This is a genomic window from Streptomyces sp. NPDC006458, assembly GCF_040612135.1.
Lineage (GTDB): Bacteria > Actinomycetota > Actinomycetes > Streptomycetales > Streptomycetaceae > Streptomyces.
This window is the reverse complement of record NZ_JBEXPR010000015.1, coordinates 109,301-166,971: the sequence shown is the minus strand read 5'-3', so window position 1 is coordinate 166,971 and position 57,671 is coordinate 109,301. Positions and strand designations below refer to the sequence as shown.

Annotated in this window: 42 protein-coding genes, 1 tRNA gene and 1 pseudogene (1 of these 44 cut by a window edge); 23 read left to right on the top strand and 21 right to left on the bottom strand. The window is 71.8% G+C overall.

Annotated elements, in window-relative coordinates; genetic code table 11:
* The 3 genes from ABZZ79_RS21600 to ABZZ79_RS21590 form a co-directional block, all read right to left on the bottom strand.
* Positions 1–1,492 carry the 5' portion of a penicillin-binding transpeptidase domain-containing protein gene (locus ABZZ79_RS21600; RefSeq protein ID WP_356691061.1) on the bottom strand. 179 nt of this gene lie to the left of the window's left edge, so 1,492 of the gene's 1,671 nt are visible here — the first part of the coding sequence; it begins with the start codon at positions 1,490–1,492; its stop codon lies off the left edge, out of view.
* A 157-nt stretch (positions 1,493–1,649) separates the two neighbouring features.
* Complete coding sequence (locus ABZZ79_RS21595) at positions 1,650–3,278, bottom strand: penicillin-binding transpeptidase domain-containing protein (RefSeq protein WP_356691059.1); 1,629 nt, start codon at positions 3,276–3,278, stop codon at positions 1,650–1,652.
* 107 nt (positions 3,279–3,385) lie between these two features.
* The gene (locus ABZZ79_RS21590; RefSeq protein WP_356691057.1) at positions 3,386–5,137 is read right to left on the bottom strand and encodes a phospholipid carrier-dependent glycosyltransferase; all 1,752 of its coding nucleotides are present in this window, start codon (positions 5,135–5,137) and stop codon (positions 3,386–3,388) included.
* 130 nt (positions 5,138–5,267) lie between these two features.
* Between ABZZ79_RS21590 and rsmI the strand changes: the two genes are divergently transcribed.
* From rsmI to ABZZ79_RS21540, 10 genes are all read left to right on the top strand, one after another.
* Positions 5,268–6,137: a 16S rRNA (cytidine(1402)-2'-O)-methyltransferase gene (rsmI, locus tag ABZZ79_RS21585; protein WP_356691055.1), complete on the top strand. Its 870-nt coding sequence runs from the start codon at positions 5,268–5,270 to the stop codon at positions 6,135–6,137.
* A 232-nt stretch (positions 6,138–6,369) separates the two neighbouring features.
* Positions 6,370–6,759, top strand: coding sequence for a hypothetical protein (locus ABZZ79_RS21580; protein ID WP_356691053.1), 390 nt, complete (start codon positions 6,370–6,372; stop codon positions 6,757–6,759).
* A 59-nt stretch (positions 6,760–6,818) separates the two neighbouring features.
* A complete protein-coding gene (locus tag ABZZ79_RS21575) occupies positions 6,819–7,700 on the top strand; it encodes a TatD family hydrolase (protein WP_356691051.1) in 882 nt (293 codons plus the stop codon).
* A 146-nt stretch (positions 7,701–7,846) separates the two neighbouring features.
* Positions 7,847–9,559 carry a ubiquitin-like domain-containing protein gene (locus tag ABZZ79_RS21570; protein ID WP_356691049.1) on the top strand — a complete coding sequence of 571 codons (1,713 nt, stop codon included), beginning with the start codon at positions 7,847–7,849 and terminating at the stop codon, positions 9,557–9,559.
* 325 nt (positions 9,560–9,884) lie between these two features.
* Complete coding sequence (gene rsmA, locus ABZZ79_RS21565; RefSeq protein WP_356691047.1) at positions 9,885–10,754, top strand: 16S rRNA (adenine(1518)-N(6)/adenine(1519)-N(6))-dimethyltransferase RsmA; 870 nt, start codon at positions 9,885–9,887, stop codon at positions 10,752–10,754.
* The gene (locus tag ABZZ79_RS21560; RefSeq protein WP_356691045.1) at positions 10,751–11,647 is read left to right on the top strand and encodes a 4-(cytidine 5'-diphospho)-2-C-methyl-D-erythritol kinase; all 897 of its coding nucleotides are present in this window, start codon (positions 10,751–10,753) and stop codon (positions 11,645–11,647) included. Before rsmA ends, ABZZ79_RS21560 begins: the two co-directional genes overlap by 4 nt.
* A 262-nt stretch (positions 11,648–11,909) precedes the next feature.
* Positions 11,910–13,715, top strand: coding sequence for an ABC-F family ATP-binding cassette domain-containing protein (locus tag ABZZ79_RS21555; protein ID WP_356691043.1), 1,806 nt, complete (start codon positions 11,910–11,912; stop codon positions 13,713–13,715).
* Between the two features lie 251 nt (positions 13,716–13,966).
* Entirely contained in the window at positions 13,967–15,805 is a 1,839-nt protein-coding gene (locus ABZZ79_RS21550) for a PQQ-binding-like beta-propeller repeat protein (RefSeq protein ID WP_356691041.1), read from the top strand.
* A 94-nt stretch (positions 15,806–15,899) separates the two neighbouring features.
* Positions 15,900–17,708 (top strand): PQQ-binding-like beta-propeller repeat protein, encoded by a 1,809-nt coding sequence (locus tag ABZZ79_RS21545; RefSeq protein WP_356691039.1) that lies wholly within the window; start codon positions 15,900–15,902, stop codon positions 17,706–17,708.
* A 256-nt stretch (positions 17,709–17,964) separates the two neighbouring features.
* Positions 17,965–18,651 (top strand): LuxR C-terminal-related transcriptional regulator, encoded by a 687-nt coding sequence (locus ABZZ79_RS21540; RefSeq protein WP_356691037.1) that lies wholly within the window; start codon positions 17,965–17,967, stop codon positions 18,649–18,651.
* 107 nt (positions 18,652–18,758) lie between these two features.
* On the opposite strand, the gene ABZZ79_RS21535 is transcribed toward ABZZ79_RS21540, so the two are convergent.
* Positions 18,759–19,121 carry a hypothetical protein gene (locus ABZZ79_RS21535; RefSeq protein WP_356691035.1) on the bottom strand — a complete coding sequence of 121 codons (363 nt, stop codon included), beginning with the start codon at positions 19,119–19,121 and terminating at the stop codon, positions 18,759–18,761.
* Between the two features lie 29 nt (positions 19,122–19,150).
* Positions 19,151–20,848: a sodium:solute symporter family protein gene (locus tag ABZZ79_RS21530; protein WP_356691033.1), complete on the bottom strand. Its 1,698-nt coding sequence runs from the start codon at positions 20,846–20,848 to the stop codon at positions 19,151–19,153.
* A gap of 137 nt (positions 20,849–20,985) precedes the next feature.
* Here ABZZ79_RS21530 and galT point away from each other — a divergent pair, with 137 nt between their 5' ends.
* The 3 genes from galT to galK are packed head-to-tail and all read left to right on the top strand — an operon-like array spanning position 20,986 to position 24,167.
* Positions 20,986–22,047: a galactose-1-phosphate uridylyltransferase gene (galT, locus tag ABZZ79_RS21525; RefSeq protein WP_356691031.1), complete on the top strand. Its 1,062-nt coding sequence runs from the start codon at positions 20,986–20,988 to the stop codon at positions 22,045–22,047.
* A complete protein-coding gene (gene galE / locus ABZZ79_RS21520) occupies positions 22,044–23,006 on the top strand; it encodes a UDP-glucose 4-epimerase GalE (protein ID WP_356691029.1) in 963 nt (320 codons plus the stop codon). Before galT ends, galE begins: the two co-directional genes overlap by 4 nt.
* Positions 23,007–24,167: a galactokinase gene (gene galK, locus ABZZ79_RS21515; protein ID WP_356691027.1), complete on the top strand. Its 1,161-nt coding sequence runs from the start codon at positions 23,007–23,009 to the stop codon at positions 24,165–24,167.
* A 79-nt stretch (positions 24,168–24,246) separates the two neighbouring features.
* Here galK and ABZZ79_RS21510 read toward each other — a convergent pair whose 3' ends face one another.
* Entirely contained in the window at positions 24,247–24,702 is a 456-nt protein-coding gene (locus ABZZ79_RS21510) for a GNAT family N-acetyltransferase (protein WP_356691025.1), read from the bottom strand.
* A 256-nt stretch (positions 24,703–24,958) separates the two neighbouring features.
* On the opposite strand from ABZZ79_RS21510, the gene ABZZ79_RS21505 reads away from it, so the two are divergent.
* Positions 24,959–25,744: a response regulator transcription factor gene (locus tag ABZZ79_RS21505; protein ID WP_356691023.1), complete on the top strand. Its 786-nt coding sequence runs from the start codon at positions 24,959–24,961 to the stop codon at positions 25,742–25,744.
* On the opposite strand, the gene tamR is transcribed toward ABZZ79_RS21505, so the two are convergent.
* Positions 25,703–26,200 carry a MarR family transcriptional regulator TamR gene (gene tamR, locus ABZZ79_RS21500; RefSeq protein ID WP_356691021.1) on the bottom strand — a complete coding sequence of 166 codons (498 nt, stop codon included), beginning with the start codon at positions 26,198–26,200 and terminating at the stop codon, positions 25,703–25,705. The genes ABZZ79_RS21505 and tamR overlap by 42 nt on opposite strands.
* Positions 26,201–26,304: 104 nt before the next feature.
* Between tamR and ABZZ79_RS21495 the strand changes: the two genes are divergently transcribed.
* A complete protein-coding gene (locus tag ABZZ79_RS21495; protein WP_356691019.1) occupies positions 26,305–27,135 on the top strand; it encodes a trans-aconitate 2-methyltransferase in 831 nt (276 codons plus the stop codon).
* A 380-nt stretch (positions 27,136–27,515) separates the two neighbouring features.
* Here ABZZ79_RS21495 and ABZZ79_RS21490 read toward each other — a convergent pair whose 3' ends face one another.
* Entirely contained in the window at positions 27,516–28,190 is a 675-nt protein-coding gene (locus tag ABZZ79_RS21490; protein WP_356691017.1) for a TetR/AcrR family transcriptional regulator, read from the bottom strand.
* Positions 28,187–29,194: a fatty acid desaturase gene (locus tag ABZZ79_RS21485; protein ID WP_356691015.1), complete on the bottom strand. Its 1,008-nt coding sequence runs from the start codon at positions 29,192–29,194 to the stop codon at positions 28,187–28,189. Before ABZZ79_RS21485 ends, ABZZ79_RS21490 begins: the two co-directional genes overlap by 4 nt.
* A 295-nt stretch (positions 29,195–29,489) precedes the next feature.
* Between ABZZ79_RS21485 and ppc the strand changes: the two genes are divergently transcribed.
* Positions 29,490–32,231 carry a phosphoenolpyruvate carboxylase gene (gene ppc, locus ABZZ79_RS21480; RefSeq protein WP_356691013.1) on the top strand — a complete coding sequence of 914 codons (2,742 nt, stop codon included), beginning with the start codon at positions 29,490–29,492 and terminating at the stop codon, positions 32,229–32,231.
* Between the two features lie 173 nt (positions 32,232–32,404).
* On the opposite strand, the gene ABZZ79_RS21475 is transcribed toward ppc, so the two are convergent.
* The 7 genes from ABZZ79_RS21475 to ABZZ79_RS21445 form a co-directional block, all read right to left on the bottom strand.
* Positions 32,405–32,911: a hypothetical protein gene (locus tag ABZZ79_RS21475; RefSeq protein ID WP_356691011.1), complete on the bottom strand. Its 507-nt coding sequence runs from the start codon at positions 32,909–32,911 to the stop codon at positions 32,405–32,407.
* A 64-nt stretch (positions 32,912–32,975) separates the two neighbouring features.
* Positions 32,976–33,578, bottom strand: coding sequence for an aminoacyl-tRNA hydrolase (gene pth / locus ABZZ79_RS21470; RefSeq protein WP_356691009.1), 603 nt, complete (start codon positions 33,576–33,578; stop codon positions 32,976–32,978).
* Positions 33,579–33,653: 75 nt separating this feature from the next.
* Positions 33,654–34,256 carry a 50S ribosomal protein L25/general stress protein Ctc gene (locus tag ABZZ79_RS21465; protein WP_356691007.1) on the bottom strand — a complete coding sequence of 201 codons (603 nt, stop codon included), beginning with the start codon at positions 34,254–34,256 and terminating at the stop codon, positions 33,654–33,656.
* A 198-nt stretch (positions 34,257–34,454) separates the two neighbouring features.
* On the bottom strand, positions 34,455–35,435 hold the full coding sequence (locus tag ABZZ79_RS21460; protein ID WP_356691005.1) for a ribose-phosphate diphosphokinase: 981 nt from the start codon (positions 35,433–35,435) through the stop codon (positions 34,455–34,457).
* Positions 35,436–35,567: 132 nt separating this feature from the next.
* On the bottom strand, positions 35,568–37,013 hold the full coding sequence (glmU, locus tag ABZZ79_RS21455) for a bifunctional UDP-N-acetylglucosamine diphosphorylase/glucosamine-1-phosphate N-acetyltransferase GlmU (RefSeq protein WP_356691003.1): 1,446 nt from the start codon (positions 37,011–37,013) through the stop codon (positions 35,568–35,570).
* Positions 37,014–37,160: 147 nt separating this feature from the next.
* A tRNA-Gln gene (locus ABZZ79_RS21450) sits at positions 37,161–37,231 on the bottom strand.
* A gap of 6 nt (positions 37,232–37,237) precedes the next feature.
* Positions 37,238–38,110: a hypothetical protein gene (locus ABZZ79_RS21445; protein ID WP_356691001.1), complete on the bottom strand. Its 873-nt coding sequence runs from the start codon at positions 38,108–38,110 to the stop codon at positions 37,238–37,240.
* A gap of 167 nt (positions 38,111–38,277) precedes the next feature.
* Here ABZZ79_RS21445 and ABZZ79_RS21440 point away from each other — a divergent pair, with 167 nt between their 5' ends.
* Positions 38,278–39,558 carry a histidine kinase gene (locus ABZZ79_RS21440; protein ID WP_356690999.1) on the top strand — a complete coding sequence of 427 codons (1,281 nt, stop codon included), beginning with the start codon at positions 38,278–38,280 and terminating at the stop codon, positions 39,556–39,558.
* Positions 39,559–39,580: 22 nt separating this feature from the next.
* Here the strand turns inward: ABZZ79_RS21440 and ABZZ79_RS21435 are convergent, their stop codons facing one another.
* Entirely contained in the window at positions 39,581–40,075 is a 495-nt protein-coding gene (locus ABZZ79_RS21435; protein ID WP_356690997.1) for an SUKH-3 domain-containing protein, read from the bottom strand.
* 46 nt (positions 40,076–40,121) lie between these two features.
* Positions 40,122–40,646, bottom strand: a complete 525-nt coding sequence (locus ABZZ79_RS21430) for a YwqJ-related putative deaminase (RefSeq protein WP_356690995.1) — start codon at positions 40,644–40,646, stop codon at positions 40,122–40,124.
* Positions 40,647–40,954: 308 nt separating this feature from the next.
* On the opposite strand from ABZZ79_RS21430, the gene ABZZ79_RS21425 reads away from it, so the two are divergent.
* From ABZZ79_RS21425 to ABZZ79_RS21415, 3 genes are all read left to right on the top strand, one after another.
* Positions 40,955–41,947, top strand: a complete 993-nt coding sequence (locus tag ABZZ79_RS21425; protein ID WP_356690993.1) for an SMI1/KNR4 family protein — start codon at positions 40,955–40,957, stop codon at positions 41,945–41,947.
* Positions 41,948–41,955: 8 nt separating this feature from the next.
* Positions 41,956–44,868, top strand: a complete 2,913-nt coding sequence (locus ABZZ79_RS21420) for an SUKH-4 family immunity protein (RefSeq protein ID WP_356690991.1) — start codon at positions 41,956–41,958, stop codon at positions 44,866–44,868.
* 262 nt (positions 44,869–45,130) lie between these two features.
* Complete coding sequence (locus tag ABZZ79_RS21415) at positions 45,131–46,021, top strand: cellulose-binding protein (protein ID WP_356690989.1); 891 nt, start codon at positions 45,131–45,133, stop codon at positions 46,019–46,021.
* A 17-nt stretch (positions 46,022–46,038) separates the two neighbouring features.
* On the opposite strand, the gene ABZZ79_RS21410 is transcribed toward ABZZ79_RS21415, so the two are convergent.
* From ABZZ79_RS21410 to ABZZ79_RS21400, 3 genes and pseudogenes are all read right to left on the bottom strand, one after another.
* Positions 46,039–47,646 carry a cation acetate symporter gene (locus ABZZ79_RS21410; RefSeq protein ID WP_356690987.1) on the bottom strand — a complete coding sequence of 536 codons (1,608 nt, stop codon included), beginning with the start codon at positions 47,644–47,646 and terminating at the stop codon, positions 46,039–46,041.
* Positions 47,643–48,017, bottom strand: a pseudogene (locus ABZZ79_RS21405) (DUF485 domain-containing protein); the annotation flags it as partial. The gene ABZZ79_RS21410 and the pseudogene ABZZ79_RS21405, both read right to left, overlap by 4 nt.
* Before the next feature lie 384 nt (positions 48,018–48,401).
* A complete protein-coding gene (locus tag ABZZ79_RS21400) occupies positions 48,402–50,000 on the bottom strand; it encodes an MFS transporter (protein WP_356690985.1) in 1,599 nt (532 codons plus the stop codon).
* 445 nt (positions 50,001–50,445) lie between these two features.
* Here ABZZ79_RS21400 and ABZZ79_RS21395 point away from each other — a divergent pair, with 445 nt between their 5' ends.
* The 3 genes from ABZZ79_RS21395 to mfd all read left to right on the top strand — a co-directional run bounded on the left by ABZZ79_RS21395 (position 50,446) and on the right by mfd (position 57,587).
* Positions 50,446–51,234, top strand: a complete 789-nt coding sequence (locus tag ABZZ79_RS21395) for an ABC transporter ATP-binding protein (RefSeq protein WP_356690983.1) — start codon at positions 50,446–50,448, stop codon at positions 51,232–51,234.
* Positions 51,231–53,810, top strand: coding sequence for an FtsX-like permease family protein (locus ABZZ79_RS21390; protein WP_356690981.1), 2,580 nt, complete (start codon positions 51,231–51,233; stop codon positions 53,808–53,810). Before ABZZ79_RS21395 ends, ABZZ79_RS21390 begins: the two co-directional genes overlap by 4 nt.
* Positions 53,811–54,053: 243 nt before the next feature.
* Positions 54,054–57,587 (top strand): transcription-repair coupling factor, encoded by a 3,534-nt coding sequence (mfd, locus tag ABZZ79_RS21385; protein WP_356690979.1) that lies wholly within the window; start codon positions 54,054–54,056, stop codon positions 57,585–57,587.
* Positions 57,588–57,671: the final 84 nt, after the last annotated feature.

Sequence of the window (57,671 nt, the reverse complement as noted above, 5' to 3'; positions counted from 1 at the left end):
CGCCCCGCATGGCCTCGGCCGCCGTACCGTACGCCGCCGTGTACGCCATCACGTCCCGCACCTGCGCGAGCGCGCCCGCCGACAGCCGGCGCGAGGCGGTCGCCAGTGTGCGCCCGTCCACCGCGGGGGCGACCAGGTAGGGCTGGTGGAAGGTGCCCGACTGGATCGTCGCCGAGACCGACGCCATGTTCAGCGGGTTCATCCGCACCCCGCCCTGTCCGATGAGCGAGGCCGCCATCTGCGCCTGCGACTGCACCGGCACCGCCCCGTCGAACGTCGGCACCCCGACGGCCCAGTTGTCCATGCCCAGCCCGAACACCTGCTGCGCCTGCCGGGTCAGGTCCGAGTCCTTCAGCTTCGGCGCCTGACTGATGAAGGCGGTGTTGCAGGAGCGGGCGAAGGCCGCCTTGAACGTGCCGTTCTTGATCTCGAACTTGTCGTCGTTCTGGAACTTCCAGCCGCCGTAGGTGAAGAACTTCGGGCACGGGTGCGTCTTTTCCGCCGACGCCAGCTTCTTCTCGAACAGCATCGAGGAGGTGACGACCTTCATCGTGGAGCCCGGCGCGAGGGAGCCCTGGAAGGCGGTGTTGAAGCCGGGGGAGGAGTTGGCGACGGCGAGGATCTCGCCCGTCGACGGGCGCAGCAGCACCACCGAGGCGCGCTCACGGGTGGCGACCTGCTGCTCCGCCTGGGCCTGGAGGGCCGGGCTCAACGTGGTCTCCACCGTGCCGGGCGTGCCCTCGCTCAGCTCCAGCAGCGTCTTGTCGGACAGTTGCGCGTCGGCCGACTTCGAGGCCTTGCCCCGCACCACGCGCAGTTCGATCCCCGCGGTGCCGCCGGCCGTCTTGCCGTACTTCTCGCGCAGCCCGTCCAGGACCGGGGCCAGCGACGGGTACTCCTTCACGCTCAGCTCGCCGCCCTCGCGGTCCAGCGCCTTGACCGGCGGGGTGCCCGTCGCGCCGGTGACCAGCCGGTCGCCGTCCTTGAGATCGGGGTGCACGACCGCGGAGTCCCACCGCACCAGCGGCTTGCCGTCGGCCTTGTTCCGTACGACCGTGAGGGCGCTGGTGTAGGTCAGCGGCTTGCTGACGGTGCCGTGGGTGACGGTGCCCTTGACGGTGAAGGGCACCTTGGCGCCCTGGCGGACGCCGGGGGTGAGGGTGACGCCCTTGACGCGGGCGTCCTTGGCGTAGCCGGTGAGCAGGGTGGTGGCGGCGGTGGCGTCGTCGGTGGCGGCCGCGGCGGCGGTCACCTGTCCTCGCTGCCAGGCGGTGAGGAAGCGCTGGGAGGCCGTGGTCACCTCGGTGGCGGACAGCGGGCCGGTCCTGACCGACTCGCGCTCGGTGCCGGCCGCGGTGTCGTCGGCGGCGGCGCCCGAGCCGTAGAGCACATAGCCGCCGATGCCGGCGGCGCCGACGACCGCGGCGATCACCGACCCGATGACGGCGGGACTGCCGGTCCGTCTCTGCGGGACGCGCCTTCTCTTGCCCACTGCTGTCCGTTCCTCCGCTTCGAGTCCTCGGGGTCCCGTCGCCCGCGTGCCCTGTTGTCGTTGCCGTCGTTCCCCTCACTGTCCCAACGACAGTGTCATGCTCCGGTCCCGACCTGCCGGGGTGACGTCGGCCACCCGTGGGTCGGTTCCGGACCGTTCACCCGCCCGCCCGCAGGACCTGCGCCACGATCGGCCCGGCCGCGTCGCTGCCGTGGCCGCCCTGCTGGGCCATCGCGGCGGCCGCGACATCACCGCGGAATCCGGTGAACCAGCTGTTGGAGGTGGCCTGTCCGTCGACCTCGGCGGAGCCGGTCTTCGCGCCGATGTCGCCGCCCAGGCCGGACATGGCCTTCGCTGCGGTGCCGCTCGTGGCGGTGCGGTTCATCAGGGCGCGCAGTTGGCCCACCGTGCTCTGCCGCAGGCCCTCGGCCCGGGCGAGCGGGCGGCCGTCCAGGCTCTGCGGCACGATCACCGGCTGGCGGAACGAGCCCGTGATGGCGGTCGCCGTGACGGACGCCATGTTCAGCGGGCTCATCTGCACCTTGCCCTGGCCGAGCAGCGCGGCCGCCGTGTCCGGGCCCTCGGAGACCGGGACGCTGCCGTCGAACGTGGTGACGCCGGCCTTCCAGTCGTCACGGCCGAGCCCGAACCGCTCCTGCGCTTCCTTGGTGAGGGAGTCGTCCTGGATCTCGTCGGCGAACTTCACGAACGCGGTGTTGCAGGAACGGGCGAAGCTGTCGGCGAGCGTGGCGGCCTCGTTCGGCCGGAGTCCCTTGAGGTTGTTGAAGGTATGGCCGTCCGAGAGCGCGTTCGGGGGACAGGGGGCCGGTCCGTCCGCCGTGGTCAGGCCGTTGTCGATGAGCATCGCCGCGCTGATGATCTTCATGGTGGAGCCGGGTGCCAGCTCGCCCTCGAAGGCTGCGTTCCACTTGTCCACGCGGTTGTTGGCGACCGCGAGGATCTCACCCGTGCTCGGCTTGACCGCGACCACGGACGATTCCTCGAAGCCGGTGACGGCCTTCTCGGCGGCCGCCTGCACCCGCGGGCTGATCGTGGTCGGCAGCCGGCCCGCCCGGCCCTCGGTGAGGGTCAGCAGTGCCGTGTCGGCCGCGCCGGTCGCGGTGTGCCGGACCGACAGCTCCACCCCGCGCGTGCCGCCCGCCTCATGGCCGTAGCGCTTGCGCAGATCGTCCAGGACCGGGCCCAGCGAGGGGTACCTGTCCTTCGTCAGGACGCTGCCGTCGCGCGCGACCGCCTCGATCGGCGGGCTCGCGGACTCCTCCGTGACCAGGGTGTCGCCCTTGCCCAGCTCGGGATGGACCACCGTGGGCTGCCAGTCGACCAGCGCCCGCCCGGTCGTGATCCCGCGCACCACCGTCAACTCGGTGTCGTACTCCAGCGGCTTGGTCCGCCCCTTGTACGAGACGGTCGCCCGCACCGAGTAGGGCACGGTGGTGCCGGCCGGCGTGCCCGGCGTGATGTGCACATCCGTCAGATGCGCGCTGCCGCCGAACGACGTCAGCACCGGCTCGGCGTCCACCGCGTTGTTCGTGAACGACGCGGCCCGCGCGCCCCGGCCCTGTTCCCAGGCGGCGAAGAACTCCTTCGTGGTCGCGGCGATCTCGTCACTGTCCGGCGGTCCGCTCTTCGCGGACGTCGAGCCGGCCGTGCCCGAGCCGTCGTCGCCGCCCAGCGCGGACACCAGATTGAACGCGCCGTACCCGGCGCCGCCGAGCATCGCCGCGAACACCGCCCCGACGACAGCTCCCTTGACCCCCTTGCGCATCGCGCGGTCCCTCCCGTGTCCCCCGTTTCACTTCCCTTGCACTGTAAGGGGCGGCGCCGACATCCGGGGCGGGTGCCCGGCTCTCCAGACCGAAACCTGGGACCGTGTCAGACCCAGGTGTCCAGCCACATCCGCGACCGCCAGTCGTCTATGGGGATGGCCGTACCGGTGTAGATCGGCCAGAAGTAGATGAAGTTCCAGGCGATCAGCAGGACCAGTACGCCCGCGCTCGTCGCCCCGGCCACGCGGCGGGTGTCGCCCGAACCCGGGGGGCCCACCAGCGTGCCGACCAGCATCGCCACCGCCAGGCAGAGGAACGGCACGAACACCACGGCGTAGAAGAAGAAGATCGTGCGCTCCTGGAAGAAGAACCAGGGCAGGTAACCCGCCACGATCGCGCAGGCGATGGCGCCCGCGCGCCAGTCGCGGCGGAAGAACCAGCGGTAGAGCACGTACAGCAGCGCGAAGCAGCCCACCCACCACAGCACCGGCGTGCCGAGCGCCAGCACCTCGCGTGCGCACTTCTCGCCCGCGTCTGCCGGGCAGCCGTCCCGGCCGGGCGCCGGGGACTCGTAGAAGTACGACACCGGGCGGCCCAGCACGATCCAGCTCCACGGGTTGGACTCGTACGTATGCGGCGAGGACAGCCCGACGTGGAAGTCGTACACCTGGGTCTCGTAGTGCCACAGGCTGCGCCACCAGTCCGGGAACAGCCAGGACCAGGAGCTGTCGCGGCCGTCCTTGACGGCCCAGTCGCGGTAGTAGCCGCCGGTGCCGTCGGCCGGGGACAGGATCCACCCGGTCCACGAGAGCAGATAGGTGAGGACGGCGACGGGCACGGTCGCCAGGAACGCGAAGCCCAGGTCGTACTTGAACACCGCCAGGTACGGGTGGCGGGCCCCCGCCACCTTGCGGGAGCCGATGTCCCACAGCACGGTCATGAGCCCGAACGCGGCCAGGAAGTACAGGCCGTTCCACTTGGTGCCGATGGCCAGGCCCAGCATCAGTCCCGCGGTCCAGCGCCACGGCCGCAGGCCCAGCCGCAGCGTGTCGGCGACCTGGGCGCTGGGGCGCACCCGGCCGTCCTCGTCGGCCGGCAGCGCGGCGGCGAGCCTGGCCCGCGCGTTGTCGCGGTCGATCACCAGACAGCAGAACGCCGCCAGGACGAAGAACATCAGCACCCCGTCGAGCAGCGAGGTGCGGCTCATCACGAAGTGCAGACCGTCCACCGCCAGCAGCGCGCCCGCCAGGCAGCCCAGGAACGTCGAGCGGAACAGCCGCCGCCCCACCCGGCACACCATCAGCACCGACAGCGTGCCGAGCAGCGCGGTCATGAACCGCCAGCCGAACGGGTCGAACCCGAAGATCAGCTCGCCCAGCCCGATGACGTACTTGCCGACCGGCGGATGCACGACGTACGCGGCGTCCGTCGGGATCGGGACGTGCCCGCCCGTGGACAGGACCAGGTCGTTGGCGTTCTTGTCCCAGTTCACCTCGAAGCCGCGGTGGACGAGCGCCCACGCGTCCTTCGCGTAGTACGTCTCGTCGAATATCACCGCCTTCGGGCTGCCCAGGTTCCAGAACCGCAGGACGCCCGCGAACAGCGTCACCAGCAGCGGGCCGAGCCAGCCGGACAGCCGGTTGAACCGCTCGGCGAGGGCGGGCGGCGCGCCGAACACCGACCACAGCCGCGGCGAGTGCTCGGCGTACGGCGGCACCAGCCGGTCCCGGACATCGCCCTCGGGCCGCGCCGCGTAGCCGAACCGGCGCAGCCGCTGCTGCCACGACGGCCGCTGGTCGTGCGGGGCCTGCTCATGGCGGAGGTCCGTCGAGGACGCGGAGGACGCGGTACTGGTCACCGCGCCATCGTAGGGAACGGTGCTGTGTGAGTCCCGTGCATGCGGTGGATGCGTCGGACGCGGGTGACTTCCCAGGGGGCCTCGGCGGCCTCCGGGAGAGCGGGCCTGTTCCCTTTGGGAGGATGGGGGGGTGACTGGAACCCTTGTTTTGGCGGGCACCCCCATCGGCGACCTCGCGGACGCGCCGCCCCGGCTGGCCGCGGAGCTGGCCGGCGCCGACGTGGTCGCGGCCGAGGACACGCGGCGGCTGCGCCGGCTGACCCAGGCGCTGGGCGTGACGACCAAGGGCCGCGTGGTGTCGTACTTCGAGGGCAACGAGTCCGCGCGCACGCCCGAGCTCGTCGAGGAACTCCTCGGCGGCGCACGCGTGCTGCTGGTCACCGACGCCGGGATGCCGTCCGTGTCCGACCCCGGCTACCGGCTGGTCGCCGCCGCCGTCGAGAAGGACGTCCGCGTCACCGCCGTGCCCGGCCCGTCCGCCGTGCTCACCGCGCTCGCCCTGTCCGGGCTGCCCGTCGACCGCTTCTGCTTCGAGGGGTTCCTGCCCCGCAAGGCCGGCGAGCGGCTCGGCCGGCTGCGGGAGGTGGCCGAGGAGCGGCGCACGCTGGTCTACTTCGAGGCGCCGCACCGGCTCGACGACACCCTGGCGGCGATGGCCGAGGTGTTCGGCGCCGACCGGCGCGCCGCGGTGTGCCGTGAACTGACCAAGACCTACGAGGAGGTCAGGCGCGGTCCGCTGGCCGAGCTGGCCGCGTGGGCCGCCGAGGGCGTGCGCGGGGAGATCACCGTGGTCGTCCAGGGCGCGCCCGACAGGGGACCCGAGACGCTCGACGCGGCCGAACTGGTGCGCCGGGTGCGGGTGCGCGAGGAGGCGGGCGAGCGGCGCAAGGAGGCCATCGCGGCGGTTGCGGCGGAGGCCGGACTGCCCAAGCGGGAGGTCTTCGACGCGGTCGTGGCGGCGAAGAACGCGGGAGCCCGATCCATGCCCGCCGGCGGCTGATTTCTGGGCAAAGGCCGTGTGCCCCCAGGCAAAGGCCGTGTGCCCCAAGGCAAAAGCCGGGCGCCCCAAAGCAAAGCGCGAGCCTCTCAGCAGGGGCGCCGCGGCAAGGAACGCCCAAATCGGCTCCAACACTCGACAGGTCCGTCGCGCCCGCGCGGGCCGAGGAGTCCACTGGTGGAGGGACTTCCGGGGACGCACCCGTCCCCGCCCACCAGCGGACTCAGGAGCTGGCATGACAGAGATCGCCGGTATCGGCCACCGGGCGCGGCCGCCCGCCTCCCTCCCCGTCGCCAACGAGTCGTATTCCTTCGCCTGTATGCACTGCGGACACGGCTGGGAGCAGTCGTATGTGATCGAGCACCACCTCGACGTCGAGGGGCGGGAGTTCGTCACCTACGTCGCCGACGACCGTGTCGTCCCCTCGCCGCTGAGCCGGCCGCTGTGCGAGCACTGCGACAGCCATGTCGTGCGGATCATGCGGGCCGGGCAGGTGGCCCTGGTGCTGAACGCGGGCCGGCCGCGGCCGCGCGAGAAGGCGCCGGTGCCGGGCCGGGAGACCCGGGCGCGGCACCGGTGGCATCTCCCGGACCTCCTGCACGCCTTCCGGCGCCGGGCGAGCTGAGAACCCGGGGGCCGGGCCTGGGGAACCTGTCGGGCATGCCCCTTTCGTAGGATCGGGGCATGCCTTCGAACGCCGCCGACAAGAACGCCGCGCCGCCGCTGCCCGTGCCCCTCGCGGTGCCGGTCGCCGACTCCCACACCCACCTCGACATGCAGTCCGGCACAGTCGAGGAGGCCCTGGCGAAGGCGGCGTCGGTCGGGGTGACGACCGTGGTGCAGGTGGGCTGCGACGTGGCCGGCTCGCGCTGGGCCGCCGCGACCGCCGCGGTCCACGACGCCGTCCACGCGACCGTCGCCCTGCACCCCAACGAGGCCCCGCGCATCGTCCACGGCGACCCCGACGGATGGTCCCGGCAGGGCGCGCGGCAGCCCGGCGGCGAGGCGGGCCTGGACGAGGCGCTCGCCGAGATCGACCGGCTCGCCGCGCTGTCGCAGGTCAAGGGCGTCGGCGAGACCGGCCTGGACTACTTCCGCACCGGTGAGGACGGCAAGGCCGCGCAGGAGCGCTCCTTCCGCGCCCACATCGAGATCGCCAAGCGGCACGGCAAGGCGCTGGTCATCCACGACCGCGACGCCCACGCCGACGTGCTGCGCGTGCTGAAGGAGGAGGGCGCGCCGCAGCGGACGGTCTTCCACTGCTACTCCGGCGACGCCGAGATGGCCGAGATCTGCGCCCGCTCCGGCTACTTCATGTCCTTCGCCGGCAACGTCACCTTCAAGAACGCCCAGAACCTGCGGGACGCGGTGGCGGTGGCCCCGCTGGAGCTGCTGCTGGTGGAGACGGACGCGCCGTTCCTCACGCCCGCGCCGTACCGCGGACGGCCCAACGCCCCGTATCTCATCCCGGTCACGGTGCGCGCGATGGCCGCCGTGCGGGGCATCGACGAGGACGCGCTGGCGACGGCCCTCGCGGCGAACACGGCCCGCGCCTTCGGCTACTGACGCAGGGCGGCCCCGGCATCGTCCGAGGGCCCGTCCGCCATCACGCCGCGACGGTGTGTAGTCGCGTCGCTTTGGAGAGTGACGGCGGCTCCGCTAGGTTCTGGTGGCCCGATCGGGACCCCTCTGGACTCCTGGAGCGTGTCGGCGTGAGCGATTCGCCGTACGTGCGCGACGAGCGGTACACGCGCACCCCCGAGTACGACCCGTTCGACCACCCGGTCCCCGCGTACGCCCCCGGCACCGGCGGCCCGCCGTACACCGCCCCCTTCGACCCGCACACCGCCGAGACGCTGGGGTACGGCGAGACCTACCCGCAGCCCCGCACGGGCGCCCCCTACCTGGCGCCCCACGCGTCGCCTTACGCGTTCGCGCCCGAGGACGTCCACGCGTCGGGCACGGACACCTACGCCCCCGCCTACGAGTCCGCCGCCGCGTCGCCGCGCCGCCGGACGGGGGGCTCGCCGGGGGAGGGCGACCCGCCCGCGCCGGCCCAGCGGGGCGCCCGGGCGTACGGGGGCGACCCGGCGAGCGATGACCCGTACGGCGACCCTGGTGTGCCCGCCCGACCCGTGCCGTACGAGGCGCGCGCCGACGGGGAGGGCCGGGCCGCGCGCCGACGCCGGGCGCGGGGCGCCGGGCAGACGGACGCCGCGCCGCGCCCCCGCAGCCCCGCACACCCCCAGGACCCCGAGCACCTGCGAAGCCCGGAGCACCACCACAGCCCCACGCTCCCCTACGGCGTCGGCCCCGTCCGCCCCCCGCGCGCGGACGGTCCCGTGCGCCGGCTGCTGCCCCGGGCACTGGTCGTCGCCTTCCTCGCCGGTGGCACGACCGCCTTCGTCGCCGAGGACAAGGCCGTGGAGCTGAGCGTCGACGGCCGTCCCAGGACGCTGCACACCTTCGCCGACGACGTGACCGAGCTGCTGGCGCAGGAGGGCGTCGTGGTGGGACCGCACGACATGGTGGCGCCCGCTCCGGGCACGGAGCTGGAGAGCGGCGACGAGGTCGCGGTGCGCTACGGGCGCCCTCTCCGGCTCACGCTCGACGGGCACCGGCGCGAGGTGTGGACGACGGCGCACACCGTGGAGGGCGCGCTGGAGCAGCTGGGTGTGCGCGCCCAGGGCGCGTACGTGTCGACCTCCCGCTCGCGGCCGATCGGACGCGAGGGCCTGGTCCTGGACGTGCGCACCGAGCGCTCCGTGACGATCATGGCCGACGGCCGCGCCCGCACCATCCGCACCAACGCGGCGACCGTGCGCGAGGCGGTCGAGCAGGCCGGGATCACCCTGCGCGGCCAGGACGCCATCTCCGTCCCGCAGGGCAGCTTCCCGCGCGACGGGCAGACCGTCACCGTGCTGCGGATCACCGGCACGAAGGAGGTGCGTGAGGAGCGCATTCCGTTCGAGGTGCGATGGACCGAGGACCCGACGCTGTTCAAGGGCACCGAGGTCGTCGAGCGCCCAGGACTGCCGGGCCTGCGCCGGGTCACCCTCCATCTGCGCACGGTCAACGGCGTCCGGCAGAAGCCGCGCCTGGTCGAGACCGAGACCGTGCGCGAGCCGCGCGACCAGCTGGTGAAGGTGGGCACCAAGGCGCTGCCGGCCTCCGTGCGGGGGGCCGACGGCCTCGACTGGCAGGCTCTCGCCGTGTGCGAGTCGGGCGGACGGCCGGACGCGGTCGACTCCTCCGGCACCTACGGCGGCCTGTACCAGTTCGACACCCGGACCTGGCAGAGCCTCGGCGGCAGCGGCCGCCCGCAGGACGCGCCCGCGGCCGAGCAGACCTTCCGCGCGAAGAAGCTGTACATGCGCCGAGGCGCGAGCCCCTGGCCGCACTGCGGGGCCCGGCTGCACGGATGAGGAACCGCCCGGCCGCCCGGCGGAGGCGGCTGCCCGGCTGCCCCGGGGAGTCCGGCCGCCCCGCTGCCCTGGGGAGTCCTGCGGAGCCCGGCCGCCCGGCGGAGCCCGGCTGCCCCGCTGCCCGGCTGAGCCCGGCTGCCCCGGGAGTCCGGCTGCCCGGCTCGGCGGAGTCCGGCCGCCACGGGGAGTCCGGCCGCCCTACGGAGTCCGGCCGCCCCGCTGCCCCGGGGAGCCCGGCTGCCCGGCGGAGCCCGGCTGCCCCGCGGAGCCCGGCCGCCCGGGTGATCCGTCGGGGCGGGGCGGCGGGCCCCCGTACCCTTGTGCCGTGAGCAGCCCCACCCCCGACGCCCTTCTCGGCCCCACCGACGTCCGCGAACTCGCGGCCGCCCTCGGTGTGCGCCCGACCAAGCAGCGCGGCCAGAACTTCGTGATCGACGCCAACACGGTCCGCCGTATCGTGCGGACCGCCGAGGTCCGCCCCGAGGACGTGGTCGTCGAGGTCGGCCCGGGGCTCGGCAGCCTCACCCTCGCCCTGCTTGAGGTCGCCGACCGGGTCACGGCCGTCGAGATCGACGACGTCCTCGCCGCCGCGCTGCCCGCCACGATCGCGGCCCGCATGCCCGAGCGGGCGGAGCGCTTCGCGCTGGTCCACTCCGACGCCATGCACGTGGGCGAACTGCCCGGCCCGGCGCCGACGGCCCTGGTGGCGAACCTGCCCTACAACGTGGCCGTGCCCGTCCTGCTGCACATGCTCGACACCTTCCCGACGATCGAGCGCACCCTCGTCATGGTGCAGGCGGAGGTCGCCGACCGGCTCGCCGCGCCGCCCGGCTCGAAGGTGTACGGCGTGCCGTCCGTGAAGGCGAACTGGTACGCCGAGGTCAAACGGGCCGGTGCCATCGGCCGCAACGTCTTCTGGCCCGCTCCGAACGTCGACAGCGGGCTCGTCGCCCTGACCCGCCGCACCGAGCCGGTCAAGACCCGGGCGACCAAGCGGGAGGTCTTCGCCGTCATCGACGCGGCCTTCGCCCAGCGCCGCAAGACGCTGCGCGCGGCCCTCGCCGGCTGGGCCGGTTCCGCGGCCGCCGCCGAGGCCGCCCTCGTCGCGGCCGGGGTGTCCCCGCAGGCGCGCGGCGAGTCCCTGACCGTCGAGGAGTTCGCGCGGATCGCCGAGCACAAGGAGACCGGCAAGTGAGCGTCACCGTACGGGTCCCGGCCAAGGTCAACGTGCAGCTCGCGGTCGGCGCCGCCCGCCCGGACGGCTTCCACGACCTGGCCAACGTCTTCCTCGCGGTCGGGCTGTACGACGAGATCACCGTCACCCCGTCGCCGGACGGACTCCGCGTCACCTGCGAGGGACCCGACGCCGGGCTGGTCCCCCTGGACGACTCCAACCTCGCCGCCCGCGCCGCCGTCGCCCTCGCCGCACGCCACGGCCGCACGCCCGACGTCCACATCCACATCACCAAGGACATCCCCGTCGCCGGCGGCATGGCCGGCGGGAGCGCCGACGGCGCGGGCGCGCTGCTCGCCTGCGACGCCCTGTGGGGCACGGGCGCCTCGCGCGAGGAACTGCTGGAGATCTGCGCCGAGCTGGGCAGCGACGTGCCGTTCAGCCTCGTGGGCGGCGCCGCGCTGGGTGTCGGCCGGGGGGAGCGGTTGACGCCCCTGGAGGTGGGCGGCGCCTTCCACTGGGTGTTCGCCCTCGCCGACGCGGGGCTGTCGACCCCCGCGGTCTTCCGCGAGTTCGACCGCCTCACGCAGGGCACGGACGTCCCCGAGCCGGTCGCGTCCCCGGACCTGACGGCCGCCCTCGCCAAGGGCGACGCCCACGCCCTCGCCGCGACCCTCGTCAACGACCTCCAGCCCGCCGCGCTCTCCCTGCGCCCGTCACTGGCCGCCACACTGGACGCGGGCACCGCCGCGGGCGCGCTGGGCGCCCTGGTCTCCGGCTCGGGCCCGACGACCGCCTTCCTGTGCGACTCGGCCGCGGCGGCGCGGAAGGTCGCGGACGCCCTGAGCGCCTCGGGAACCTGCCGCGCGGTCCGTACGACACAGGGCCCCGCCGAAGGCGCCACGGTCGTCTGAGGAACAGCGCCGGCGCACCCGTACCGACGCCGTCGCCGCCCCGGCCCACCGCGACGACCCGCGCCGCGTGGCGGCCGAGGACCACATCGGCCCCTGGCGGCGGGGGCCGACCCGGAGGGCCTCCCGCTGCCGGCGGTCCGGTACCACCCGCGGCGCCCGCAGGAGCGGGCGAGCGGCGCCCGACGGCGCGGCCGGTCTCCGGGCGCGCCCCCCGTGTCCGACTACTCTGGATGGTCGATCCATCCTCGCGCTCAGGAGTGAAATGGCCGTCAATCTGGTCAATGTCGAGAACGTCAGCAAGGTGTACGGCACGCGTGCCCTGCTCGACGGCATCTCCCTGGGTGTGTCCGAAGGCGACCGCATCGGCGTGGTCGGCCGCAACGGCGACGGCAAGACGACGCTGATCCGCATGCTGGCGAAGCTGGAGGAGGCCGACACCGGGCGCGTCACCCACGCGGGCGGGGTGCGGATGGGCGTGCTCACCCAGCACGACTCGCTCGACCCGGAGGCGACCGTCCGGCACGAGGTCATCCGGGACATGGCCGACCACGAGTGGGCGGGCAACGCCAAGGTCCGCGACGTGCTGACCGGCCTGTTCGGCGGCCTGGACCTGCCCGGCTTCCCCAAGGGGCTGGACACCGTCATCGGCCCGCTCTCCGGCGGTGAGCGACGCCGGATCGCGCTGGCCAAGCTGCTCATCGAGGACCACGACCTGATTGTGCTCGACGAGCCCACCAACCACCTCGACGTCGAGGGCATCTCCTGGCTCGCCCAGCACCTGCGGGAGCGCCGCTCGGCGCTGGTGTGCGTCACCCACGACCGCTGGTTCCTGGACCAGGTCTGCACCCGCATGTGGGACGTGCAGCGCGGAGCGGTCTACGAGTACGAGGGCGGCTACTCCGACTACGTCTTCGCGCGCGCCGAGCGCGAGCGGATCGCGGCGACCGAGGAGGTCAAGCGGCAGAACCTGGTCCGCAAGGAGCTGGCCTGGCTGCGCCGCGGCGCCCCCGCCCGCACCTCCAAGCCGCGGTTCCGGGTGGAGGCCGCCAACGAGCTGATCAAGGACGTGCCGCCGCCCCGGGACAGCAGCGAGCTGATGAAGTTCGCGTCCTCACGGCTCGGCAGGACCGTGTTCGACCTGGAGGACGTGAGCATCCAGGCGGGTCCCAAGGTGCTGCTCAAGCACGTCACCTGGCAGCTCGGCCCCGGTGACCGGATCGGCCTGGTCGGCGTCAACGGCGCGGGCAAGACCTCCCTGCTGCGGGCGATGGCCGAGGCCGCGCGCACCGAGGGCGAGGCACAGCCGGCCGGCGGCCGGGTCACCGTCGGCAAGACCGTGAAGCTGGCCTACCTCTCCCAGGAGGTCGCCGAACTCGACCCCTCCTGGCGCGTCCTTCAGGCCGTGCAGCAGGTGCGCGAGCGCGTGGACCTCGGCAAGGGGCGCGAGCTGACGGCCGGCCAGTTGTGCGAGACGTTCGGCTTCAACAAGGAGAAGCAGTGGACGCCGGTCGGCGACCTGTCCGGCGGTGAGAGGCGGCGCCTGCAACTGCTGCGCCTGCTCATGGACGAGCCCAACGTCCTCTTCCTCGACGAGCCCACCAACGACCTCGACATCGAGACCCTCACGCAGCTGGAGGACGTCCTAGACGGCTGGCCCGGCTCGATGATCGTCATCTCCCACGACCGGTTCTTCGTCGAGCGCACCACCGACAGGGTGTTCGCCCTCCTCGGCGACTCCGCCCTGCGGATGCTGCCCCGCGGCATCGACGAGTACCTGGAGCGCCGCAAGCGGATGGAGGAGGTGGCCGCGGCCGCCGCCCCGGCCGCCGCGCCGAAGCCCGCCGCGGAGAAGAGCGCCGCCGACCAGCGCGCCGCGAAGAAGGAACTGCAGAGGATCGAGCGGCAGTTGGACAAGATCTCCGAGAAGGAGACCAAGCTGCACGCGCAGATCGCCGAGCACGCCACCGACTTCGCGAAGGTCGCCGAACTCGACGCCGAACTGCGCGCTTTGTCCGGCGAGCGCGAGGAGCTCGAACTGCGCTGGCTGGAACTCGCCGAGGACGCCTGAGAATCGGGGCCCGCCCGCGGTACCGGCGCGCGTGGAGGTGGCGCGCGGCGCGTGAAGGGGGCGTGAAGGCGCGTAACGGAGCCATCACGGCCCGGTCCTCCCTTGGGAACAGGGGAGGAGCCGGGCCTCTTGACTGTCGGTGGCGAGTGATAGAAAGGGCCGTCTGAGAACGGTCTGAGACCGAACGGCTCTGGGTCCATCACAAACCTCAGGGCGTGGCTAAAAATCAGTGAACGAGGGGGAAGACGCTGATGACTCAGCCGCCCGATCAGCCGCCGCAGGGCGGTTTCGGAGCACCGCAGAACCAGCCGCAGGGCGGCGGCTTCGGCGCGCCCCAGCCACCGCCGCAGCAGCCGGCCCAGCCGCCTCAGACCCCACCGGCCCCGCAGCCCGGTTACGGCTACCCGCAGCAGCCGGGCCCCTACGCCCAGCCCGGCCCCTACGCCCAGCCGGGCCCGTACGGCCAGCCGCAGCAGCCGGGGCCGTACACCCAGCCGCAGCAGCCCGGCCCCTACGGCCAGCCCGGTCCTTACGGCCAGCCCCAGCAGCCCGGCCCGTACGCCCCGCAGCCCGGCTACGGCTACCCGCAGCAGCCCCAGTACCCGGGCGCGCCGGTGCCCCCGCCGCCCGGCGGCGGCTCCCGCAACCCCTTCAAGGGCAGGCCCGCGGTGATCGTCGGAGCGGCGGTGGCCGCTCTGCTCGTCGTCGGCGGCACGGTGTTCGCGGTGACGAGCGGTGGCGACGACAAGGACAAGGACAAGAAGCCGGTCGCCCAGCAGAGCGACGACGACAAGCCGTCCGCGTCGGACACCCCGGTCAACCCCGGTGACGGCGGCGGTGACGGCGGCGGTGACGGCGGCGAGGACCCGGAGAACCTCAACGAGGGCCGCAAGCCCGGCGAGGCGAAGGTGCTCTGGTACAAGGAGGCGCCCGACGCGCCCGGTTCCGGCGCCGACGCCCCCGGCATGTGGATCAACGACAAGACCGCGGTCAAGGCGGCGTACAAGCAGGTCTTCGCCTACAACGTCGGTGACGGCGCCCCGGCCTGGGACCCGATCACCCTCCCGCAGAAGATCTGCGCGACGACCCCGCAGAAGTCCGCCGACGAGAAGATCGTCGTGGCGTACATGAGCGGCGCCAGCGACCGCGCCAAGTGCAACCAGCTCCAGCAGATCGACCTCGCCACCGGCGAGAAGGGCTGGACCGCCGAGGTCGCGGACGGCGCCCTGTTCGACAGCGCGATCACGATCGAGCTGTCGCTGGCCGGCGACACGCTGCTGGTGGGCCGCTCGCAGTCGGGCGTGGCGTACGACGCCGGGACCGGCAAGAAGCTGTACGAGAAGAAGAAGTACGGCGACTCCTGCTACCCGACCGCGTTCGCGGGCGGCACCCGGCTGATCTCCGTCGCCTCCTGCGGCGCCGGCACCCCGACCGAGCACGAGGAGCTCCAGGAGCTCGACCCGAAGACCGGCCAGGTCAAGTGGACGTTCAAGTACGACAAGGGCTACCGGATCAACCGGACCCTGTCCCTCGACCCGCTGGTGGTCTACAGCGAGAACGAGGACGACAAGACGTGGAACATCGCCACGTTCACGGCCACCGGCAAGGTCCGCTCCCAGGTCGACACCAAGGAGTCCATCGCCCCCGACTGCGGCTGGGCCATCCTCCAGCGTGACCTGACCGGCTGTCAGGGCGTCGCCGTCGGCGGCGACATGCTCTACCTGCCCACCGAGGCCACCGGCAGCGCCAACGAGATCCTCGCGATCAGCCTGGCCACCGGCAAGGAGAAGTGGCGGGTGAAGTCCCCCACCGAGGAGTCGGTGCTGCCGCTGAAGGCGGAGGGCGGCAATCTGATCGCCTACGTGGAGCCCTCGTACGAGGAGGGCGGCCAGGTCGTGTCGATCCCGGCCGCGGGCACCGCGCACGAGCCGACGACGCTGCTGCAGAACCCCGGGAGCGTCGCCGACATCGAGGACAGCTTCTTCTCGCGCGACCTGGAGTGGACGGACGGGCGGCTGTACCTGTCGTCGACCCGGCTCACCGGCAATGACCAGGACCAGGAGAAGCTGATGATCGTCTTCGGCAAGTGACCCGGCGGGGCCGGCCCCGCCGGCCCCCGGCTCGCGCACGATCATCCGCCGCCCCTGCCCGCTTCCGCTCCCGTCCCATCGAGGTACGCACACCATGAGCACCCCGCCCCCGCCGCCCGGCCCGCCGCCGCAGGACCAGCCGCCCCAGCAGCCCGGTTTCGGCGCCCCGCAGCCGCCGCAGGCGCCCCCGGCAGGTCCGGCCCCGCAGCCCGGGGGCTACGGGCAGCCCCAGCCGCCCCAGCCCCAGCCGGGCTACGGCTACCCGCAGACCGCGCCGCAGCCCCAGCCCGGGTACGGCTACCCCGGCCAGCAGCCGGGCCCCTACGGCGGCCAGCCCGGCCAGCCCAACCCGTACACCCAGCCCCAGCAGGGTGCCTACCCGCAGGGCTACGGCTATCCGCAGGCGACGGTCCCGATGGCCCCGGCCGCGCAGCCGTCCGGCGGACGGCGGATCAACGCCCAGCTGGGGATCATCGGTGCGGCGGTCGTGGCCATCGCGCTGATCATCGGCGGCGGCATCTGGTACGCGGGCTCCGGCGACAAGGGCGGCAAGGACGACACCTCGAAGTCCAGCGGCGGCACCACCGGCGGCGGTGGCGGCGACGACGACAAGCAGGGCGGTACCACCACCGGCGAGGCCGCCGAGAAGGTGCCCTCCGACCCGGCCTCCAAGGTGCTCTTCCAGGTGCCGATGCCGAAGGTGGGCGAGGACGACACGATCGTCGTCGAGGGCTCCTGGCTGACCGACAGCGTGTACGCCAAGAGCGGCATCGCGCAGATCGTCGGCTACGACCTCGACAAGGGCACCGAGAAGTGGACGGTCGAACTGCCCGGCCCGGTGTGCCACGCCAGCCGGTTCGTCGGCGACGGCAACAAGGTGGCCGTCGTCTTCCAGCCGAGGATGCCCGCCAAGAACTCCTCCGAGGGCTGCAGTCAGCTCGCCGCGATCGACCTGGCGGCCGGCACCAAGCTGTGGACGAAGACCGCCCAGCTCGGTGACTCGGACATCTCCTGGGACAACGTCACGGTCAGCGGCTCCACGGTCGCCGTGGGCAGCACCAGCGGCGGCGCCGCCTTCGACCTGGCCTCGGGCGACGCCCTGTGGTCCCCGAAGCCGACCGACACCTGCTACGACGCCGGGTACGGCGGCGGCCCCAAGCTGGTCGCGCTGCGCAAGTGCGGCCAGTACGGCAACCGCACGCTGCATGTGCAGACCATCGACCAGAAGTCCGGCAAGGTCGTCTCCGAGTACAAGATGGCCGAGGGCATCGAGTACGCCAGCATCGTCTCCACCGATCCCCTGGTGGTGGCCGCCGAGGTCGGCGACTCCAGCGGTGACTCCGCCCGCATCCTGGACTTCTTCGCCATCGACAACAAGACCGGCAAGCTGCGCAACCACATCGCGGCCCCCGACGACCAGTACTCCGTCGATTGCGACGGCATCTCCCAGGTCGAGGACTGCTCGGGCGTGGTCGTCGGCAACGACCGGCTGTACCTGCCGACCAAGGAGCACGACGGCGCCACCGAGTACAGCGACACCAACGAGATCGTCGCCTTCGACCTGGCCACCGGCAAGGAGACCGGCCAGCGCGCGGACGCCGGTGACGACTACGCGCTGGTGCCGCTGCGCATGGACGGCCCGAACCTGATCGCGTACAAGACCCCGCCCTACGACAATGGCGGCCAGGTCGTGAGCATCGACGGAGGCTCCTTCAAGCAGACGAAGCTGCTGGAGAACCCCGGCGACCAGAAGATCCGTGACGCGGAGTCCCGCTTCCTGCCCAGCAGCGCCGAGATCAAGTTCGCCGGGGGCCGGCTGTTCATGGCGGACGTCTACGCCAGCAGCCTGGGCTCGATCTCCGGGGAGCCCGACTACCTCTTCATCGCCTTCGGCACGAGCTGAGCCCCGCCGGGCGATCGTGCGCCGGACCCCGTCCCTGTTCAGGGGCGGGGTCCGGCGCGTTGTCGTGCAACACCGTCGAATGAGAGGAATTTCGGCGATCCGGGGCACTTCTCACGAGTAGGGGGAGCGCAACGTCGAACAAGCGTGTAGCTTCCGGGTGCAGGTGAGGGCGGGGACGCCGGGGCCCCGGTGATCGGGGCCTGTCCGAGGGGACCTTGGGGACCCACGGGGCGTCCAGGGGGACTGGGGGGTCTCGATGGGAGTGCGGCTCATGGTGGTCGACGACCACCGTTTGCTGGCCGAGGCGCTGGCCTCGGCACTGAAGCTGCGCGGGCACCGGGTGCTCGCGGCGGCGGCGCCCGCGGCGGGCGCCGCGGAACTGGTGATCGCGCGGGCGCCGGAGGTGTGCCTGCTGGGGACGGGCACACCGGCCGAGCCGGGCGCCTTCGACCCGGTGGTGAAGATCAAGCAGGAGCGCCCGCAGGTGGCGGTGCTGGTGCTGGGCCCGGTGCCCAGCCCGCGCGGGATCGCGGCGGCCTTCGCCGCGGGCGCCTCGGGGTACGTGCGCCATGACGAGCGCATCGAGGGGGTCGAACGGGCGATCATCAAGGCCCGGCAGGGGGAGGCGGCGGTCGCCCCGCAGTTGCTCCAGGGCGCGTTCAGCGAGCTGCTCAATCCGGCGGCCCAGCCCGACGACGAGGGCCGGCGGCTGCTGGAGATGCTGACGCCGAGGGAGGTCGAGGTGCTGGTGCGGGTCGCGGACGGGGAGGACACCCGGCTGATCGCGGCCGGGATGGGCATCGCCCCGTCCACCGCGCGCACCCATGTCCAGCGGGTCCTGATGAAGCTGGGCGTCGGCTCCCGTCTGGAGGCGGCCGCGCTGGCGGCCCGCACGGGCCTGCTGGACCGCGCGGGCCCGGCGCCGGGCCCCTCACACGACTAGGGCCTGCCCGACAGACCCTGGCAGCGCCCGCCGTAGTGCCGCCGTAGTGCACGCCGCAGCGGGCGCCGGTCACGCGGAACGCCCGCCCCGCCGACCGGCTGCCGCCGCTACTCCCGCGGTTCCCCGCCGCCTTCCGGTTCCCCGCCGTCCTTCGTCTCCCCGCCGGCCTCCGGCTCCGCGCCGGGCGGCGGCGGGGCCGTCGGGCGCAGCTTCAGCCAGGCCAGGAAGAACAGGCCGAGCAGCAGCATGCCCAGGCCGGTCCACAGGTTGATGTTGATGCCCTCGGCCTTGTCGAGGTCGGCGTCGGAGACGGTGATGCCCGCGATCGTGACGATGACGCCGTAGATCACGAACAGCACGCCGATGATCCGCCGGATGTCGAACAGCTGGGCGGCCGTCGTCGACAGCCCCTCCAGGTCGGTGACTTCCCGCTGGACGTCCTTCTCGGAGTATCCGTGGTGCTCGGACATGGTCTTTCCACCTCCTGATCAGGATGCCGCTAGAACGAGAACGGGATGTAGCAGGCGGCCGCCAGGATCACCGCGCCCCAGCCGAGCAGCGCCGGTTTGCGGTACCAGGCGTCGTCGCCCGCGGCGGGCGGCTCGGCCATGCCGGGGGAGCGGGTGCCGTACACCAGGCCCTGAAGGTCCTCATCCGGTTTGGGCGCGGTGAACAGGGAGACGGCGAACATCACCACGGCGCCGGCCACGAAGCCCGCGATGGCGGAGACGAAGTTGGCGCCCTGGTCGGTGGGGATGGAGATGATGTCCTGCTTGTAGAGGACGAAGTAGTTCACCATCGCGGCCGTCGTCCCGGCGAGCAGCCCCCAGAAGCCCGATCGCATCGACGCCCGCTTCCAGAACATGCCGATGATGAAGACCACGAACATCGGCACGTTGAAGAAGGAGAACAGCGTCTGGAGGTAGCTCATGATGTTCGAGAAGGACGAGGCGAGGAACGCCGTGCCGATCGACGCCAGCACGCCGACCGCGGTGATCAGCCGGCCGAAGCGGACGTAGTAGCCGTCCTCACGGTCCGTGACGACGTACTTGGCCCAGATGTCGGTGGTGAACACCGTGTTGAAGGACGACACGTTGGCCGCCATGCCCGCCATGAAGGCGGCCAGCAGACCGGTCACGGCGATGCCGAGCACACCGTTGGGCAGCAGGTCCTGCATCAGATAGGGGATGGCGTCGTTGTACTGGTAGCCCGATTCCTCGGTGCCGAAGCCCGGGACCAGGGCGGCGGCCGCCAGGCCCGGGATCATCACCAGGAAGACGATGAAGATCTTCGGATACGCCGCGATGAGCGGGGTGCGCTGGGCGGCGGAGAGGTTCTTGGCGGACAGCGCGCGCTGCACCTCGGCGAAGTTCGTCGTCCAGTAGCCGAAGGAGAGGACGAAGCCGAGGCCGAGGACGATCGTCAGCCAGTTGGCGCCGAGCGGGTTGTCGCTGCCGATGCCGGTGCCGCCCCAGGCGGTGACGAAGTCCGAGCCGTGGCTCTCGGTGAGGGTGTCGCTCAGGCCGTCCCAGCCGCCGGTCTTCTTCAGGGCGAGCACGGTGATCGGGATCAGGGCCGCCAGGATCACGAAGAACTGGAGCACCTCGTTGTAGATCGCCGAGGACAGGCCGCCGAGGGTGATGTAGGCGAGCACGAAGAAGCCGGCGACGACGATGGCCACCCACTGCGGCCAGCCCAGCAGGGCCTCGACGACGATCGCGAGGGCGTAGAGGTTCACCCCGGCGATCAGGATGGCCGCGAAGGCGAACAGGACAGAACTGAGCAGATGCGCCCAGCGGTCGAAGCGCAGCAGCAGGAACTCCGGCACCGAGCGGACCTTGCTGCCGTAGTAGAACGGCATCATCACCAGGCCCAGGAAGACCATGGCCGGGATGGCGCCGATCCAGTACCAGTGGACGGTGTAGGCGCCGTACTGGGCGCTGTTGGCCGCCATGCCGAGGATCTCGGTCGCGGCCAGGTTGGCCGAGATGAACGCGAGCCCGGTGACCCAGGCGGGCAGGGAGCGCCCCGACAGGAAGAAGTCGAGGGTGGTCTTCACCGAGCGGCGTGCGGCGAAGCCGATCCCGAGGACGACCACGAAGTAGATCGCCAGGATCGTGTAGTCGAGCCAGTTCGTGGGGAGCCGCAGTTCGGCCGCGAGCGGGACGAGGTGGCTTTGCTGTGGGGGAATGGGCATCCGTACCTCACCTGTGTGGTGTTCTTTGTTCGGTTGTGGTGGTGACTGGCGTGTGGGTTTGTGCTTTGATGTGTTCGGTTCTGTTGGAAGCTTTGCCCTAGTGCGAAGCTTTGCCCTTGTACGGATGGAGAGTCGCGGTGAAGAAGACCTCGACCCGGCTGGCCGACGGTCGTGAGCTGATCTACTACGACCTGCGGGACGACTCGGTACGCGACGCGGTGGACCGCCGCCCGCTGGAGCCCACGGTCACCACTTCGGAGGTACGCCGCGACCCGCTGCTCGGCGACACGATCGCGGTCGCCTCCCATCGGCAGGGCCGTACCTACCACCCGCCCGCCGACGAATGCCCCCTGTGCCCCTCGCAGGGCGAGCGGCTCAGCGAGATCCCCGACTCCTCCTACGACGTCGTGGTGTTCGAGAACCGCTTCCCCTCCCTCGCCGGCGACTACGGACGCTGCGAAGTGGTCTGCTTCACCTCCGACCACACCTCGTCCTTCGCCGACCTCACCGAGGAACAGGCACGCCTCGTCCTGGAGGCCTGGACCGACCGCACGTCGGAGCTGTCTCATCTGCCCTCCGTGGAGCAGGTGTTCTGCTTCGAGAACCGGGGCGCCGAGATCGGTGTGACGCTTCAGCATCCCCACGGGCAGATCTACGGCTACCCCTTCACCACGCCCCGTACCGCCCTGATGCTGCGCCAGGCGGCCGCGCACAAGGACGCCACCGGCGGCGAGAACCTCTTCGACGCCGTCCTGGAGCGCGAACTCGCCGGTGAGCGGGTCGTCCTGGAGGGTGAACACTGGGTCGCGTTCGTCCCCTACGCCGCCCACTGGCCCTTCGAGGTCCACCTGTACCCCAAGCGCCGGGTACCGGACCTGCTCGGCCTGGACGAGGCCGCTCGCACAGAGTTCCCCAAGGTGTATCTGGAACTCTTGAGGCGCTTCGACCGTATCTTCGGCGAAGGTGCGCCTTCCACGCCCTACATCGCCGCCTGGCACCAGGCGCCGTTCGGGCCGCTGGAGGAGTTCGACGGCGTCAACCGCGACGACTTCGCACTCCACCTGGAGCTCTTCACCATTCGAAGGACTCCCGGCAAGCTGAAGTTTCTCGCGGGTTCCGAGTCCGGCATGAGCGTGTTCATCAACGACGTGCCGCCGGAGCGCGCGGCTGAGCGACTGCGAGAGGTAGCGAGTTCATGAAGTACCTGGTGACGGGTGGGGCGGGTTACGTCGGCAGCGTGGTCGCCCAGCATCTGCTGGAGGCCGGCCACGCGGTCACCGTCCTCGACAACCTCTCCACCGGCTTCCGCGAGGGCGTCCCCGCGGGCGCCGCCTTCATCGAGGGCGACATCCGCGACGCCGCCAAGTGGCTCGACGACTCCTTCGACGCCGTGCTGCACTTCGCCGCCTCCTCGCAGGTCGGCGAGTCCGTGGTGAAGCCGGAGAAGTACTGGGACAACAACGTCGCCGGCACCATGGCCCTGCTGACCGCCATGCGCGAGGCGGGCGTGCGCAAGCTCGTCTTCTCCTCCACCGCCGCCACCTACGGCGAGCCGGAGCAGGTCCCGATCCGGGAGAGCGCCCCCACCCGGCCCACCAGCCCCTACGGCGCCTCCAAGCTCGCCGTCGACCACATGATCACCGGCGAGGCGGTCGCCCACGGCCTGGGCGCGGTCTCGCTGCGCTACTTCAACGTCGCCGGTGCCTACGGCGCCTGCGGCGAGCGCCACGACCCCGAGTCGCACCTGATCCCGCTCGTCCTCCAGGTCGCGCAGGGCCGCCGGAACGCCATCTCCGTCTACGGCGACGACTACCCGACCCCGGACGGCACCTGCGTCCGCGACTACATCCACGTCGCCGACCTCGCCGAGGCCCACCTCCTCGCGCTGACGGCCGCCACCCCGGGCGAGCACCTGATCTGCAATCTCGGCAACGGCGAGGGCTTCTCCGTGCGCCAGGTCGTCGAGACCGTGCGCCAGGTCACCGGGCACCCGATCCCGGAGATCGTGGTGCCCCGCCGGGGCGGCGACCCGGCGGTCCTGGTCGCCTCCGCCGACACCGCCCGCGAGCGGCTCGGCTGGAACCCGTCCCGCGCGGACCTCGCCGGAATCGTCGCCGACGCCTGGCAGTTCGCGCAGAACATCGCAAGGGAGTCCTAAGTGGGCGCAGTTGAGGTTCGAGACGGCTTCGTCGCACTGTACGGAGCCGCACCCGACGGTATCTGGTCGGCGCCCGGCCGGGTCAATCTGATCGGCGAGCACACCGACTACAACGACGGCTTCGTGATGCCCTTCGCGCTGCCGCACACCGCCGTCGCCGCGGTCTCCCGCCGCACCGACGGCGTCCTGCGCCTGCACTCGGCCGACATCAGCGGCGACGCAGTCGAACTGCGGCTGGACGAGCTGCGGCCCGAGTCGGACAAGGAGTGGACCGCGTACGTGGCGGGCGTGGTGTGGGCGCTGCGTGAGGCCGGGCACCCGGTCACCGGCGCGGACATCCACCTCGCCTCGACGGTCCCGTCGGGCGGCGGCCTGTCCTCGTCGGCGGCCCTTGAGGTCGTCGTCGCGCTCGCCCTGAACGACCTGTACGAACTCGGCCTGGAGCGGTGGCAGCTGGCCCGCCTGTGCCAGCGCGCCGAGAACGTCTACGTCGGCGCGCCCACCGGCATCATGGACCAGACCGCGTCCGCCTGCTGCGAGGACGGCCACGCGCTGTTCCTCGACACCCGTGACCTGGCGCAGAAGCAGATCCCCTTCGACCTGGCCGCCGAGGGCATGCGCCTGCTGGTCGTCGACACCCGCGTCAAGCACGCCCACAACGAGGGCGAGTACGGCAAGCGCCGCGCGGGCTGCGAGCAGGGCGCGGCCCAGCTCGGCGTCGACGCCCTGCGCGACATCCCCCACGACGGCCTGGACGAGGCCCTCGCACGGCTCGACGACGAGGAGGTGCGCCGTCTGGTGCGCCATGTCGTCACCGAGAACCGGCGCGTGGAGCGCGTGGTGGCCCTGCTGGAGGCGGGCGACACCCGCGCCATCGGCCCGGTCCTGTCCGAGGGCCATGCCTCGCTGCGCGACGACTTCCAGGTCTCCTGCCGCGAGCTGGACCTGGTCGTAGACACGGCGGTGGCCGCGGGCGCGCTCGGCGCCCGGATGACCGGCGGCGGCTTCGGCGGCTCGGCGATCGTGCTGGTCGAGGCGGCGGACGTCGCGGCGATCGGCAAGGCCGTCGAAGAGGCCTTCGCGGCGGCCGGACTGACGGCCCCTCGGGTGTTCGAGGCGGTGCCCTCACCGGGCGCGCGCCGGCTCGACCCGGCCGTGTGACCGGCGCGCTTCGGCTCGACCCGGCTGTGTGACCGGCGCGCGTCGGCTCGGACCCGCAGTCCGACCGGCGCGCCTCGGCTCAGCCCAGCCGTTTGACCAGGGTGTACTCGGTGATCCCCGGCGGATAGTCGGGGATCACGCACACCACGTCGTAGCCCTGCTTCCGGTAGAACTCCGGCGCCTGGAAGTCCCAGGTCTCCAGCCGGGCGGCCCGGCAGCCGCGCCCCTCGCGCGCGATGCGCTCCGCCTCCGCCAGCAGCCGCCCGCCGAGCCCCGTGCCGCGATGGCGCTCGTCGACCCACAGATAGGCCACGTGCAGCCAGGTCGTCCACGTGTGCCCGACCAGACCCCCCGCCAGCTCGCCCCCCGCGTCCGACGCCCAGACGTGCAGGGGGTTCTCGCGTTCCTGCGGGGTGCCGCGCAGCGCGCGCAGGATCGGGGAGGCCGCCGTGTTGGTGTCGCGCAGACGTGAACGGAGCAGATCGCGCCGGGCCTTGTCGACTTCCGCCTCGATACGAAACATGCGGCACACCATAAACGCCTCCGTCGGCCAGTTCTGCAAATAGCCTTCCGCTGCCGTTCCCCGTCCGTACCCTGTTGGACAGCGCCGGTGGGGGCCGGTGCCGTTCAGGGGGCGAGACAGTCGGGTACGACGCCCGAAGTGGGGGTAGCTGTTTCCGCACGGCGGCGGCCGTGGCGGTGCGACGCTCCGGGCGTCGTGCCCGTGCCTGTCACAGTTCTCCCGACCTTGGCATCCCCTGCTCGTGAGAGAGCGTGGGGAAGGGGGTTTCGTGGTACGCATCCGAGTCCTGGTCGTCGACGACCATCGCATCTTCGCCGAATCGCTCGCCGCCGCCCTGGCCGCCGAGCCCGATGTCGACGTCTCCGCCGCCGGCAGTGGCCCCGCCGCGCTGCGCTGCCTGGAGCGGGCGGCCGCCGAGGGGCGCCGCTACGACGTCCTGCTCGTCGACGCCGACCTCGGCGGAGCCATGCCCGGCATACGGCCGGCGGTGCCCGTGCAGCCCGTCGCGTCCGTGCCGGACGGCGGCGAGGAGGGGACCGTCGACGGGATCTCCCTGGTCGCCGGGGTACGCGGCGCCCAGCCGGGCGTACGCACCGTCGTGCTCGCAGAGAAGGACGACCCGCGGCGCGCGGCGCTCGCGCTCCAGGCCGGGGCGTCCGGCTGGGTCGCCAAGGACTGCTCCCTGTCGCGGCTGCTGACCGTCATCCGGGGGGTGCTGCGCGACGAGACGCATCTGCCACCCGCCCTGCTGACCGGGGTGCTGCGCGAGCTGACGGCGGCCCGCAAGCACCGCACCGAGAGCGAACGCCTGGTGGAGTCCCTCACCCCGCGCGAGCGCGAGGTGCTGCGGTGCATGGTCGCGGGGCTCGGCCGCAAGGCGGTCGCCGAGCGGCTCTTCCTGAGCCCGCACACCGTGCGCACCCATATGCAGAACGTCCTCGGCAAGCTGGGCGTCCACTCCACCCTCGCAGCCGTCGCGCTCGCCCGCAGGGCCGGGGTCGGCCCTGCCGACCTAACCGGGGATGTTGTCGAACGGGGCGGTCAGCTGGCGTAGCAGCGCGGCCAGTTCACCGCGCTGGGCGCGGGAGAGCTCGGCGAGGATCGCCCGCTCCTGGTCGAGCAGTCCGGCCAGGGCCTGATCGGCGCGGTCGCGGCCCTCCGCGGTGAGCCGTACCAGCACACCGCGCCGGTCGCTGGGGTCGGGCAGCCGTTCGACGAGGCCTTTCTTGGCGAGCCGGTCGATGCGGTTGGTCATCGTGCCGGAGGTGACCAGGGTCTGCGTCAGCAGCTGCCCCGGTGAGAGCTGGTACGGCGATCCCGCGCGCCTGAGCGCGGTCAGCACGTCGAACTCCCAGGGCTCCAGGCTGTGCTCGGAGAACGCCAGCCGGCGCGCCCGGTCCAGATGCCGGGCCAGCCGGCTCACCCGGCTCAGGACCTCAAGTGGTTCCACGTCGAGGTCCGGGCGCTCCCGGCGCCACGCTGCAACCAGCCGATCGACCTCGTCCTCCATGACGATCAGTGTAGTGGTTGTGTCGATGTGAAGTCTCTTGACGTGAAGTCTCTTGACGTGAAGTCTCTTGACGTCAAGATAATCATGGGGGGACAGTGGAACCCATGACCACACCGACCTGGGACCCCGCGCAGTACCTGCGCCACGCCGGCCACCGCGCCCGCCCCTTCACCGACCTCCTCGCCCGCGTCCCCGACCTCCCGGCCGAGGACCGCCCCCGCATCGCCGACCTCGGCTGCGGCCCCGGCAACGTCACCGCCCTGCTCGCCGAACGCTGGCCGCGCGCCCACATCACCGGCTACGACAACTCCGCCGAGATGCTCGACAAGGCCCACACCGAGCACGAAGGCCCCACCCCCGGCGGCGGCCGCCTCGACTTCGCCCACGCCGACGCGCGCACCTGGACACCCGAGGAGCCCTACGACCTGATCATCAGCAACGCCACACTCCAGTGGGTCCCCGGCCACGCCGAGCGCTTCGCCGACTGGATCGCCGCACTCGCCCCCGGCGGCACCCTCGCCTTCCAGGTCCCCGGCAACTTCGACGCCCCGAGCCACCGCCTCATGCGCGAGCTCGCCCACCGCCACGGCCTCGACGGCACCCTCCGCCACGACGAAGCCGTCCTCACCCCCACCGCCTACCTGACCCGCCTGACCGCCCTGGGCTGCGAGACGGACGCCTGGGAGACGACGTACATCCACCTGCTGCAAGGCGAGGACCCCGTCCTCGACTGGGTCAAGGGCACCGGCCTGCGCCCGATCCTCACCGCGCTCGCCGACGACCCCGAGGCCCGCGACACCTTCCTGCGCGACTACCGCGAGGCCCTGCGCACGGCATACCCGGCGACGCACCAAGGAACGGCCTTCCCCTTCCGCCGCGTCTTCGCAACGGCCCGCCGCCCCCAGAACCACGCCGCTGCGCCGAAGACCCCCTGAAGGGACGCGGGGAACGACCCAGACCCCTGAACCGGCCCAGTCGGCGCGGCGCCGTCAGTGCCACGCGGCTGCGCCGAAGACCCCCTGAAGGGGCGCGGGGAACTGCGCGACCGACCCAGACGGCGCGGCACCCGCCCACGGACCCCGAGACAGCCCAGACGGCCCGCCGCCCCCAGTGCTACGCGGCTGTGCCGAAGACGCCTTGAAGGGGCGCGGGGAACTGCGCGACCGAACCCAGACGGCGCGGCACCCGCCCACGGACCCCGAGACGGCCCAGTCGGCCCGCCCGGCCACGGACCCCGAGACAGCCCAGCCGCCCCGACACCCCGCGCACAACGGCACAGGGCACCCGGCACCCCCAGCCAAACCCAGCGGAGCGCTCAGCTCCGGCGATGCCCGATCAACCGCGGCTTCTGCTCCAGCCCGTCCAGCCCGTGCCACGCCAGATTCACCAGATGCGCGGCCACCTCGGACTTCTTCGGACGGCGCACCTCCAGCCACCACTGCCCGGTCAGCGCGACCATCCCCACCAGCGCCTGGGCGTACAGCGGGGCCAGCTTCGGATCGAAACCGCGGCTCTTGAACTCACGCCCCAGGATGTCCTCCACCTGGGTGGCGATGTCGGAGATCAGCGAGGCGAACGAACCCGTCGACTGCGGAATGGGGGAGTCCCGCACCAGAATGCGGAAACCGTCCGTCGACTCCTCGATGTAGTCCAGCAGCGCGAACGCCGCCTGCTCCAGCAACTCCCGCGGATGGCCGGCCGTCAACGAGCCCGTCACCATGTCCAGCAGCCGCCGCATCTCGCGGTCCACCACCACCGCGTACAGCCCCTCCTTCCCGCCGAAGTGCTCGTACACCACCGGCTTGGAGACCCCGGCCTTGGCCGCGATCTCCTCCACCGACGTGCCCTCGAACCCCTTCGACGCGAACAGGGTGCGCCCGATCTCCAGCAACTGCTGGCGGCGCTCCGCACCGGTCATCCGGGTGCGGCGCGTCCGCCGCGGCTTGTCGTTGCTGGAACTGCTGGAGTCGGTCGCCACGGCGTCAATCATGCCGCCTCAGCGGTCGCCTTCCGGCGCCGGGAACCGCCCTCGTCGGTGTTGCGGCGCGAATCGATACGCGAGCGTGACGGCCAGCGCACGTCGTACGCCCACCCCGCCAGCTCGAACCAGCGGATCAGCCGGGCACTCGAATCCACCTGCCCGCGCATCACACCGTGCCGCGCCGACGTCGGGTCCGCGTGGTGCAGGTTGTGCCACGACTCACCGCACGACAGCACCGCCAGCCACCACACGTTGCCCGAACGGTCCCGCGACTTGAACGGCCGCTTGCCCACCGCGTGACAGATCGAGTTGATCGACCACGTCACGTGATGCAGCAGCGCCACCCGCACCAGCGAACCCCAGAAGAACGCCGTGAACGCGCCCCACCAGGACATCGTCACCAGACCGCCGATCAGCGGCGGCAGCGCCAGCGACAGGAGCGTCCACAGCACGAACTGCCGCGAGACCGCCCGCAGCGCCGGGTCCTTGATCAGATCGGGCGCGTACTTCTCCTGCGACGTCTGCTCCTCGTCGAACAGCCAGCCGATGTGCGCCCACCACAGCCCCTTCATCAGCGCCGGGAGCGTCTCGCCGTACCGCCACGGCGAATGCGGGTCACCCTCCGCGTCGGAGAACTTGTGATGCTTGCGATGGTCGGCCACCCACCGCACCAGCGGGCCCTCCACCGCCATCGACCCCGCGATCGCCAACGCGATCTTCAAAGGCCGCTTCGCCTTGAACGAACCATGCGTGAAATGCCGGTGGAAACCGATCGTGATGCCGTGACAGCCCAGGTAGTAGAAGAAGACCAGCAGACCCAGATCCAGCCAGCTCACCCCCCACCCCCAGGCCAGCGGCACCGCCGCCACCAGCGCCACGAAAGGAACGGCGATGAACAGCAGCAGAGCGATCTGCTCGATCGAGCGTTTCTGCTCCCCGCCGAGCGTCGCGGAGGGCATCGGACTGCCGGAGGCCTCCGGGGCGTCTTCGATCACATCGGAACTCGCGGTCATGGGGCATCCCCTGTGGGGTCGAGGGTGATGAGAGCGGATACCGGGCGGCCGGAACCGGGCAGGTGTTCCTACGGTCCCGTAACCTACGGCGTCGTAAGTATGGCAGCGCCCGGCCCGGCGGCAAGAGCCCCCGAACCTGCGCGTCCACCTCGACACCTATCCTTGGAACCGGTCGGACAGCGCGGTCCGCTCTGAATTTCTTCCCGGAAGCACCGCCCGTATGCGGCACCCCGCCGCCCGCCGGTCGTCCGGGTTCCCTCCCAGACGAGCTTCAACACTGCAAGGAGCCGCACCTGTGAGCAGTGCCGACGACCAGACTGTGTCCCAGGCGAACACCAGCACCGAGCTGCGCGCCGACATCCGCCGCCTGGGCGACCTCCTCGGCGAGACACTCGTCCGCCAGGAAGGCCCCGAGCTCCTCGAACTCGTCGAGAGGGTGCGCCGCCTCACCCGCGAGGACGGCGAGGCCGCCGCCGAGCTGCTGCGCGGCACCGAGCTGGAGACCGCCGCCAAGCTCGTACGCGCCTTCTCCACCTACTTCCACCTCGCCAACGTCACCGAGCAGGTGCACCGCGGCCGCGAGCTGCGCGCCCGACGCGCCGCCGAGGGCGGCCTCCTCGCCCGCACCGCCGACCGCCTCAAGGACGCCGACCCCGAGCACCTGAGGCAGACCGTCCAGCACCTCAACGTCCGCCCCGTCTTCACGGCCCACCCCACCGAAGCCGCACGCCGGTCGGTCCTCAACAAGCTCCGGCGCATCGCCGCGCTCCTGGACACCCCGGTCATCGACTCCGACCGCCGCCGCCACGACACCCGACTGGCCGAGAACATCGACCTCGTCTGGCAGACCGACGAACTGCGCGTCGTCCGCCCCGAGCCCGCCGACGAGGCCCGCAACGCCGTCTACTACCTCGACGAACTGCACGCGAACGCCGTCGGAGACGTCCTGGAGGACCTCACCGCCGAACTCGAACGCGTCGGCGTCACCCTCCCCGACACCACCCGCCCCCTCACCTTCGGCACCTGGATCGGCGGCGACCGCGACGGCAACCCCAACGTCACCCCCCAGGTGACCTGGGACGTCCTCATCCTCCAGCACGAACACGGCATCAATGACGCCCTGGAGATGATCGACGAACTGCGCGGCTTCCTGTCGAACTCCATCCGCTACAGCGGCGTCACCGAGGAACTCAAGACCTCCCTCCAGGCCGACCTGGAGAACCTCCCCGAGATCAGCCCCCGCTACAAGCGCCTCAACGCCGAGGAGCCCTACCGGCTCAAGGCCACCTGTATCCGCCAGAAGCTCGAGAACACCAAGCAGCGCCTCGCCAAGGGCACCCCCCACCGGACGGGCCGCGACTACCTCGGCACCGGCGAACTGCTCGCGGACCTCACGCTCATCCAGGCCTCACTGCGCGCCCACCGCGGCGGCCTCTTCGCCGACGGCCGCATGAACCGCACCATCCGCACCCTCGCCGCCTTCGGCCTCCAGCTCGCCACCATGGACGTCCGCGAACACGCCGACGCCCACCACCACGCCCTCGGCCAGCTCTTCGACCGGCTCGGCGAGGAGTCCTGGCGCTACGCCGACATGCCCCGGGACTACCGCACCAAGCTCCTGGCCAAGGAACTGCGCTCCCGCCGGCCCCTCGCCCCCACCCCCGCGCCCGTCGACGCGGCCGGCGAGAAGACCCTCGGCGTCTTCGAGACCGTCAAGAAGGCCCTGACGGTCTTCGGCCCCGAGGTCATCGAGTCCTACATCATCTCCATGTGCCAGGGCGCCGACGACGTCTTCGCCGCCGCCGTCCTCGCCCGCGAGGCCGGCCTGCTCGACCTCCACGCCGGCTGGGCCAAGATCGGCATCGTGCCGCTGCTGGAGACCACCGACGAGCTCAAGGCAGCCGACACCATCCTGGAGGACATGCTCTCCGACCCGTCCTACCGGCGCCTCGTCGCGCTCAGGGGCGACGTCCAGGAGGTCATGCTCGGCTACTCCGACTCCTCCAAGTTCGGCGGTATCACCACCAGCCAGTGGGAGATCCACCGCGCCCAGCGCCGCCTGCGCGACGTCGCGCACCGCTACGGCGTCCGCCTGCGCCTCTTCCACGGCCGCGGCGGCACCGTCGGCCGGGGTGGCGGCCCCTCCCACGACGCGATCCTCGCCCAGCCCTGGGGCACCCTGGAAGGCGAGATCAAGGTCACCGAACAGGGCGAGGTCATCTCCGACAAGTACCTCATCCCCTCCCTGGCCAGGGAGAACCTGGAACTGACGGTCGCCGCCACCCTCCAGGCATCCGCCCTGCACACCGCCCCCCGCCAGTCCGTCGAGGCCCTCGCCCGCTGGGACGCCGCCATGGACGTCGTCTCCGACGCCGCCCACGCCGCCTACCGGCGCCTGGTGGAGGACCCCGACCTGCCGGCGTACTTCTTCGCCTCCACCCCCGTCGACCAGCTCGCCGACCTGCACCTGGGATCCCGCCCCTCCCGCCGCCCCGACTCCGGCGCCGGCCTCGACGGCCTGCGCGCCATCCCGTGGGTGTTCGGCTGGACCCAGTCCCGGCAGATCGTCCCCGGCTGGTTCGGCGTCGGCTCCGGCCTCAAGGCCCTGCGCGAAGCCGGCCTCGACACCGTGCTGGAGGAGATGTACGGACAGTGGCACTTCTTCCGCAACTTCGTCTCCAACGTCGAGATGACCCTCGCGAAGACGGACCTGCGCATCGCCGGCCACTACGTCGACACCCTCGTCCCCGCTGAGCTCAAGCACGTCTTCGACACCATCAAGACCGAACACGAGCTCACCGTCGCCGAAGTGCTGCGCGTCACCGGCGAGGCCGAACTCCTCGACGCCCAGCCCGTCCTGAGGCAGACCTTCGCCATCCGCGACGCCTACCTCGACCCGATCAGCTACCTCCAGGTCGCCCTCCTCAAGCGTCAGCGCGACGCCGCCGAGGCCGCCGAGCAGCCCGACCCGCTGCTCGCCCGCGCCCTGCTGCTGACCGTCAACGGTGTGGCGGCGGGCCTGCGCAACACCGGCTGACACACACCGCACCACGACAAAGGGCGGCACCCCGCGAGGGTGCCGCCCTTTGTCGTCCACGACCGTCGTCCACGACCGTCGTCCACGACCGTCGTCCACGACCGTCGTCCACGACCGTCGTCCACGACCGTCGTCCACGACCGTCGTCCACGACCGGCCACCGACCTCTGCCTTCAGACGGCCAGGAAAGCCGCCGTCAGCAGCGTGAACCCCGAACCCGCCAGCACCCAGGCCGCCCGCGTCCGGCGCAGCCCGCCCGCGACCACCACCGACGCCAGCAGCAGCGCGCCACCGAGCGGAACCCACGCGTACAGCACCCCGGCCGGTCCCGAACGCACCGCGCTCTCCCCGCCCGGCTTCACCACCACCGTGTACGTGCGCCCCTTCTCCACCGCGACCGTGTCGTCGATCTCGACACTCGCCCGCGCCCGCGACCCCGGCGACAACGGCGTGTACGGCCCCGAACAGGCCCGCTCACCACAGCTCGTCACCTCGACCGTGCCGCGCTCGCGGCCCTTGGTCAGCATCACGTACTGGGCCGAACCCCAGGACGCCCACACACCCGCGACCAGGATCAGCACCGTGACCACACCCATGGCGGCCACCCGGCCGAACCGCAGCACGACGGTCCCCGGCGCCGCCTTGGCCGCGCGCCGAGCGGAGACGGAGGCAGAAGGCATGGCCGTGATCCTTGGCCATCCCCGCACGGACCGTCAACTGCGGTGGGAGGGTTTCGCCCAGTTGTCAGGAGTTGTACGTACCCTGAGCCCGCTCAAGCCCCTCGATCACCAGACACTCCACCGCGTCCGCCGCACGGTCCACGAAGAAGTCCAGCTCCTTGCGCTCCGCCGACGAGAAATCCTTCAGCACGAAGTCCGCCACCTGCATCCGCCCCGGCGGACGCCCGATCCCGAACCGCACCCGGTGATAGTCCGCACCGAACGCCTTCGTCATCGACTTCAGACCGTTGTGCCCGTTGTCCCCGCCGCCCAGCTTCAACCGCAGTGTGCCGTAGTCGATGTCCAGCTCGTCGTGCACCGCCACCACATGGCCCACCGGCACCTTGTAGAAGTCCCGCAACGCGTTCACCGGACCCCCCGACAGGTTCATGTACGACATCGGCTTCACCACGATCACCCGCCGGCTGTCCGGCCCCGGCGGCCCGATCCGCCCCTCCACCACCTGCGCCTGCGCCTTGCCGGCCCGCTTGAACTTCCCCCCGATCCGCTCGGCCAGCAGATCAGCCACCATGAACCCCACGTTGTGCCGGTTCATCGCGTACTCGGGTCCGGGATTGCCCAGACCGGCGATCAGCCAGGGGGCACTCGGATCGGTCGTCACGTCCACGTCTCCTTGAATACACGCCAGCCGCTACTCCCCGACAGGAAGCAGCGGCTGACAGAACGACGGCAGAGCCCAGGCTCAGGCCTCCGCGGAAACCTCTTCGGCCTCGACGGCCTCGCCCTCCGCCGGGGCCTCCTCGGCCTGCGCGGCCAGCACCTGAAGGACGACCGCGTCCTCCTCGACGGCCAGCGTGACACCCTTGGGCAGCGTGATGTCCTTGGCGAGGACCGAGGCACCGGCCTCAAGACCCTCGACCGACACCGACACCGACTCGGGGATGTGCGTGGCCTCGGCCTCGACCGGCAGCGCGTTCAGCACGTGCTCCAGCAGGTTGCCACCCGCCGCCAGCTCGCCCTCGGCGACGACCGGGATCTCGACCGTGACCTTCTCGCCGCGCTTGACCAGCAGCAGGTCGACGTGCTCCAGGAAGCCCTTCAGCGGGTCACGCTGCACGGCCTTCGGGATCGCCAGCTCCTGCGACTTGCCGTCGATGTCCAGCGAGATCAGGACGTTCGGCGTACGCAGCGCCAGCTGCAGCTCGTGACCCGGCAGAGTCAGGTGCAGCGGGTCGGAACCGTGACCGTACAGAACGACGGGAACCTTGCTCTCACGGCGGATGCGACGGGCGGCACCCTTGCCGAACTCGTTGCGCGTCTCGGCGGCGAGCTTCACCTCGGACATGTTCACTCCTCGTAGAAAGTAGTAAGCGGACGTGGTCACCCGGCCACGAACGGCCTGCTACGAAGAGCGCGTCGATAACGGACCACCGCACACAGAAGTGCGGCCTCCCTCGCCGAGCAACTTCAGCAGTCTACTCGGCAGGAAGGCCGCACCCAAAAGGATCATCCGGCCCCCGCTCACGGGGGCACTGCAGAACCCTTACTGCTCGTCGAAGAGGCTCGTCACCGAACCGTCCTCGAACACCTCACGCACCGCGCTCGCGATCGTCGGAGCGATCGACAGCACCGTCAGCTTGTCCAGATCACGACTCAGCTCACCCGGCGTCGGCAGCGTGTTCGTGAACACGAACTCGCTCACCCGGGAGTTCTTCAGCCGGTCCGCCGCCGGACCCGACAGCACACCGTGCGTCGCCGTCACGATGACGTCCTCGGCACCGTGCGCGAACAGCGCGTCCGCCGCCGCACAGATCGTGCCACCCGTGTCGATCATGTCGTCTACCAGGACACACACCCGGCCACGGACCTCACCGACCACCTCGTGGACGGTCACCTGGTTCGCCACGTCCTTGTCACGCCGCTTGTGCACGATCGCCAGCGGCGCGCCCAGCCGGTCGCACCAGCGGTCCGCCACGCGCACACGGCCCGCGTCCGGCGACACGACCGTCAGCTTCTCCCGGTCGACCTTCTCGCCCACGTAGTCCGCGAGCAGCGGCAGCGCGAACAGGTGGTCCACCGGACCGTCGAAGAAGCCCTGGATCTGGTCCGTGTGCAGATCGATCGCCAGGATGCGGTCCGCACCCGCCGTCTTCATCATGTCCGCGACCAGACGCGCCGAGATCGGTTCACGACCCCGGTGCTTCTTGTCCTGTCGCGCGTAACCGTAGAAGGGCACGATGACCGTGATGGAGCGGGCCGACGCGCGCTTCAGCGCGTCGATCATGATCAACTGCTCCATGATCCACTTGTTGATCGGAGCCGTGTGGCTCTGGATCAGGAAGCAGTCCGCACCACGCGCAGACTCCTGGTAGCGGACATAGATCTCACCATTGGCGAAGTCGAAGGCCTTCGTCGGGACGACCCCGACACCCAGCTGGTGGGCAACCTCCTCGGCAAGCTCGGGGTGGGCGCGGCCGGAGAAGAACATCAACTTCTTCTCGCCGGTCGTCTTGATCCCGGTCACAGCACTGTCTCCTCAGAGGTGTCGCAGCTGGGTGTCGAGCAGACCTCGCCACTGGGCGTGAGAGGCCGTCTCAGCTGGGGGTGCGGGTGTGCACCTATCACGGTACGCCGAGTTCGGCGCGCTGGTTTCCGGTCAGCCTTCGCCGCCCGGCTCCCGGGAAGCCGCCTCGGCCGCCTTCGCCGCCGCGCTCCCCGGACGCTTACGAGCCACCCAGCCCTCGATATTCCGCTGCTGACCACGGGCCACGGCCAGCGAACCGGGCGGTACGTCCTTCGTGATGACGGACCCTGCCGCCGTGTAGGCACCGTCGCCGACCGTGACAGGCGCCACAAACATGTTGTCCGAACCCGTGCGGCAGTGCGACCCGACGGTCGTGTGATGCTTGTCCTGCCCGTCGTAGTTCACAAAGACGCTCGCGGCACCGATGTTCGAGTACTCGCCGATCGTCGCGTCACCCACGTACGACAGGTGAGGGATCTTCGTCCCCTCGCCGATGGAGGCGTTCTTCGTCTCCACATACGTACCGATCTTGCCCTTCGCGCCCAGCCGCGTCCCCGGACGCAGATACGCGAACGGCCCCACGCTCGCCGCCGGACCCACGACCGCCCCGTCGGACACCGTGTTGTCCACGCGGGCACCCGCACCCACCCGAGTGTCCTTCAGCCGGCTGTTCGGGCCGACCTCCGCACCCTCGGCGAGATGCGTCGCGCCCTGGAGCTGCGTACCGGGGTGCACCACCACGTCCTGCTCGAACGTCACGGTCGCGTCCACCCACGTGGTCGCCGGGTCGACGACGGTCACGCCCGTCAGCATCGCCCGCGTCAGCAGCCGGTCGTTGAGGATGCGGCGCGCCTCCGCGAGCTGCACGCGGTTGTTGATGCCCGCGATCTCCCGGTGGTCCCCGGCCACGGAGGCGCCGACACGGTGCCCGGCCTCACGCAGGATCCCGAGCACGTCCGTCAGGTACTCCTCGCCCTGGCTGTTGTCCGTGCGCACCTGCTTCAGTGCCTCGGCCAGCAGCCGGCCGTCGAACGCGAACACACCCGAGTTGATCTCCCGGATCTCCCGGACGGTGTCGTCGGCGTCCTTGTGCTCCACGATCGCCGTCACGGCACCGCTGTCGTCCCGCACGATCCGGCCGTAGCCGGTCGCGTCCGGCATCTCGGCGGTCAGCACGGTCACGGCGTTGCCGTCGGCGCAGTGGGTGTCCGCGAGGAGGCGCAGGGTCTCGCCGGTCAGCAGCGGGGTGTCGCCGCAGACGACGACCACGGTCCCGTCGAGGGGGCCGCCGAGCTCCTCCAGACCCATCCGCACGGCGTGCCCGGTGCCGTTCTGCTCCGCCTGCACGGCGGTGCGCACGTCCGGCGCGACCGCGCCGAGGTGGGCCGTGACCTGCTCCCGCGCGTGCCCGACCACGACGACCAGGTTCTCGGGGTCCAGCTCACCGGCGGCGGTCAGCACATGGCCGACCAGACTGCGGCCGCAGATGTCATGCAGGACCTTCGGTGTGGCCGACTTCATACGGGTGCCCTCACCCGCTGCGAGAACGACGACGGCTGCCGGGCGAATGGCGCTCACGGGATGCCCTTCGGCTGTTTGGGGGAGGGGGTGACATCCGCAGGATACCGGGGCGGTGGTGGGGGGATATGAGTGCGGGCCCTGACAGTGTTGTCAGGGCCCGCATCACGTTGGGCTCCCGGGGGAGGACCCGAACTTGCAAAACTGCTCCCGGGGGAGGACTCGAACCCCCATGATCAGAACCAAAATCTGACGTCTTGCCCTTAGACGACCCGGGATTACCGCTATGTCCGGTTTGATAGATCACTCGGACGGACAGCCCCTACTATGCCGTACCAGGCGCCTTCGATGCGACGGTACAACTCGGCTCCCTGCAGGACGTTGACCACCAGGCAGCCGCGGTAGTTCTCGCCCACGTTCTTGCGGACCGTCTTGGGGTTGTGCCTCTTGAGGGTCGTCTTGTTGAACGCCGAGGAGTCGGCGCCCACGAGGTCGGCCCAGTAGCGCTCCGCGCCGGAGATGTCGGCGGTCTCGTGGATCATGACGGCGTACCTCCGTCGTTCTCGCTCGACGCGGAGCAGGTCGAGCCAGGCGAGGAAGACCCTGATCACGCCGGGGTCGCTGTTGACGAACTGGACCTTCTCGCGCCTGGCGTACGGCTTGTCCTTGGAGCCCTCGGCCCAGTAGAGCCCGACACCCAGCAGGAAGAGCTCCCGGTCGGTCAGCGCGCCGATCTCGCTCGCGGCCGCGGCCTTCGACTCCTGGCGCTCCGCGTCCCGTACGGCCAGCTCGTGCTCCCAGCGCTTCCGCGCGGCCAGCCTGGCCTGTTCCGTCGGGTCGCGGCGCTCGGGTCGAGGCAGGTCGCGCACCCACAGCGAGATCGAACTCTTCGAGCACCCCAGCTCCATCTGGATCTGGTCATATGTCCAGCCCTCGAGTCGCAGCTCGCGGGCCTTTGCCCGGAGGTCGTCCTTGGCGTTGGGGCGACTTGTCCATGCCGGGGGCGGCTCGCCCTCCAGGAGCCGGTTGAGGATGTCGTTGTTGTCGACGTGCAGCCGGTCGCGGATCTGGCGCCTGCTGAGCCCCGCCCGCCGCAGCGTCACCGCTCTGTCTCGGAGGCCCTCGAAATCCGCGTACTTGCCTGTGGAATGTGCCATGGGCATACCGTCTGGCCGGAATGGAAGGTTCCGGGGTCGAACGCGGTGCGATTCAACAGTTCGAGGGATATCTGTTGGTTTGGCGGTTATCCGATTACGGGCTGTGGTGTAGGCCAGTCGTCGAAACTCGCCGGAAAAGGGAGGGGTGGCGACCGTAGGCTGGTCGCATGACCACGACGGGGGAAGAGCATGCCGCGGCCCGGCAGGGGCCGTGGTGGTGGGTCAGGTGGCGCGGTGCCCTGCTGGACGGGTCGCTGGCGCTGGTGTCCGCGGTCGAGTGCGGGGCCAGGGGCGTCGAGTTCGCGGGGGACGCCGGGATTCCGGTGGCGGTGGGGGTCGTGTTCGGCGTGCTCGCCGGGTCGGTCCTGCTCGTGCGGCGGCGGTGGCCGATCGCCGTGGTGCTCGTGTCCATCGCGGTCGCCCCGGCGGAGATGGGCTACCTCATGGGCGTCGTGGGTCTCTACACCCTCGCCGCGTCCGAGCTGCCGCGCCGGATCATCGCCTCGCTCGCGGGGATGTCGCTGCTGGGCATGTTCGTGGTGACGTTCGTGCAGGCGCGGCGGCTGTCCGACTCCGAGGTGCGGCTCGGCGAGTGGGCGGTGCCGTTCATCGCGGTGACGATGTCGGTGGGGATGACGGCTCCGCCGTTGCTGCTGGGGATGTACGTCGGTGCGCGGCGTCGGCTGATGGAGAGCCTGCGGGAGCGGGCGGACAGCCTGGAGCGCGAGTTGCAGCTGCTGGCCGAGCGGGCCGAGGAGCGGGCCGAGTGGGCGCGGGGCGAGGAGCGGACGCGGATCGCGCGGGAGATGCACGACGTGGTCGCGCATCGGGTGAGTCTCATGGTGGTGCATGCCGCGGCGTTGCAGGCCGTGGCCCGTAAGGACCCGGAGAAGGCGGCGAGGAACGCCGCGCTGGTGGGGGACATGGGCCGGCAGGCGTTGACGGAGCTGCGGGAGATGCTGGGTGTGCTGCGCAGCGCTGAGGGTTCGCGTGCGCGTGAGGTGCCGCTCGTGGCAGTGGCGGTGGCGGCGTCGCGGGCCGCGGACGAGCAGGCCGAGGGGCCGTCTCTGGAGGAGCTGGAGGAGCTCGTGGGGCAGTCGGCGGCCGCGGGGATGGTGGTCGCGCTGTCGGTGGAGGGCGACGTGCGGGCGTATGCGGCGGAGATCGAGCAGACGGCGTATCGCGTGGTGCAGGAGGCGCTGACGAACGTGCACAAGCACGCGGCGGGCGCGAAGACGTACGTGCGGCTCGCGCATCGGGTCTCGGAGATCGCGATGCAGGTGGAGAACGAGCCGCCGCCGGAGGTGGCGTCGTCGGCGCTGCTGCCGTCCGGTGGGAACGGCCTGGTGGGGATGCGGGAGCGGGTCGTGGCGCTCGGTGGGGTGTTTGTGTCGGGGCCGACGGACGCGGGGGGTTTCCGGGTGTCGGCGGTGATTCCGGCCTCGTAGGGCGCGGCTCGGCCGGCGGTGGTCAGCCGGTGGTGAGGCGGGTGGGCTGTATGCCGGCGACGAGGGTGTTGAGGGCCTGGTCGATGTCGGGGCCGAGGTACCAGTCGCCGGTGTGGTCGAGGGCGTAGACGCGGCCTTCGGTGTCGATGGCGATGAGGCTGCCGGTGTCGGGTTCGGCGCCGAGGGGGCTGACCTCGGTGTCGAGGGCGCGGCCGAGGTCGCCGAGGGTGCGGGCGAGGTGCAGGCCGTGCAGTGGGTCGAGGTGGAGCGCGGCGGGGGCGATCTGGCGGCCGGGGCCGGTGGGGGCGAGGTGGAGGCCGCCGAATTCGGCCCAGGCCTCGACGGCGGCGGGGAAGATGGCGTGCCGGTGGCCCGCGGGGGAGATGTGGTCGCGCAGGGTGTCGGCCCAGATCTCGGCCTGTTTGATGTCCCAGCGTCCGGGGTGCCAGCCGGCGGTGCGCAGGGTGGCGTCGACGGGGACGGGAAAGCGCGTGGTGGAGGCGCGGTCGGGGTGCATCTGTCCTTTGTTCGGTGCGTGGGGCGGGTGCGGGTGTTCGGGCGGGTCAGTCGGCCGTGGTGGCCGGGTCGACGATGCGTACGCCGAAGTGGGCGCTGAGGGCGGTGCAGGCGTGGCAGGGGGTGGCGAAGCCGCCGTGGAGGGGGTCGCCGTCCTCGCGGATGCGGCGGGTGGTGAGTTTGGCCTGTCTGAGGGCTTTGCGGGCTTCGCCGTTGGTCATGGGTTTGCGGGCGGCGCGTTTGCTGCGGTCGGCGTCGGCGGCGGTGATGTGGCGTGAGATGAGGATGGTTTCGGCGCAGCGGCCGGTGGAGCGGTCGCGTCGGTCGCTGGTGAGGGTGTCGAGGAAGTCCTGGACGAGGGGGTGGAGCGGGGGTGGGGTGTCGCCGCGGGCGGCGGTGCCGGTGAGGGTGGCGCCGCGTACGGAGAGGGCGGCGGCGACGGTGGGGAGGATGCCGTCGCGGCGTTGGAGGAGGGTGGGGGTGTGTGGAGTTTCTGTGTGGCTCCATCCCACGCGGGGGTCGCCGTTGGTGGCTGTGTGTGGTCCCGTCCGCGTCGCGTTCATGATCGTCATCCCCTCCCGGGCATCCCCCCGAAGGGTCCAGACTGCCAAATGGCGTGCCTGGTGCGGAAGCTGGGGCGGTGCGACACGCGGGGGTTTGGGCGGGCTGTCACGGCGGGGTGACGGCTGGTCACGGAAGCGGAGGCCCGGTGACCGCCGGAGGTGTACCGCATAGGCTGTCGGTGCCGCGACAGGTGCGGTCAATGCGTTGGTGACAGCGTTCAGCGTGTTGGAGACAGTCGGATACGGACCGTGGTGGGCAGGGTCGGCACTGGGCCGGCGGCTACGGGCCGTACAGAGTGCCGCAGGGGGCAACCGCCATGACGACAGGTCGGCTTGGGCAGCAGGCCGCGCCGCCGAACGCGGCCTACGCCGGGCAGGTCGTGCATTTCCCGGACCCGGTGCGGGCGAGCCGTCATCCGGCGGGGGTGCGGGTGGACGAGCACGGATATCCCGACTTCTCCGCTTATGCGCGTGCGGCGGCGGAGATCGCCGATCCGCCGGAGGGTTTCGGTGTCGACGAGTTGCGGCTGACGGACTACGTGTCGGCGAACGCGGCGCTCGCGGCGTCGGGTCATGTGTTGTGGGACACGGTGCCCGCGGTGGCGACGCCGCACGGCTGGACGTGGCATCACGTGGCGGGTTCGCGGCGGCTGGAGCTGGTTCCGGTCGAGGTGAAGGCGTTGCTGCGGCATCACGGTGGGGTGGCGACGGCGGCGGTGGACCAGGGCAAGCGGGGTACGCGGCCGTTGCAGGAGACGCGTCCGGCGCATTTCGGGCTGCCGAAGTCGGGTGTGGCGGTGACGGAGCAGCAGGTGCAGCAGGTCGAGGAGGACCTGGGGTACCGGCTGCCGGGTGCCTATCGGTCGTTCCTGAAGGCGGCGGGCGGGAGCGCGCCGGTGGGGACGGCTCTGGATCCGGAGTTGGGGCTGCTGCTCGATCAGCCGTTCTTCACGGTGCGGGACGAGGCGGCGGTCAACGACCTGGTGTACGTGAACAAGTGTCTGCGTGACCATCTGACGAAGGACTATCTGGGTGTCTCCTTCGTGCAGGGTGGTCTGCTGGCGGTGAAGGTGAAGGGCGAGCGGGTCGGCTCGGTGTGGTTCTGCGCGTACGACGACGCTCGTGACGTGGATCCCTCGTGGCCGCCGGCCGAGCGGGTGGAGCGGTTGTTGCTGCCCTGCGGTGAGGACTTCGATGTGTTCCTGTCCCGGTTGGCGGGTTCGCCGCCGGAGTTGGAGACGGTGGCGAATCTGATGGTGGACGGCGGCTTCGCGCGGTCCGTGCCGGTCTCGGGCACTGCGGGGGAGTGAGCTTCGCGATGGTGACGTTTGCGCAGGCGCAGGAGCGCGCCGAGGAGTGGGTCAACGGGGACGTTCCCTCGTATCAGCATCGTGAGGTGCGGGTGCGGGAGTTCGGGCTCGGTTTCGTGGTGTGGGCGGAGGACCGTGCGGACGGTCCGCGTTCGGACGGTGGTGCGCAGCGGCTGGTGATCGCCCGTGACAGTGGCGAGGCGACGCTGTGGCCGGGGCTGCCGGTGGGTGAGGTGATCCGCCGGTACGAGGAGGAGTACGGGGTGAGTGCGCAGGTTCCGGCGGACGCGCCGCCGCCGGCTGCCGCGCGGGTCGATCTGAATCAGACGTCGTTCCTGTTGACTCCGCCGGAGTGGTTGCAGGAGGCGGCGGACCGGATGGGCGTTCCGGATCGGCGGGAGGCCGGGACTTCGGGGGCCGGTTCGGCGGCGGCCGGGTCCGCGGGCTCGGGTTCGGCCGGTGCGGCCGGGGGTTCGGCGTTGCCGGAGACGCAGGCCGGGGTGCCGCTGGCTCAGACGCAGGCGGGGGTGCCGGCGGGTGGTGCGCCCGTGGGCGGCATGCCCGGTGGTGAGTCAACGGGCGGTGCCGCTTTTCCGGGGACGCCCGCGCCCGGGGTTTCGGGGGCCGGAGTTTCGGTGCCCGCGCCCTCGCCGGGTGGCGGTTCCCTGGGCGGGCCGGTGCCGGGGGCGACTCCCTGGGCGGGGACGGACACCAACGCCGATGCCGGTGAGGACCGTTCCGTTCCGCTGCCCGAGACGGTGTTCGCTCCGCCGCTGAGCGGGCTGGACGAGGCTGTGCCGCCGCCGGTGGCGCCGGAGGCCAAGACGGCCCTGATCTCGGGCGGCAGTCAGCTGCCGCGGACCACGATCGAACCGGCGCTGCGGGACCCGCACGGACCGGGAGCGCACGGACCGGGCGCGCAGGTGCCGGGAGCGCACGCTCCGGGTGCGCCGCAGGGCAGTACGCCTCCGCCGGTGCCGGGCACGCCTCCGCCGGTGCCGGGCACGCCGCCGTACGGCTATCCGCAGGGGCCGGGCGCGGGGAGCGCGGGCGGCGCCCAGGGTGCCGTGCCTCAGGCGCCCGCCGGTCCGGGTGCGCCGGGGCGGCTCGCGCCGAACGCCGGTGACATCGCCGACGCCGCCACCAGCAAGGCCACGCCTCCGCCGCGCCGGGCGCGGGGCGGTGCGACGCCGCCTCCGCCGCCGGGTGTTCCGGGGGCACCGGGCACCCGGCCCGGGGGCGCGACGCCGCCTCCGCCGGGGGCGCCGGGGGTTCCCGGCGTGCCGGGAGCGCACAACCCGGGTACGCCGCAGGGCAGTACGCCGCCGCCGGCTCCCGCTGCGCCGGGTGCTCCCGGTGCCGGGACGGGTGGGTACATCCCCACGCAGCTCGTGTCCGCGCTGGGCCCCGACGGCCCGCAGGTCGCGGGCGGACCCGGCGCGCCGCAGCCGCCGGGCGCGCCGGGCGGTACGCCGCCGGGCGGTGTCCACCACGCGGCGACGATGCTGGCCGACCCGGGCCGGGGTGGCACGGGCGGTGGCGCCCCGCAGCCTCCGGGCGCTCCGGGTGCTCCGGGAGTGCCGCAGGCGCCGGGCGCACCCGGTGTGCCGGGCGCCTCGAACGCGCCGCACGCTCCCGGCGCCCCGCAGCCGCCGGGCATGCCGGGCATGCCCGGCGTGGGTCACGCCCCCGGTGCTCCCGGTGCGCCTGGTGCACCCGGCTCCGCGGGCGGCCCGCAGGGTGCCGTGCACCACGCGGAGACCGTGCTGGCGGCCCCTCCGGTCGCCGGGCCGGGCGTGCCTCCGCCGCCCTCGGCTCCCGGTGCCCCCGGCGTTCCGGGCGTCCCCGGTATGCCGCCGGGCGTGGGCGTGCCGCAGCCGATGGCGCCGGGTGGACCGGGTACGCCTCCGCCGGCGTACGGCTATCCGCAGCAGCCGCCCACCGGGCTGCCCACGGTCGGTCCGGGCTACCAGGCGGTGCTGCGCTACCGGGCGCAGGACGGCTCCGAGCAGCAGCTGATCCGGCGTTCGGCGCCGGGTACGCCGCACCCGGAGTGGCAGATCTTCCATGAGCTGCGGGCGATGAACGTGCCGCCGGACCAGGTGCTGGAGCTGCACACCGAGCTGGAGTCGTGCGAGCTGCCGGGTGCGTACTGCGCGCGGATGATCCGGGAGCAGTGGCCGCAGGCGCGGATCACGAGCATCGCGCCCTACGGCACGGATCACGCGAGCCGGCAGCAGGGGATGCGGCAGTTGCTGGCGCACCAGGGCGAGTTGCACCAGGTGGCGGACGGTCCGGCGCGGCCGGCTCCGGTGCGGGCGCCGTTGTCCGGGGTGCGGCCTCTGCCGCCGGTCCCGCCGGAGGCCGTGGCGCAGGAGCTGGCGGCGGCGTTCGGGCCGGGGGTGTTCCGTTTCGAGCAGGCGGCGGTGTCCCGGCAGGGTGTGCCGCCGGTCGTGGCGCACACGCTGGTCGTGGCGGGGCTGCCGCTGGACATGGGCCCGTTCTTCTGGGCGCAGGCCCAGCCGGGGCGGCCGGTGCCGACGCTGGCGGAGCTGGCGGCGGAGCGGGGTGTGCAGCCGGCCGCGGACGCGGGCTCGTACCTGGTGATGGGTACGGACTTCGGCCGGGCGATCTGTGTGCAGTACGGGACGGCGAACATCGTCGCGGTGCCGGTGGAGGCGGGGCCCGGTGGGGCGCCGGTGCCGCCGCAGTTCGTGAACACCGGTCTGCCGGAGTTGGTGCGCTGTCTGGCTCTGCTGGGCCGGATGTGGCGGCTGCGGTTCGGGCTGAACCAGGAGCAGGCGGGCCGCTGGACCGTCGACTTCCAGGCGCAGCTCGCCTCGCTGGACCCGGCGGCGCTGGGGTCGCCGGAGAGCTGGTGGTCGGTGCTGCTGGAGCAGATGTGGGACGGGCTGCTGTGACGTCTCGTCACTGACGGCGAAGCGCGTTCCACGCGCGTGTGGAGGGGCCGGACCGGGTCGTTGGACGACCGGTCCGGCCCTTCTGTGTTTGGTTCACGTAACTTATGTGCGGAGTGTCGCGTTATGAACACTTCCGTCCGATCCATCAAGATGTGCGCGAAATCGAAAAGCGCGAGCACTCGATCGAAAGCGTTCGTGTGTCGCGGGCGCACGTCGTCGTGCCCATGTGGCGTGCGCGGATCGGCGGAGAGGGGTTCCAGGGATGAGCAGCGCACCGGTGTCGCCGCACGGCTTCGTGGCCGTCCGGGGGCGTGGCTACCGTCCGGCGCAGGTGGAGCGGTTCATGACGGCGCTGTGCCGGGACCGGGACGCCGCCTGGGAGCGGGCCGCCCGGCTGACCGTGCTGGCCAAGGGGATGGAGGCGGAGGCCGAGCGGCTTCGCGAGACGGTGGCGGGGCTCGCTCCGCAGACGTACGACGCGCTCGGGGAGCGTGCCCGGTGTCTCTTCCGGCTCGGGGTGGAAGAGGCGGCGGAACTGCGTGAGCGGGCGCGGAGCGCGGCGCGGGAGCAGGTCGCGCGGGCCGAGTCGTACGCCGAGGGCGTACGCGGGCAGGCGCACGAGGCCGCCGAGGCGGTGCGCGCGGACGCCGAGGAACGCGCCCGTCAGCTGCTGCTGGCCGCGCGCGCCGAGGCGGACGATGTGCGCGTGACCAGCCGTCGCGAGGTCAAGGAGCGGCGTACCGAGGCGCTCGCCGCCCTGCGTGAGATGCGTCACCGCACCGCCGCCGTGCTCGCCGAGCAGGACAAGGAGCACGCCGAGCGCCGGGCCGCCGCCGAGCGTGAGGCCGAGGAGGCTGCCGCCGCCCTCGACGCCCACCACGCCCGGCTCGTCGCGCGGGCGGAGGCCGCCCTGTCCGAGGCCGAGCAGGCGTTCGCCGAGGCCGAGGAGTCCGCCCGCCATCGGCAGGAGGAGGCACGCGCGCGTGCCGCCGAACTCCTCGCCGAGGCCCGGCTGCGCGAGGACCGTATCGCCCGTGAGACCGAGCGCGTCCTGCGTGAGCACGGCGAGCGCTGGGACGATGTGCACGCCCATATCGACCATGTCCGCGACAGCCTGGCGTCCCTGACGGGCGGCAGGCTGCCCGCGGAGTAGCGCGCGGGGCCGGGGTGTCAGTTCTTCCTGACCGCCCCCGCCAGGATCCAGCCCTCGACCGCCTCGTACTGGTGTCGCTGTTCCGCCGCCTTGCCGCGGCCGGAGGCCAGTGTGCCGAGCCAGCCGAGGGCGAAGCCGAGCGGGACGGTGACGAGGCCGGTGGTGGTGAAGGGGAAGAAGTTGAAGTCGGCCTCGGGGAAGGCGGAGTGGGGCGAGCCGGAGACGAGGTTGGTGCCCGGCAGCAGCAGGAAGACGGAGAGGGTGCCGCCGATGAGAGTCCACAGCAGGCCGGTACGGGTGTAGCGGCGCCAGAAGAGGCTGTAGACGAGGGCGGGGGCGAGCGCGGAGGCGCCGATGCAGAAGGAGACCGTCACCAGCGGCTGGAGGCTGCGGTGCTGGACGAGCGTGGCGAGCAGGACGGCGGGGATGCCGACGGCGAGGGCGGAGATCCGGGCCAGGGCCATCTCATGGCGGCCGGAGGTCTCGCGTCTGCGGGTGGCGTAGACGTCGTGGGCGAGGGAGTTGGCGCAGGCGAGGATCATCCCGGCGACCGAGGCGAGCAGCGTCAGGAACAGCGCGGTGGTGACGGCGGTGAACAGGAAGGTCTCCGCGGTGGACATCTCGGCCCCGAACGCGGCCCTTGAGCCGAGCAGATAGGCGGAGTTGCCCTGCGGGTCGGCCTGGGTGAGCGCGGCGCGTCCGATCAGGGCGGTCGCCCCGAAGCCGACGACGGTGATGACGAGCACGAACAGGGCGACGGTGGACACGGCCCAGGACATCGAGCGGCGCACCTGACGGGCGCTGGAGGCGGTGTACATGCGCATGGTGACGTGCGGCAGGCAGGCGCCGCCGAGGACGACGGCCAGCTGCGAGCTGACCATGTCGAGTGCGGGGAACGGGCCGCCCGAGAACTCCAGGCCGGAGCGCAGGAAGGCGTCGCCGACCCCGCTCTGCGCGGCGGCGGCGCCGAACAGGGCGCCCGGGTCCCAGTCGAAGCGGTTCAGCATCAGCGCGGCGACGACGGCGCCGGAGCCGAGCAGCATCACCATCTTCACCATCTGGATCAGGGCGGTGCCCTTCATGCCGCCGATGGCGGCGTAGCTGATCATCAGCGCGCCGACGCCGACGATGCAGCCGGTCTGCACCGACTCGCCGGAGAAGCCGAGGATGAAGGAGAGCAGCTGTCCGGTGCCGGCGAGCTGCACCAGCATCAGCGGCAGCAGTGCCGCGAGGGTCACCAGGCTTGCGGCGATGCGCACCTTGCGGCCCGGCATGCGGCGGGCGAAGGCGTCGCCCATGGTGAACCGGCCCGCGTTGCGCAGGGGTTCGGCCAGCAGGAACATCAGCAGCATCAGCGACAGGGCGGTGCTCAGGGCGAGTACGACACCGTCGTAGCCGTAGAGCGCGATGACTCCGCCGGTGCCGAGGACGGTCGCGGCGGAGATGTAGTCACCGGCGATGGCCAGGCCGTTGCGCATGGGGGACAGGGAGTTGTAGCCGGTGTAGAACTCGTCGAGGTCGTCCCGGTCAGGGCCGGTCATCACGCACAGCAGCAGGGTGACGGTGGCGACGGCGGTGAACGCCATCAGGGACAGGGTCTGGCTGGTGTCGCTGAAGCCGGTCATCGCGTGGCCCCCCGCTTGGCGTCGAGCCGGGCCTGCTCCCGGATGCGGCTGGCGATGGGGTCGACGTAGCGGCGGGCCGTGTACTCGTACAGGCCGATCGCCAGCCAGGTGACGGGGACCTGGACGAGGGCGAGGAGCAGTCCGACGGGCAGGCCGGCGGTGACGGTGCCGGCCATGAAGCCGGGGGCGAACGCCGACAGGAGCAGGAACAGCACGAAGTAGCCGAGCGCGGTGAGCGTGGCGGTGCGGCGCTGCCAGCGGTAGGCGCTGCGCAGGATGCGCAGGTCGCTGTGGTGGCCGAGCGGGGCGTGCACGGGGGCGGGCCGCCGGGCGGGCGGCTCGGGGCTCGGCGCGGGCTGCCAGGGGTAGGTGGGGCCCTGTTCGCCGTGGTGGTGCGTGCCGGGGCCGCCGTGGCCCGGATACGGTCGCCCGTCCTGGCCGGGGTACGGGAGGCCGCCCTGGCTCTCGCCGCCGTAGGGCTGACCGCCGTAGGGCTGACCGCCGTACGACCGTGGCGTGAACGAGGGCGGGGTGTACGGGGGCGGGGTGGGCGGTGGGCCGGTGTGCGGGTACGACGGGGACGGGTCGTAGGACATCCCGGGGCTCCTTGCGTGGCTCGGGTCCGTGGCGGCGGACCGCAGGGAGTGGGGGGCACGGGCCACGCACGCTACTCGCCGGGAACTTATTGCGCGAGGGTTTCGACAAACTGAGTGGTCGGTAACCGTTTCCCGCGCTGACCTGCGGTGTTACCGCCGTTAACTCGGACTTTTGGCGACCCCGCCCGGTCCGTCCGATCGGTCCGCGAGCTCGCCGGGCCCGCTTCCCGGGTCCGGGGGCAGCACCGGAAACCGTCGCGGGGCGACGAACAGCAGCACCGCGAACGCCACCGCGGCGGCGATCGCGGCGCCCAGATACACGGCGTGGACGGCGTCCGCGACGGCCCGTCGGGTCGCCTCGGCCGCGGCGCCGGAGTCGAGGGCGTGGGTCACCGAGTCGAGGTCGCCCGCGCCGCCCAGGCGGGCGGCGAGGACACCGTTGGCGACGGCGCCGAAGACCGCGGCGCCCACGGTCTGCCCGGTCTGGCGGCAGAAGAGGATCGAGGCGGTGGCGGTGCCGCGCTCGGACCAGCCGACCGTGGACTGCACCCCCACGATGAGCGGGAGCTGGAAGAAGCCGAGCGCCCCGCCGAGCAGCAGCATCAGCAGCGCGGGCTGCCAGGCCTCGCCGGGGTAGGGCAGCAACGGGAAGGCGAACAGGATCAGCGCGGCCGTGCCGATGCCCAGCAGGGCGCTGTCCCGGAAGCCGATCCGCCGGTACAGGTGCTGGCTGTGCGCGGCGGCGATGGGCCAGCTCAGCGTCCACACGCACAGCACGAAGCCCGCCGCGACCGGGCCGAGACCGAGCACGGACTGGGCGTAAGTCGGCAGGAACACCGTGGGAGCCACCATCAGCAGACCGAGCGCCGCGAGGGCGAGGTTGACCGCGGCGATGGTGCGCCGCCGCCACACCCAGCCCGGGATGATCGGCTCGGCCGCACGGCGTTCCACGGCGACGACCACACCGGCCAGCACCAGCCCCGCGGCGAACAGGGCCAGCGAGGGCGCCGACAGCCACGGCCAGGCCACCCCGCCCTGCACCAGCGCGGTCAGCAGGACCCCGCCGCAGGCGAACACGGCCAGCGCGCCGGCCCAGTCCACGCGCGCGCGTGCCGCGGACCGGTGCTCCCCGCGCGCGCGTGCCGCGGATTTCCGCTCGGGCTCGTGCAGATGACGGACCAGCAGCCACAGCGCCAGGCCGCCGACGGGCAGATTGACCAGGAAGATCCAGCGCCAGTCGGCGTACCCGGCGAGCAGACCGCCGATCGCGGGGCCCGTCACCGCGGACACCGCCCACACGGTGGACAGCTTCGCCTGTATCTTCGGGCGCTCCTTGAGCGGGTACAGGTCCGCGGCGAGGGTCTGTACGGTGCCCTGCAGCGCGCCGCCGCCCAGCCCCTGGACGACGCGGAAGGCGATCAGCGCGCCCATGTTCCAGGCGAGCGCGCACAGCAGGGAGCCGAGCAGGAACAGCACGGCGCCGGCGACCAGGACGGGTTTGCGGCCGAAGGTGTCGGAGAGCTTGCCGTAGACGGGCAGGGTGACCGTGACGGCCAGCAGATATCCCGAGAACAGCCAGGAGAAGACGGAGAAGCCGCCCAGGTCCCCGACGATCTGCGGGACGGCGGTGGAGACGATCGTGGAGTCCAGGGCGGCCAGCGCCGTAGTCAGCATGAGCCCCGCGACCACGGGCCCGCGCCGCCGCGGCGGACCGTCCTTCTGTGCGGTGTCGGTGGTCGCGGGTCCGGTACTGCCCACGTGTCGTCCTCCCGGTTCGCCGTCGCCTCGCGGTGGTCGTTGCCTCTTGCACCCATCTGCTGGCGAACAGCTTCCCACTTGAGCCTGACGCGACGGCAGGGTGGAGGCTGAGTGCGACCGGAGACGTACCCGGACCCCCAGGAGCACTCCGCCCAGCGGCGGACTCCCCTAGGGGTACCTCCGTACTTCGGTTCGGGGAGGGTTCGTCCCGCCGGAGGACGAGACGGACCGGGCCCCGTCCTTAACCTGGCTTTACGTCGACAGGGGCGGCCCGCCACACCTTCGGGGGTGGGGTTTTCCCCCGGTGAAGACGGGGTCCGGCACCAGCGCGCCGGACCCCTCCCGGGGACCAGACTCATCGGCGTAACAGCGATTCCGGCCGGCCGGCCACCTCGGCACCGAGGGACCCGGACGACCGTCCACTGACCGACTTAGGAGACATACCGTGACATCGGCTGTGACCATTCCCGGGCACAAGAGCACTGGAGGGCGTACGGCCGTTGCCGCGCGGGCGCGGCAGGTCGTCAAGGCGTACGGGTCCGGCGAGACCCGGGTCGTCGCCCTGGACCACGTCGACGTGGACATCGCACGCGGGCAGTTCACCGCGATCATGGGCCCCTCGGGCTCCGGCAAGTCCACGCTGATGCACTGCCTGGCCGGGCTCGACACCGTGACGAGCGGTCAGATCTACGTGGACGACACCGAGATCACCGCCCTGAAGGACAAGAAGCTCACCCAGCTGCGCCGGGACCGGATCGGCTTCATCTTCCAGGCCTTCAACCTGCTGCCCACCCTGAACGCCATCGAGAACATCACGCTCCCGATGGACATCGCCAGCCGCAAGCCCGACAAGGCGTGGCTGGACCGTGTGGTGGAGACCGTCGGCCTGGCGGGCCGGCTCAAGCACCGTCCCACCCAGCTGTCCGGCGGTCAGCAGCAGCGGGTCGCCGTCGCCCGCGCGCTCGCCGCCCGGCCCGAGATCATCTTCGGTGACGAGCCGACCGGAAACCTCGACTCGCGCGCCGGCGCGGAGGTCCTCGGCTTCCTGCGTCGCTCGGTCGACGAACTCGGCCAGACCATCGTCATGGTCACCCACGACCCCGTCGCCGCCTCCTACGCCGACCGCGTGCTCTACCTTGCCGACGGCCGCATCGTCGACGAGATGCACAATCCCACCGCCGAGCAGGTGCTGGACCGCATGAAGGACTTCGACGCCCGGGGGCGTACGTCATGACCGTGCTCAAGACCTCACTGCGCAACTTCTTCGCGCACAAGGGGCGCATGGCCCTGTCCGCGGTGGCGGTGCTGCTCTCCGTGGCGTTCGTGTGCGGCACGCTCGTGTTCACCGACACCATGAACACGACGTTCGACAAGCTGTTCGCCGCCACCGCCTCCGACGTCACCGTCACCCCCGAGGACGCCTCCGAGACCGGCGAGACCACCGCCGACAACGGCAAGCCGCCGGTCATGCCGGCCTCCGTCGCCGACAGGGTCCGCGCGGTCGACGGCGTGAAGTCGGCCGAGGGGACCGTCTTCTCCACCTCCGTGACCGTTATCGACGCCGACAAGGACAGCCTCTCGCCGTCCGGCGGCGCCCCCACCATCGTCGGCAGCTGGAACGCCAACGAGGCCCGCACCATGAAGATCTCCTCCGGCACCGCGCCGGAGGGCTCCGGCCAGGTCATGGTCGACGCGGACACCGCCGACAAGCACCACCTCGCGCTCGGCGACCGGATCTCCGTGATCACGGCCGTCGGCACGCACAAGGCGAAGATCTCCGGCATCGCCGACTTCACCGTCACCAACCCCGGCGCTGCGATCTTCTACCTCGACACCCCGACCGCCCAGCAGGCCCTCGTCGGCGAGAAGGACGTCTACACCGACATCAACGTCACCGCCGCGGACGGCCTGAGCGACGCGCAGGTCAAGAAGAGCATCGCCGCCGCCCTCGACGGCGACTACAAGGTGCAGACCGCCAAGGAGGTCGCCGACGCCAACGCCGAGGACGTCGGCGAGTTCATGAACGTCATCAAGTACGCCATGCTCGGCTTCGCCGGGATCGCGTTCCTGGTCGGCGTCTTCCTGATCATCAACACCTTCTCCATGCTGGTCGCCCAGCGCACCCGGGAGATCGGCCTGATGCGGGCCATCGGATCGAGCCGCAAGCAGGTCAACCGGTCCGTGCTCGTCGAGGCGCTGCTGCTCGGCGTCGTCGGCTCCGTCCTCGGCGCCGCCGCGGGCGTCGGCCTCGCGATCGGGCTGATGAAGCTCATGGGCGCCATGGGCGTGAACCTGTCCACCGACGACCTGACCATCGCCTGGACCACCCCCGCGATCGGCCTGGTCCTCGGCGTCGTCGTCACCGTCCTCGCCGCCTACCTGCCGGCCCGCCGCGCGGGCAGGATCTCCCCGATGGCCGCCCTGCGCGACGCGGGCACCCCCGCCGACGGCAGGGCCGGCATCGTCCGCGCCCTCATCGGACTCGTCCTGACCGGCGCGGGCGGATTCGCCCTCTACGTCACCACCACCGTGGACAAGGCGAGCGAGGGCGTCCAGTTCCTCGGCCTCGGCATCGTCCTCACCCTCATCGGCCTCGTGGTGATCGGACCGGTCCTCGCCGGCGGCGTGGTGCGGGTGCTCAGCGCCGTACTGCTGCGGATCTTCGGCCCCGTCGGCCGCATGGCCGAGCGCAACGCCCTGCGCAACCCGCGCCGTACCGGCGCCACCGGTGCCGCGCTGATGATCGGCCTCGCGCTCGTCGCCTGCCTGTCCGTGGTCGGGTCCTCCATGGTCGCCTCGGCCACCGACGAACTCGACAAGAGCGTCGGCACCGACTTCATCATCGGCAACGACGCCGGCCAGCTCATCACCCCGCAGGCCGTCCAGGCCGTCAAGAACACGCCCGGCCTCACCCACGTCACCGAGTACAAGTCGCTCGATGCCGACTTCCGCACCCCCGACGGCAGGACGGCCAAGGACACCTCGGTCACCGCCGCCGACCCGACCTACGCCGAGGACCTGCGCGTCGAGACCGTCCAGGGCACCCTCGCCGACGCCTACCGGCCCGACTCGATGTCCGTCCACGAGGAGTTCGCCTCGGACCACGGCATCCGCATCGGCTCCAAGGTCGCCGTCTCCTTCGGCGACGGCGCCACCGCCCGGCTCACCGTCCGCGCCATCACCAGCAGCGACGCCGTGATCGACCAGGGCGCGATGTACACCTCGATCGCCACGCTCGCCAAGTACGTGCCGGCCGAGAAGATGCCGCTCGACCAGATGGTCTTCGCCGCGGCGGAGGACGGTCGGGAAGCCGCCGCCTACAAGGCGCTCAAGACCTCCCTGGACGACTACCCGCAGTACCAGGTCCGCGACCAGACCGACTACAAGGAGGCCCTCAAGGACCAGGTCGGCCAGCTGCTGAACATGATCTACGGCCTGCTCGCCCTGGCGATCGTCGTCGCGATCCTCGGTGTCGTGAACACCCTCGCCCTGTCGGTGGTCGAGCGCACCCGGGAGATCGGCCTGATGCGGGCCATCGGCCTCTCGCGGCGCCAGCTTCGCCGGATGATCCGTCTGGAGTCGGTGGTCATCGCCCTCTTCGGCGCGCTGCTCGGCCTCGGCCTCGGCATGGGCTGGGGCGCCACCGCCCAGCAGCTGCTCGCCCTGGAGGGCCTGAAGGTCCTGGAGATCCCCTGGCCGACGATCACGGCCGTCTTCGTCGGCTCGGCCTTCGTGGGACTGTTCGCCGCGCTGATCCCGGCGTTCCGGGCGGGACGGATGAACGTCCTGAATGCGATCGCCACGGACTAGACCGCCGCCCGGCGGTCGTCGGAACCACCGCATACGGGGGTTGCGGGGGCAAGGGGCCCGGCCCCGGAGTCACACCGACTCCGGGGGCCGGGCCCCTGGACGTGGCGGAAGACCGCGGGTGACATGGTGCGGCCCTTTCACTCCGCCGGGTGATCGCGCCCGCGTGGACGTACTCTGGGAACCCCCGGCCCGCCCCGCGTGTCGGGCCCTTCGCGTTGCCCACCCCGGACGGAAAGCCCCTCCATGAGCCTGCACGGTCTGCTCGACGCCGTCGTCAAGGACACCGCCCTCGCGGAAGCGGTCAAGGCGGCCGCGGCCGGCGACCGCATGCACGTCGACCTGGTCGGCCCGCCGGCCACCCGCCCCTTCGCGGTGGCCGCCCTGGCCCGCGAGAGCGGCCGTACGGTCCTCGCCGTCACCGCGACCGGCCGGGAGGCGGAGGACCTGGCGGCTGCCCTGCGCTCGCTGCTGCCGCCGGACGGGGTTGTCGAGTACCCCTCCTGGGAGACGCTGCCGCACGAGCGGCTCAGCCCGCGCAGCGACACCGTCGGCCGCCGCCTGGCCGTGCTGCGCCGCCTCGCGCACCCGAGCTCCGACGACGTCGAGACCGGCCCGGTCTCCGTCGTCGTCGCCCCCGTGCGATCCGTGCTCCAGCCGCAGGTCAAGGGCCTGGGCGACCTGGAGCCGGTCGCGTTGCGCAACGGGCAGACGGCCGACCTCGACGAGGTCGTCGAAGCCCTCGCGGCGGCCGCCTACGCGCGCGTGGAGCTGGTCGAGAAGCGCGGCGAGTTCGCCGTGCGCGGCGGCATCCTCGACGTGTTCCCGCCGACCGAGGAACACCCCCTGCGCATCGAGTTCTGGGGCGACGACGTCGAGGAGGTCCGCTACTTCAAGGTCGCCGACCAGCGCTCCCTGGAGGTCGCCGAGCACGGCCTGTGGGCGCCTCCGTGCCGGGAACTGCTGCTGACCGACGACGTCCGCACGCGCGCGCGTGCCCTCGCCGAACAGCACCCCGAGCTCGGCGAACTGCTCGGCAGGATCGCCGAGGGCATCGCGGTGGAGGGCATGGAGTCCCTCGCTCCCGTCCTGGTCGACGACATGGAACTGCTCATCGACGTCCTGCCCGAGGGCGCCATGGCCGTCGTGTGCGACCCGGAGCGGGTGCGCACGCGGGCCGCGGACCTCGTGGCCACCAGCCATGAGTTCCTCCAGGCGTCCTGGGCCGCCACCGCGGGCGGCGGCGAGGCGCCCATCGACGTCGGCGCGGCCTCCCTGTGGTCCATCGCGGACGTCCGCGACCGCGCGCGCGAGCTGGACATGATGTGGTGGTCGGTGTCGCCGTTCGCGGCGGACATCGAACTGGAGGCCGACACCCTCAAGCTCGGCATGCACGCCCCCGAGACCTATCGCGGCGACACCGCCAAGGCGCTCGCCGACACCAAGGGCTGGCTCGCCGACGGCTGGCGCACCGTCTTCGTCACCGAGGGCCACGGCCCGGCCGCCCGCACCGTCGAGGTGCTCGGCGGCGAGGGCGTCGCGGCCCGCCTGGAGGCGGACCTGGGCGAGATCGAGCCGTCGGTCGTGCACGTGTCGTGCGGGTCCATCGACTACGGCTTCGTCCACCCGGCGCTGAAGGTCGCCGTCCTCACCGAGACCGACCTGTCCGGGCAGAAGGCCGCCGGCAAGGACGGCGCCCGCATGCCCGCGCGGCGCCGCAAGACCATCGACCCGCTCACCCTGGAGCCGGGCGACTACATCGTCCACGAGCAGCACGGCGTCGGCCGCTACATCGAGATGGTCCAGCGCACCGTGCAGGGCGCCACCCGCGAGTACCTCGTCGTCGAGTACGCCCCCGCCAAGCGCGGCCAGCCCGGCGACCGCCTCTACATCCCCACCGACCAGCTGGAGCAGATCACCAAGTACGTCGGCGGCGAGGCGCCCACCCTGCACCGCCTGGGCGGCGCCGACTGGACCAAGACCAAGGCCCGCGCCAAGAAGGCCGTCAAGGAGATCGCCGCCGACCTGATCAAGCTCTACAGCGCCCGCATGGCCGCCCCGGGCCACGCCTTCGGCGGCGACTCGCCCTGGCAGCGCGAGCTGGAGGACGCCTTCCCCTACGCGGAGACGCCCGACCAGCTCACCACGATCGCCGAGGTCAAGGAGGACATGGAGAAGTCGATTCCCATGGACCGCCTGATCTGCGGCGACGTCGGCTACGGCAAGACCGAGATCGCCGTCCGGGCCGCCTTCAAGGCCGTCCAGGACGGCAAGCAGGTGGCTGTGCTGGTGCCGACCACACTGCTGGTGCAGCAGCACTTCGGCACGTTCGGCGACCGGTACGCGCAGTTCCCGGTGAGCGTGAAGGCGCTGTCCCGCTTCCAGACGGACACCGAGGCGAAGGCCGTCCTGGAGGGGCTGCGCGAGGGTTCCGTGGACGTCGTCATCGGCACCCACCGGCTGTTCTCCTCCGAGACCAAGTTCAAGGACCTCGGCCTGGTCATCGTCGACGAGGAGCAGCGGTTCGGCGTCGAGCACAAGGAGCAGCTGAAGAAGCTGCGCGCCAACGTCGACGTCCTGACGATGTCCGCGACCCCCATCCCCCGCACCCTCGAAATGGCCGTGACCGGCATCCGTGAGATGTCCACGATCACCACGCCTCCGGAGGAGCGGCACCCGGTGCTGACCTTCGTCGGGCCGTACGAGGAGAAGCAGATCGGCGCCGCGATCCGCCGTGAACTGCTGCGTGAGGGCCAGGTCTTCTACATCCACAACCGCGTGGAGTCCATCGACCGGGCGGCGGCGAGACTGCGCGAGATCGTCCCCGAGGCGCGGATCGCGACCGCGCACGGCCAGATGTCGGAGCAGGCCCTGGAGCAGGTCGTCGTCGACTTCTGGGAGAAGAAGTTCGACGTGCTCGTCTCCACGACCATCGTCGAGTCCGGCATCGACATCTCCAATGCCAACACCCTGATCGTGGAGCGCGGCGACACCTTCGGCCTCTCCCAGCTGCACCAGTTGCGCGGCCGCGTCGGCCGTGGCCGCGAGCGTGGCTACTCGTACTTCCTCTACCCGCCGGAGAAGCCGCTGACCGAGACCGCCCACGAGCGGCTCGCCACCATCGCCCAGCACACGGAGAGGGGCGCGGGCATGTACGTGGCGATGAAGGACCTGGAGATCCGCGGCGCGGGCAACCTCCTCGGCGGCGAGCAGTCCGGTCACATCGCGGGCGTCGGCTTCGACCTGTACGTCCGGATGGTCGGCGAGGCCGTCGCGGACTACCGGCGCCAGCTGGAGACCGGCGGGATCGAGGAGGAGCCGCCGCTGGAGGTCAAGATCGAGCTCCCGGTCGACGCGCACGTCCCGCACGACTACGCGCCCGGCGAGCGGCTGCGCCTGCAGGCCTACCGGGCCATCGCCTCCGCCAACTCGGAGGAGGACGTCAAGGCCGTCCGCGAGGAACTCGTCGACCGCTACGGCAAGTTGCCCGAGCCGGTGGAGAACCTGCTGCTGGTGGCCGGTCTGCGGATGCTCGCGCGGGCGTGCGGGGTCGGCGAGATCGTCCTGCAGGGCACCAACATCCGTTTCGCGCCGGTGGAGTTGCGCGAGTCGCAGGAGCTGCGGCTGAAGCGGCTGTACCCCGGGTCCGTCATCAAGCCGGCCGTGCACCAGGTGCTGGTGCCGCGTCCGAAGACGGCGAAGGTGGGCGGGAAGCCGTTGGTCGGACGGGAGTTGCTGGGCTGGGTGGGGGAGTTCCTGGCGACGGTGCTGGGGTCGTAGGCGCCGGGCCGTCCGGGGCGGGGCGGGGTGGTGCCGGGTCGGTGTCGGGTCGGTGCGGTGCCGGGTCGGGTCGGGTCGGCCCTT

What these genes read in the sequence shown, in the direction of transcription:
- ABZZ79_RS21535 (WP_356691035.1), bottom strand. Translation starts at nt 19,121, where the DNA reads ATGTCCGAGCACCACGGATACTCCGAGAAGGACGTCCAGCGGGAAGTC.
- ABZZ79_RS21440 (WP_356690999.1), top strand. Translation starts at nt 38,278, where the DNA reads ATGACCACGACGGGGGAAGAGCATGCCGCGGCCCGGCAGGGGCCGTGG.
- ABZZ79_RS21490 (WP_356691017.1), bottom strand. Translation starts at nt 28,190, where the DNA reads ATGATTGACGCCGTGGCGACCGACTCCAGCAGTTCCAGCAACGACAAG.
- ABZZ79_RS21390 (WP_356690981.1), top strand. Translation starts at nt 51,231, where the DNA reads ATGACCGTGCTCAAGACCTCACTGCGCAACTTCTTCGCGCACAAGGGG.
- ABZZ79_RS21465 (WP_356691007.1), bottom strand. Translation starts at nt 34,256, where the DNA reads ATGTCCGAGGTGAAGCTCGCCGCCGAGACGCGCAACGAGTTCGGCAAG.
- galE (WP_356691029.1), top strand. Translation starts at nt 22,044, where the DNA reads ATGAAGTACCTGGTGACGGGTGGGGCGGGTTACGTCGGCAGCGTGGTC.
- ABZZ79_RS21485 (WP_356691015.1), bottom strand. Translation starts at nt 29,194, where the DNA reads ATGACCGCGAGTTCCGATGTGATCGAAGACGCCCCGGAGGCCTCCGGC.
- ABZZ79_RS21510 (WP_356691025.1), bottom strand. Translation starts at nt 24,702, where the DNA reads ATGGTGTGCCGCATGTTTCGTATCGAGGCGGAAGTCGACAAGGCCCGG.
- ABZZ79_RS21445 (WP_356691001.1), bottom strand. Translation starts at nt 38,110, where the DNA reads ATGGCACATTCCACAGGCAAGTACGCGGATTTCGAGGGCCTCCGAGAC.
- tamR (WP_356691021.1), bottom strand. Translation starts at nt 26,200, where the DNA reads ATGGAGGACGAGGTCGATCGGCTGGTTGCAGCGTGGCGCCGGGAGCGC.
- ABZZ79_RS21575 (WP_356691051.1), top strand. Translation starts at nt 6,819, where the DNA reads ATGCCTTCGAACGCCGCCGACAAGAACGCCGCGCCGCCGCTGCCCGTG.
- mfd (WP_356690979.1), top strand. Translation starts at nt 54,054, where the DNA reads ATGAGCCTGCACGGTCTGCTCGACGCCGTCGTCAAGGACACCGCCCTC.
- ABZZ79_RS21430 (WP_356690995.1), bottom strand. Translation starts at nt 40,646, where the DNA reads ATGACGATCATGAACGCGACGCGGACGGGACCACACACAGCCACCAAC.
- ABZZ79_RS21415 (WP_356690989.1), top strand. Translation starts at nt 45,131, where the DNA reads ATGAGCAGCGCACCGGTGTCGCCGCACGGCTTCGTGGCCGTCCGGGGG.
- ABZZ79_RS21410 (WP_356690987.1), bottom strand. Translation starts at nt 47,646, where the DNA reads ATGACCGGCTTCAGCGACACCAGCCAGACCCTGTCCCTGATGGCGTTC.
- ABZZ79_RS21435 (WP_356690997.1), bottom strand. Translation starts at nt 40,075, where the DNA reads ATGCACCCCGACCGCGCCTCCACCACGCGCTTTCCCGTCCCCGTCGAC.
- ABZZ79_RS21475 (WP_356691011.1), bottom strand. Translation starts at nt 32,911, where the DNA reads ATGCCTTCTGCCTCCGTCTCCGCTCGGCGCGCGGCCAAGGCGGCGCCG.
- ABZZ79_RS21550 (WP_356691041.1), top strand. Translation starts at nt 13,967, where the DNA reads ATGACTCAGCCGCCCGATCAGCCGCCGCAGGGCGGTTTCGGAGCACCG.
- ABZZ79_RS21540 (WP_356691037.1), top strand. Translation starts at nt 17,965, where the DNA reads ATGGGAGTGCGGCTCATGGTGGTCGACGACCACCGTTTGCTGGCCGAG.
- ABZZ79_RS21545 (WP_356691039.1), top strand. Translation starts at nt 15,900, where the DNA reads ATGAGCACCCCGCCCCCGCCGCCCGGCCCGCCGCCGCAGGACCAGCCG.
- ABZZ79_RS21425 (WP_356690993.1), top strand. Translation starts at nt 40,955, where the DNA reads ATGACGACAGGTCGGCTTGGGCAGCAGGCCGCGCCGCCGAACGCGGCC.
- ABZZ79_RS21495 (WP_356691019.1), top strand. Translation starts at nt 26,305, where the DNA reads ATGACCACACCGACCTGGGACCCCGCGCAGTACCTGCGCCACGCCGGC.
- ABZZ79_RS21420 (WP_356690991.1), top strand. Translation starts at nt 41,956, where the DNA reads ATGGTGACGTTTGCGCAGGCGCAGGAGCGCGCCGAGGAGTGGGTCAAC.
- ABZZ79_RS21530 (WP_356691033.1), bottom strand. Translation starts at nt 20,848, where the DNA reads ATGCCCATTCCCCCACAGCAAAGCCACCTCGTCCCGCTCGCGGCCGAA.
- ABZZ79_RS21580 (WP_356691053.1), top strand. Translation starts at nt 6,370, where the DNA reads ATGACAGAGATCGCCGGTATCGGCCACCGGGCGCGGCCGCCCGCCTCC.
- ABZZ79_RS21595 (WP_356691059.1), bottom strand. Translation starts at nt 3,278, where the DNA reads ATGCGCAAGGGGGTCAAGGGAGCTGTCGTCGGGGCGGTGTTCGCGGCG.
- ABZZ79_RS21555 (WP_356691043.1), top strand. Translation starts at nt 11,910, where the DNA reads ATGGCCGTCAATCTGGTCAATGTCGAGAACGTCAGCAAGGTGTACGGC.